This is a genomic window from Psychrobacter sp. 1044, from assembly GCF_904846525.1.
In the GTDB taxonomy this organism is placed as follows: domain Bacteria; phylum Pseudomonadota; class Gammaproteobacteria; order Pseudomonadales; family Moraxellaceae; genus Psychrobacter.
The window spans coordinates 1-46,313 of record NZ_CAJHAZ010000020.1 but is presented as its reverse complement, the minus strand read 5'-3'; the positions used below and the strand labels follow the sequence as shown (position 1 = coordinate 46,313).

Below are 46,313 nucleotides of genomic sequence, written 5' to 3'. Positions count from 1 at the left end.
GAGTAAGTCATGATAATTGAGTATATCTGTTGAGATGTTTTATCTTATAACATTTTTATACTTAATGCACTATAGTTAAAAGGTTTAATAACATCTTCTCACTGTTTGTTTGACATAAACTCTTTAATGATGCGATATTAATAAAAGTTTGAATCGATATAAGTTTTTTTGTGTCAACTTCATCTTCATCTATGTCCAGTTTATCTATTAGTTCTTTCGTCTTTCTTGCATTAGGTGTTCTATTTTTACTACTAAGATAGTTATAATCATTTTCAAATTCTAATCTCTTACTCAGGTGCATATGCTTGTTAATAAGTTCTTGAAGTCTCAAATATGTACCAGCAATATCAGGTAGACTTTTGGGATTGCTATTTTTAACTTGAATTTCAAAAGCGTTAACCAAAACTTCGGTACACAAGCTTTGTGGAGAGTTGTCGTCAGTTAAAGTAACTAAAGAATAATACCAACGTTTGAGAATTAATAGTTCAGCATGAAGTTTTTGCGGTGACGCTTTGGAGTTAGATCTTCTATAACTAAGTACTAATATTGATCTAAAGAAATCATAAAAATTTTCTGAGATATCAAACGCAGGTAAACCTTTTAATCGTTTGCCTTCATTAAATACTAAGTTTACGTCTTTACTTCTACAGTACAACCAGCCAGATCCTTTCTCACCACCTTGCCAATACGTATCATTCCACGTTTGATTAAAGTCTGAGGATAAATGTCGGTTAAAATGATCTTTTTGCTCATTTATAAAATCGAGGTAAGCTTTATTTGACATTATATATCCTCCATTAAACTACATCTTGCTATCACAGACTCAATTTCAAACTTTGTACTTTCGTGTACTAATAGCAGAGGGTTTCTGGAACATTGTGTAGAGTCAGCGATAGTGATAATATCATTAACTTCTGACTGTATGCTCTCTAACACTTCTGAATGATCTTTGTCTTTAAATGGATGAAAATATAAGCATCCATAGCAATTCCTGACTTGCTCGAATGGGCAAGTATCATCATATGCACAACCCCCTATTTCATGATGAAAATCTTTATGAACGAAGCCACTAACTTTTTTTCCTAACCATTTAGATTTTTTAACAATAGTACTTGTCATAAACATAGCGATCATTTGCTTGTATGCAGCATTTTTCCCTAATGCTTTAGCTCTAATAATTGCAGTTTCAGGTGATGAAAATATATAATGCCTAGCAACAACAAGACTTGAATGACCTAGGATGTAGGCAATCTCTTCAGCACTCGCTCCTGACATTGCCATGCTATGTCCAACATGATGTCTAAATTGTGACATCGAATATTTTATTTGAAGTATATCTCCACTTAAAACTTGAGTCCTATATTCGACAGGTGAAAACTTAAATAGCTGATCGTTAATAGCCTCTGAGCATGTGACAGCGGATTTTTCTCCTAACTCGAATAGTTTATCTGTATCTGATAATTTTAATCGATGAATATAGGTAAGTATGATAAAAGCAATTTCTTCTGGCAACTTTATAGCTACTTTTTTGTGCGTAAAGCGTGCTTGTTTTGCATAAGGGACCAAAAGGCTGTATCTTGCTATACCTAGTGAATCTTCTGGTATATCTTCTTTTAAGTCTCCAGCTGAAAGCTTTGACATTTGAACAGGGCGCATACCTGTAGTGAATGCCAACGCTAATATTGACGCATTTTTTAGCTCTGACTTGCTTATCGAATCTTTTTTCGCCGAATTTAATATATGATTGAGCTCTATAAACCCTTTTTGAATTATATTAATAGTTGGTAAGTCTATATTATCTTCATATTCTTCGTAATAAAGACTACTTCTTGTAGATTTAGGTTTTTTTATTATTTCTAGGTCATATTCGTCATCAATAGAAAATTCTGGAAAGCCCTCCAAAATAAAAGTAATTATAATAAATTTAATCGAAAAGTAAAATTGTTTATCATCGGTTGAGTTAATTAAAATCTTCTTAGACTTTTTAAAGTTAATTATTCTTTCAGTAACACTAAGGTGTTTAAAAAACTTTCTTATATTTCTAAACTTATCTCCTAGATGAGAGGGGGAGTTTTTATATATATACTTAATCAAAAGAAACTTTATTATTTTCACCTCTACGTAATTCATATCTTTAAATGAAATTTTTTCACGATTTCCAGAGTATTTAAACTCCCAAATATCCTTTGAAACATTTATAAACTTATCATCAAATTTATCTGCACGTATGAATCGTACGATTTTAGGTAGTTTTATTTCATTAATAAAATCTAACTGCTCATTTGAGAATATTGACTCCTCAGTTATCATTTCATTCGTATAATTTTTTTTAATAGATAGGTTCATAAAGCGTCTCCATGATTTGTCATTCTATTAATATTCGTAGTGTTAGCACGCTCTGATAAATATCTATCAGCATATTTACTTACCATTAAACTATTTGAACTCCAGCCTCCAGATTTTTTCAAATCCTCTATTGCTTGACTCATTGCAACCTCATGATTAGATGAACTATTCATAGCTGTAATATACGTGTATTCTAGCATTAGCGTAGCCCAGGTATGACGACAGACATGTGCACTCAACTTGTCAATCGAACCAGTGTACCTAGAGTCATAATATTCTGGATATAATTCTCTAAGCTGTTTATCCCATGCATTAAACATCTTCTTTATAGATGAGTAACTCAATGGAGAAAATGGAGATTGTAAAGACAAAAATAATAAATCAGACTTTGCATTCTTAGGTCTATGATTTTCAGTATAATAAGATATCAACTTGTAATCATCGCGCGAAAGCTGAAGGATTCTATTTGACTGCTCGTTTTTAATATTAGGTTTGGGTGATCTATAATCTTTGGTATCTTGAGTATCACATACAACTAAGAACGAACTGCCTGCATTCCCATCTAATTTTATTGATTTTGTCGATAGGAGTAGTAATTCACTTGCTCTTAATCCGTAATTTATGAGTAATCGGACGATAAGAAAGTTACGGAACTGAGTTGAGTTATCTTTAAAAATGTTTTTAGGATTATTTTTTGTTGGAGTCGATGGTAATATGATTTCATAAAAACTATCTTTCATACGCTTAGTTAAACTTTTAAATTGTTTCACATTACTATTACTAGAAGACATTCTAGTATATTGATCTAATTTATTCTGAAGAGTTAGCATTATTCTTCTATTGGAATTATGTCTTAAGTTATTATTTTCAATATCTTGCCATGTAAAATTATCAGTTAGAAAAATTAGATACTTTATAGTGTCTTGAATTTTTTTTGATATTGTAGTGTAATTCATTTCTACCTGTTTATTTATTCTTATCAGATTCTTATCATATTTACTATTGTTTTCAAGATATATAAAAAAACTATCAATCTCCTCAATAAATATTTCAGCATTATATTTACTTTCATAGAACGATAAACAAAAATCTTCGTTAAATTTCTCTTTCCAAAAAGTATGCCAAAACTTCAATGCGTTCAAATTACCCTGTTGAGTTGAAAGACTTTTAAGTCTCAATTTCGACATGACGTAAAGTAGAGGGTAGAGACATGGAGAGCGTGTTTCTTCATCAATCAAAATGTACCTTCGATTGTCAGATGGGTTAGATAGTTTGACTAGACTAACTAAAAACATATGGGTCTATCCTTATTCGAGACAGTTATATATAGTTTTTATATGAATTGAGAGCATCTGGTGCAATTTGTCAAACACCCTTCGCTCTCAAAGTTCAAAGATTATTATTGATAATTTTTGCAAGAATACTGTTATAAAGTTATGATTGACTTAGAAGGTTATTTAGGATTTATAGGGTATAATACAGCTTTATAAATTATCCGTATAGTTAACTATTGTAATTAGGATATTAATCAATTGAATAATATATTTTTAGCTGAAGAACGTGTACGACTAGGTTTTAAAGCAAAAGAAGTAGCGGATTTTGCGGGGATAGCAATACCAACGCAGTCTAATTATGAGAAAGGTAAACGAAGTCCTGACACAAGATACCTTTATGAAATATCAAAGCTAGGTTTTGATATTCATTATGTGGTCACAGGGAAACGTAGTGTCGATGGAGTATCTAAAGATGATAGATCTTTATTGGAATTATTTAATAATGCCCCTAAAGCTGTCCAAAATTATATAAGGTCAGGTTTGTATATGACCCAACCTCGCAAAATGCTTATCCCAAGTGTTATTGAACCCGATGTAGTTGATACTATTGAATACTCTGCTGATCAAAAGTTAATTGAGAAAGATTGAATGAGTATTCACAGCTCATAGGTTTTTCATGAAAAACCCTAAGATCTCTTTTTAGGAGAGTTTCTTAGTTCATCTATATAATCAGCCCAATTTTGCATCATTAGCACTCTGGTATTAATTTCATCTAATCGGTTATAAGCGCCACCATGCGTATCCTTTATTCGATGTCCTAATTGCAGCTCAGTCACGATATCTGAATAACGCAGCTCAGGTTGTTCCATAAGTAAGGTTTTGGCCGATGCTCGGAATCCATGAGCGCATTGAATATCTTTGTATCCAAGCCTATGGAATATCTGTACTAGAGTCGCTTTACTAATATAGTTATTGCTTGAGGCACGCAGTGATGCAAATACATATTCTTTATGACCTGTGATTACTTGTATTCTTCGTAAGCGTTCAATGACTTGCGTGGCTAAAGGCACAACTAAGTGCGATACCATATCCTCACGGCCTTCGCCTTTAGTAGGAGAGAACGCCCACAGCTTATTATCCCAATCTATATCTTGCCAGCGCATAGAGCGCAAATCGATACTACGTACGAAGACATATGGTAGTAGATTCATTGCCTCCAATGTGATTTTACTTGCACCTTTAAAATTGGACATGTCATTTAGAAGGGTTGCAAACTGATCAGGCTTGGTAATGGCTGGTAAGTGATTGCCTGAGCTGGCAGGTGCAAGCTCACCTCGGGTATCAATCGCCACATTTCTATCGCACAACCCTCGAGCAACAGCAAACGAAAAGACTTTTTCAGTATACAAACGAGTGCTTGCACCAACGAAAGTCGCTTGATTGTCATTATTCTGAATTGACTCACACACACTCAGTATCATCTCGCTGGTGATATCGTCCATTCTCAAGTCGCCAATTTCACGACACATATATCCCAGACATAAATCCCAAAACTTGAGGGTTGACTCACTAAATGACGGTTTTTTAGACTTGCCTTGATTGCGACCTGATGTTTTGTGTTCTCGCCATGCTTGGGCAATGTCAGAAAACGTAGCATTTTTTAGGTGAGTATACTTATTAGTTTGCTCTTTTTGCTGGATAGCTTTAGGGTCAGAACCTTTTGCGACCGTATTAAGGATGGCTTCTGCTTTATACTTAACTTCATGTAAACTGATCTCCTCAATCTTACCTAACATCATCCTAGGGCGTTTGCCCTCGATATGTGGATGGGAATATCGCAAGTAGTATTCCTTTTTACCATTTGGATAAATACGCAGACTTAAACCAGCCACACCTGAGACACTGACCGAATAATCCTTATCTCGGCATTCAAGCTTATTGATATCGTTTGCATTATTGATAGTCATGATGTGTATCCGTAATTTCTCTAAGGTAGATGAGTTATGATTATTGATCTAATATCTATATGCTGAGGTCCAGAGTAATTTTTCAGTAGGTTTTTCAAGTTAAGGAAAGCAGCATGGAATATTATTGGACACTGCTATGGACACTGGTATTCGCTAATATTATTAGAAAAACCTTATATAATAAAGGTTTTAACACTTAATTATCCCCAAGTTAAGGTTGGGGATAATTATAGTATAGTGGAGAAAGAAGGAGTAAGCTATTTTTTTGTTGATATATATGGTGTTTGAAGGAATAAACTTCACATAGGTTAAAAGTAAGAGTGCTGTTTGCTATTGGCAATAGAGTCCTTCGACATATTTGCACGAAAAACCGTGCTCCTGTACTTGCACAGAATACCTTAATCAGGGTGATAGTACTGTTCTGTGCAAATTTGGAAGGTATCAACTCAATGCTTTATATTAAGATATCTCAGGAAGAACGAGAGATGTTAGAAAAGACCAATGAATGTTTCACTAATTAGGAAGGCTCTTTTGATGACTCTAAATAAAAGCGTATTACAACGTAGTTAGCTATGATGATAGCAGCTATAAGGTGCATCTAGATTGGACCTACTGATATGCCAAGTAGGCGCATTGTCAGAGCTTGTATACATGCTTATCAATGATATAGAGTAATAGGCATTCAGAAGGGTTATTGCTTTTACTTTGAGCTGATTGTCACTTGGTGGCGAATACTTCTGTACCTAACGTAGTTCAAGCATATTCGCATTAATGAGGAAGTCGGCTAAGCTACCAACAATCGATTGATGAGTGATTCGGTTATTAGGTGATGATTAGAAATGACAGATTATGCAAAGGGCTTGGTAGGTATTGTGAAGGTAATAAGCTTAGCAATGATGAGCAGAGCAAGATTACCAAACAGACTAACTTTGAATGAATAGTAAAATTACTGTATCTACAACATATCTATAATAGGCTTCTGGAATATATAGAGAGGCTATTAGCGACTTGAATTAATACATTAATCGATTACGGATAAACTAGGATCTATGAAGACTCTATACATTAAGGCTTCAAGATATATCAGTTAGTAATTATACTAGCGGTGATTACAATGATTATTTGAACAGGTAACACATATCATGGTTAAGCAATTAACAACCAGACTGACTAACAAATTACTGTTTGATCATAATCCCATGAACTTATCATCGGGTACCGTCCCTTTAACATAATATACATTATGCGAAAACAAGCCAATGGCTTTAGAGGTTAGGCTCATAGTCTTATACAGTACCATTTATAAGCTCTCATTCTTGGTAATGTGATTCTTATTCAGGGTTTATAACTTTTTATATTTAGGTATTAATAAAAATAACACTCAACATTTACTAGCGACAGGTTTCTAGTAAATGCTTGCGTAAAGACTTTCCATCTTCATCTAAAATCACATCTGCTACTCGGCAATTAGCATCGTCATCGGTACCATTACATGACAACTCATAATAAACATTGCTGCCATGTGCCAAACTCACTTGCACCAATCCTTGATCAGTCATCGAAAACTGTTTGTCTTGGGCATAATCAGGATCTTGCGAATCCCACAATACATCATAATCAACATGACAAGATATTTGCTCTCTATCAAAATAGTCTTGCTCAATCTGCATCGCGGCTTGTAGATATGGGTCGGCATACTGTTGCAATACGACCGGATTATCCATGCCTTGATTGCTGACATCTTGCTGATACATGTTGCTAATGGTCGCTATTTTTATGGCTGCATAAGTCTGAGTTGACTCTGCTATATCAGCTATAGCAGAATTGGTTGCTATCAGTCCCATAGCTAGCAGCGTCAGTGAATAATATGTTGGCATGGCGTTCTCTACGAGCTTCAATGATATAAGTGTTATAAACCATTACATCATAACCATATTATGACTCTGCTGTATTATCGTATCATTCCGGTTTATCTACTAAAAACGATCTATTACTTAGGGCGTGTCCTCAATTCAATCGATTATTATCTAAATGGACTAAAAATGGCTAAATTTTGCCAAACATCGTTAAATAGCTTATTAATATCTCGATATTCTTTGCGCTACTTTCCTTGTTTGACGGCAATTTATCTCATTTTTATCACCATTTTTAGAATAAGGACACACCCTAGTAACTTTTTGCTCAGGAATCTTGTGAAATTTGCCCAATTATATTCACAGTAACGTATATTTCGCTAACCACTGCGACAAGGATACTTTATGACCCTATTATCTACTTTCAAAGACCGTTCATCTAAATTAACCGTTGGCGGCGCATTGGCTTTGGCGCTAGCAGCAACTGGCTGTCAATCTTCTGCTGAATCCAATATAGCCACTCCAAATCAATCTAACGGCCATTCATCAACGCCCGTTGTCTCCGATATCAGTCAGCAAACCATTAAGCAGCAAGCCTTACGTATTCAGCGCGCGCTTGCGAATAAAGATTTTGCTCGCATTACCAATGATATTCATCCAACCCGTGGCGTCCGTTTTTCGATGTATGCCTATGTGCGTCCTGAGACAGATAAAGTCTTTAGCCGTGAACAATTCGCCCAATATTTGCAACAGTCTAAAATTCGTTTTACTTGGGGTGAAAAAGACGGTACGGGCGATCTACTTGTCACGCCACTACCTACATATTTAGACACGTGGATTGATGCTAGCAAATTTAACAATGCCAGTATCAGTATTAATGAGTTCCAACACAGTGGGAATATGATTAATAACCTGAAGAAAATTTATCCCAATTCAGAGGTTGTCGAGTTTTATCATAAAGGCTCGGAGGAATACGCTGGTATGGATTGGCGCATCATGCGTTTAGTGTTTGAAGAGTATCAAGGTAAACGCTATTTGGTCGCTATTGTGAATGAGCAATGGACAACTTAAATAGTTTTTATCTATAAAAACATAGACTTAAAGAAAAAATAAGCCAAAAAAAAGGCAGTGTTATTAAATAAATACACTGCCCTTTTTATTGCTTTTTCATGTCTATATATTCATTATCGAACATTAATAGTGACTATTAATGATTTTGATTAAAGCGGCGTTTGGCGAAAAAACTTCACCATTATGTCGTAAATATCAGGGTAAGCATCGACTAGCTTTTGCGGCGTCTCAAAAAACACTTCACTGAGTACCGCGAAAAATTCCGCTGGATTGGTCGCGCCATAACGATCAAGACCTGATTTGTGATGGCTTTGAAAATCCTCAAAATCTCGTGTCATAATCTCAGTCCAGCGCGCAGGATCCATATCGGTTTGCAGTGGTGGAAAGCCGTTGGCACGACCATTTAACATATCAAGCTTATGCACAAACTCATGAATGACGACGTTGTGACCATCGCGCTCCCCTGAGTGTTTGGCATCCTTCCATGACAGAATAACAGGACCACGCAGCCAGGCTTCGCCGCTACGGTGCTGACTACCTTCATGGACAACCCCTAACTCATCGACAGTGGTAGTTTCACTCTTATAGGAACCAGGATAAATGATAATGGCCGACCAGCCAGCATACCACTCAAGGCTTAGGTTTAAAATAGGCAAGCAAGCTTGCAAGGCGATGGATTGCCGCACCGCATTGGTAATCTCGAAACCCTGCGCGCCAGTAATCGACTTATCCGCCAAAAACAGCGTCGCCAGCTCAAACAAGCGTGTTAGCTCGTCCTCATTTAACCGATCAAGTATCACAATACGCTGAGCCGCTTGCAGCCAGTCAGCATGAGTAAATTCGCTATTGTCCAGTATGCGCTGCTCGCGCCAGTCTTTTATCATGCTAAACATATTGAATTTCCTTTAATTTTGTCGTTAGACTGTGCTTTTTATTATTAGCGTTATGTGTTTTAAGGGGTTAAATGGTGCTGACAATAAGCCTGTGTATCAACTCTCTAACGACAACATATTCATAATCAGCTTAATCAAGGTTTCTTTTTGGTTGGGATCAGATTCAGCGACTAACAAGGTTAATGCGGCAAGCCCGGTATTGTTGATGACCATCTCACCTTTATCATTGAGCAGTCGATTATTACGATGCAAAAAATCTACAAACAAAAAAGCGCCGCTGCGTTTATTACCATCGGTAAAAGGATGATTTTTGACCATAAAGTACAGCAGATGCGCCGCTTTACTCTCGATGGTCGGGTATGCAGGCTCACCAAACACCGTTTGCTGTAAATTACCCAGCACACTGTCCAAACCATCACCGCGAGGCTTAGCAAATAGCTCGGTCGCTTCACCTCTATTTATCAGCTGCGCTTTTAAATCCGTCAGTGCTGCCATCGCCTCAGTCGGACTGGGTAAGATTCCGCCATCCTCCCCTGAAGGATTATCAAGCAAGCCTTCGTCATAACGCTGTAACCATAAGAATGTCTGTGTATAACGGCTGATAATCTCAACCAAGCCGCGTCCTTCATCGGTTTTAAGCTCGGGACTTTGCGCGGTTTTTCTAATTAAATTTAATGCTTGTTGTAGTTCGCTTGAGTTTTTATCAAAGCGCTCTTGATTGAGCGTATAGCCTTGAACTAAGTATTCACGTAAGCGCTGGGTTGCCCAGCGTCTAAACTGCACACCTTGGGGAGATTTGATGCGATAACCTACTGAGATAACTACATCTAAGTCATAAAAAGTCACAGGGCGGTCAGAATTTGCAATATGCATTTTTTGCATATTGCTTTTCTCAGCGATCTCTTCATCGTTTATGGCATTGGCAATATGACGCGAAATCACTGATTGGTCACGACCAAACAACTCAGTCATTTGTGATTGTGACAGCCAGACCGTATTCTGTCCAAAACGTACGTCTACCTGCGCTTTTCCATCAGCGCTTTCATATATCTCTACTTTTGCTGTTTTATGATTTGTAGTATCAGTCATCTTGGTTTTTCCTTAACTTAATATACGCACTTATGCTCAATTCATAAATTATACGGCGACTGCATGACAGAGTACATAACAATGACTATACTGTGCCTAGTGTATCTCGCGGCGAATAACCAAAATGCTGCTTATAAATGCGTGAAAAATAACCTTGATCGGCATAGCCTACTCTATGAGCGACCTCATCTATAGTCACGTAGCTTTTGGTTTTTAAAATGTGATTGGCCTGCTTTAAACGCAATTCCTTGACCCATTCTGAAAAGCTATAGGGCAACTTAGAAAACAGTTTATGCAAGTATCTGACAGATATATGACAAGCAGCAGCGACCATCGCTGGAGTTAAAGCGGAGTTTTCTAGATGCAAATAAACGTAATTCTCGATGCGCTTTAGGTGCACCGACTGTATGGACGAGCTGCAACTCATCATCACCTCTTTCGGGGCACTCAATGTCAATACAATAAGATTAAGCAGCTGCTGCTCTAGTATTTTTATCTCCAAGTCACCCAGCTGATTGTTATGAATAAGCGCCAGTATTTGACCAATTTGAAATTCCAGTAACCTGCCTGCCCCTTCATCAATAGACAGACTGCGGGCAAACTGCCGCTCTATAGTGCCCATTTGCGGGGTTAATAGCGCTAAAGGCACTTTAATCACATACAGTGATGCTTCGTGCAGATGATAGAACTCATAAGGTAGGCTGGACAGCTCAATAAAGAACTGACCGGGCTTAGACGTTAGCTGTCGACCTTTTTGAGTAAAACGAACGTCGCCTGTGATAGGAAAAGTTATTAAGATACTGTCATCAGTATAACCAGAACTCTGTACGCTGCGACTATAGTGCACAGTGTTAGCATGATAATGAGACACGCCGATATCCAAAAGCTTGGCATGTTGCAAAAATCCAGAAAACTTATTTGGTTGCCGAAAGCTCACATCAAGATCAAAGTAAGTGTCACTGATGGTACGCTTCCAATCGAAGGCACCTAAGGTTTGCATGCGATCCGTTGCTGGCATCTCTAACTCTGAGAGGCTTAGAAGATTTTTATTCATTGATAAATCATGTGCAGTGACGTCTTTTGTCTGACCTGCCTGCAACTGCAAGGTTTGATGAGAAGTATTTTGATAAAGATTTGGCTTTTGATTTGCATTCATCCTTGAACACTCAATATATGGTATACAACTGTACTGATATCCTATCAGTTATTCATCAATAATCCTCTTTTATATCATAAAATAAAAAAGGCTTCAGGCATTAAAGAGTACTTAATGCCTGAAGCCTTGAGTTGGTTTTTCTTTATAACCTGCTTTTATAGACTTGCTTTATGCTGCTCGAGTCAGCTTATAAGTGCCAGTCTCATGCAGCTCTGCTTGCCAGCCATTTTTAATGACCACAGTAGTGGTTGGCTCTTGGATAAGCGCAGGGCCTGTGACCAATGCACCAGCACCGAATTTCTCACCGTCATAGATAGGCGTATCAATCCAGTGATAGGACTGATCAAACAGCATCTCGCGGCTACCCGTTTTAGCATTACTGATATCCCCTTCCTGCGGCACAAGGCTCGGTAGTTTTGGCTTACTTATTTTACCAATTACTGATACCTCAATGTTGACCAGCTCGACGTGACTATCACGCTCATCATAAGTATAAAGTTCACGATGGCGATGATGGAACAACTCTAAGATGGTGCTGACACTTTCAACATCGAGCTTACCATTCGGTATCAGCACGTTACATTCATGCACCTGACCAACATAGCGCATCTCCATGGTACGTTCGATGGTGATATCTTCATCTGTAAAGCCATCTTCTAGCAGTTTTTGTACACCCTGCTCTTCAAGCTCTTGTAGCTTGGCATTGAGTGATTGCAACTCTACCTCTGGTGCGAGAATCATCATTTGTGTCACTAAGTAGTTATACTTGATATCAGAGATAATCTGACCAAAGGCGCAGAGACAAGATGCGATTTTTGGGATTAAAATAGTCCCAATCCCCATCTCTTCAGCCAAAGCAATGATATGCATACCAGCTGCTCCGCCTGCGCAGATTAGCGCAAAATCTCGAGGGTCATAGCCTTTTTCGATAGTAATACGGCGAATGGCATTAGACATGTTTTGGTTAACGATAGCACTGATACCAAATGCAGCATGATCTAACTCGATGTTTAGGGGATCAGCGATGTGTGTTTGCACCGCTTGTACTGCTTTGTCTTTGTCTTTGTCTAAAGTGACACTACCGCCTAACACCGCATTCGGCTGTAGATAGCCCAATACTAAGTTTGCGTCTGTGACGGTTGGCAAGTCACCGCCTTTACCATAACATGCCGGTCCAGGCGTCGCTCCAGCACTCTGAGGACCGACCTCTAGCATACCAAAGGTATTAACATGCCCAATAGAGCCGCCGCCCGCCCCTAATGTTTCTACATGAATCATAGGTACGCCAATACGATTACGTAAGAAATCAATATCGCGGTTGAGGCTGGTTCTGCCTGCCTTCGCCATGGTGATGTCAAAAGAAGTACCGCCCATGTCGACCGTGATAATATCGTCAATTCCAAAAGGACTGGCAATATACAGCCCCGCTTGCGGTGCCGATGCGGGGCCTGAGTTAATGGCATTTACCGCACGCTCTCGCATGATACTACCAACTGCAAGTCCGCCATTAGACTGGAAATAACGTACTGGCTGCTCAGCGCCTAACGCCTTAAAGTAGTCGTCAATCTTATGGACATAAGATGCCATAACTGGGCTTAAATAAGCATTTACTAGGGTCGTTGAGGTACGGGTGTATTCCTTAATCTGTGGATATACGTCACTACCACAGCAGACGAACACCCCTGGTATATGCTGCTCAACAAGCTCTTTAGCACGCTGCTCATGCTGAGTATTACGAATAGACCAGACGAAAGAGATAGCAATTGCTTGAACGTCTTTTTCCTTAAGTGCTCTGATTGCATCGAGCACGTCTTGCTCATTTAGCGGCTCGTACTCAGTACCATCAGCTAAAATACGACCCCGAATAGGAAAGCGACGATCACGGGTGGCAATCTGCGGTGCTGGCGGATAGCTGGCATCATAGCGATGCCCTTCTTCTTTATGCCCTAAACGTATCTCGATACTGTCCTCATGGCCTGCCGTGCATAACAGACCAACCTTTACCCCTTTCATCTGAATCAGGGCATTTAGCGCAACAGTCGTACCATTAATACATAGGTCGCATGCTTGAATAATCTCTTCAATAGGACGGTCAAACTGCGTTGCTATCTGCTGTAACCCGTTGGCAATAGCTAAGGTGCCATCTTCGGGAGTAGAAGGTGCTTTGAATAGATGTACATTGCCACTTCTTTCGGCCAGAACAAAGTCAGTGAACGTCCCACCAGCATCGACTCCAATACGGAAATCATTTTTCATAAGTCATCCTTAACTCAAATTATTTAATATCATCAGTTAGTTTTGGGTTTTATGCCGTCAGCTTACGACGTAAAGCATCCGTCTCTGCTTCATTGACCGCCAGCGTTTGTGGATTAATAACCACGCCGTACTCTGTCTTAGCGGCTGCCACTGATATGATTCTTTCTTCTACATCTTTTAATACTGCGGGTACCGACCGTGCAAACGAGCTGCCATATCCGCCACCGCCAGGATTGGTATTACGCGCACGGTCACCCGGCTGGATTTCAGTCATTATATTTTGCTTGTGCAGATCAGTGACGCCATCCTTATGAATGATCTCCAAGCGACCTAATTTAAGCTCAGGTGATATTTGTTCTGCGCCAGCGGCTCCCATTGTCGGATGCTCACGACCTTCCCCAAACGCCACTACCGTCATCTCATGACCTAACGGCTCAACTTCCCATACGGTGCCGCAACCGCCTCGATACTCACCAGCGCCGCCACTGTCTTCTGCCAAGCCGTACTTATGAATTAAGATAGGATACTGATACTCTAATAGTTCAATATCACCAGAGCTTAACGCGCCAAAGCAGCATAAAGGACCGCAAGCATGCCAGCCGTCCATTTGCTGAGTCGCGCCAGCACCAGAGATAATAGAGGCCAAAATCATAGTGACGTATTGTTCCCCTGTTTTTGGGTCAATACCTGAGATGTTGATACCTGAGGCATGACCCCAGGAAGCAATCACGCGATCTGGTGCTGCATCTTCAAAAGCCATACGCACAGCATCCGTTAAGGTTTCCATCGGTGTGGTGGTACAATTCACATGAGGGGCGGGTTCTTTGGCATTACACAGTGTGCCATGCTCGCCCAAGTCTACCGTAACACAGCGGTATAAACCTTCGTTGTACGGCGGGTCTACTTGGGCAAACATCATCAGCCCTAGGAGAACACCAGACATCGAGTTACCAGCATAAGAGTTAATGAAGTAAGGGACTTGCGGTGGACTGGTAATCTTGATATGTACATCACTGTCTTTAATCTCAATATCAGCGCTGATGGTCAAATCACCCAAACCGTGACCTGAATCTTCTAATACCGCTTCGCCATGATACTGACCATCTGGGATAGATGAAATTAATGAGCGCATATGGGTATCAGCCATATTCTTTAGCTCTTCAATCGCCGCACGGACGGTATCTACGCCATACTTGTCTAGTAGCGCAATCATGTTACGCTCACCGACGGCACAAGCACCATACTGAGCGTTAAGATCGCCTTCTTGGTTACGACGAGAGCGCATATTACTATGGATTAAGTTGATGACATCACGACGTCTAACGCCTTTTTCCCATATTTTGATAGGCGGAATGCGCAACCCTTCGGCGTATATCTCTTTAGCATCTGGGTTGTAGCCTGCCGGTACTGGTCCACCAATATCAGTGACGTGACCTTTGCATACCGTCCAAAACACCAACTCGCCTTTATAAAACACTGGCTTATACATACAACAATCTAGGATATGACTGCCCATCATCACGGGATCGTTGTGATAAATGACGTCGCCTTCATGAATGTCATCACCATAATATTCAGCAACGGCTTTCATGGCTGGCATGAGTGAGCCTAGGTGAATAGGGATATCCTGACCCTGCAAAATCATCTCAGGCAGATGATCAAACAAGGCATTACTATAATCGTGAGCTAGGTTGAAGACGCTAGAGCGGGCGGTTTTTTCTAAGGTTGTCGTCATCTCGCGCTGCGCCGTTTCTAAGGCACCACGTACGACGGACAAGGTAATAGGATCAATTGAAGTGTGAGCTTTGCTCATGTGAGACTCCCTGTCTAGAAATTTATATCAGAAGATATGAGTGGCTCTGTAAAATATAGCGCCCAATGTGGTCGTTAATACTTAACAATTACACTCATTCTTTATATGGCTGTCATCCATCCTAATGACGAAGCTTTTTTACTATAGCGGGGTTTTTGGCAAATTAATTGACTGACAGTGCAGAGTTTTTGACTGTGAGTGCACACCTGTATGAATAAGTCTTGTGATTTCAGCTTTTGGAGAGAATGTTAACAATAAAGAGCGTTTGCAATAAAAAAGACAATGCATCGGTTATGATGCACTGCCCTATGAATTTACGTCTTTGACTAGTTATTAGTTTAGTAATGCCGTCGTCAATAATACAGTCTTAAGCATAATCGTGTGTACCACGAATAGGATAGTTTTTTTCTGGATTTCTGATAAAGGCTAGACCATTTGCCAAGGCTTCCAGCTCAGGTCTAGTAAAAGGAGCGTTGGAGATATCTACAATCTGAATCTTCCCTTCTGTATTAATAACAAACAAGCCGGGCTCTGCAAATGGATGATCGGTTTCTTTCTCTGAACGTGGGTTGGAGATATAAAGACCCAGCATTTTCATTTGTTCAACGGTCAGATCATAGGCGATAGGAAAGCTCACATTTATTTTTTCCAAATGACTTTCTACCTGCTCTTTGCTGTCACCTGAAACAGCGATGACGTCGACACCAGTTTCATTAAATACCGATTTTAATGTTTCTAACTGATTGAGGTATTTGGTGCAAATGGGACAATGTTGACCTCGGTAAACAACCACCATTTTCCAGTCATGACCATTTTTGGGCTTGCCTAATAGCGTCATGTCACCATTATAAGTGGGTACTTCTATATTGGGGAATGTTGCACCAGCAATGATTTTTGGGTTGTAGTTTGCTTGCATTTTTTCATCCTTATAGTTTTGAGTTAAAAATATTTAATATCAAATTTGAATGTTTGCTCAATTTGGTATGTATTGATACTACAAGTAAAAAGCCGACGGTGAAGTCGGCTTTTTGTTATTAAATTGGCATAAATTGAAAGTTTTTCTCTCTGTAGAGATATGATGGGTCAACATAGTTGTTTATCAACTAATACTAACCAGTCCGACTCATATGAATATGATAGCGATTAACAGCGCAGACTAGTTAGCGTTACTACAGAAGCGTCTAGCGTTACCAATGCTGAGCATTATATTCGAGCTCACCCTACTACCAAGCGCATCAATTGGGTACTAATATAGCCACCGAAAGTACCTACCGCATAACCGAGAATACCCAAAAACACCCCAACTGGCGCGAGTGATGGGTGAAATGCTGTTGCGACAATGGGTGCTGATGATGCACCGCCAGTATTGGCATTGGAGCCGACTGCCAAAAAGAAAAACGGCGCACGAATTATCCTAGCCACAGCAAAGATAATGACAACGTGAATGCTCATCCATAATAAACCAATAAGTAACAATCGCCATTGCGAAACGATACCCGCAAGATTGATTTGCATACCAATAGCAGCAATCAAGATGAAGATGAATACCGTACCAATTTTGGAAGCGCCCACATGGTCGAGCCTACGAATCTTGGTAAAGGAAAAAATCACCCCTATCAAGGTTATAATCACAACCATCCAAAAGAACGAGCTGGCAAAGCTATATTGTACTGCCCAGCTATAGGGCGCAAAAAACCCTGCAATCTGACCACCAATAAAGTGTGCGACACCCACCATAGCAAAGCATAAGCCAAACATCACCATCAAGTCATTTAAAGTTGCTGGACGAGCATTGTCACGCTCATAATTCTCAACCGCCTTAATCACTTTATCAATACTACTGGTATCTGCCCTCAATAGCCGATCTATCTTATCGCTATGCTTCGCCAATACCAAGATAGCCAATAACCATAATGAAGCATTGGTGGTATCGACCAAAATCATCATCCCAAATAAATCATCACTGACGCCAAATAGCTCCTTCATCGCCGCTTGGTTTGCCGCGCCGCCGATCCAACTACCCGCCACCGCCGAAAACCCACGCCATAGCGTGTCATCAGTAAACATCTCAGGCGATATCCATTTAGCGACACCCAAGCTTATTGGACCACTGATAATAATCGCGATACTGGCGGCGAAAAACATGGCGATGGCTTTCCAGCCTAAGCCCAATATCTTGGGTACATCCATTGATAAAGTCATTAGCAGCAAACTTGCTGGCAGCAGATACGTGGCAGTAAAGCCGTAAATTTGTGAGCCGATGCCATCAGCGAAGACGCCTAAACTGTTTAGCGTCGCAGGGATAAAGCAGCACAGCACGATACCCGGTAATACCGCATAAAAGCGCTGCCAAAATTTACCGGGTAATCCTTGAGTATAAAAAACCAAGCCGATAATGGCCATAATGATGCCAAAAGCCAATGGCAGGCTATCAATAGTTAAATGAGAAATATCGGGCATCAAATAGCTCCGCAGCACACGATGAATAAAAGCTTGTTAGTATAGACAAGGCGAAAAAAACGCGCAAGCAGCGATCGAATATACACAAAAAAGCCAGATAACAAGTATCTGGCTTTTTTAGTGCTATCTTTAGGCGATCAAGTAATTAATAACTTTAATCACCAAATATAACAGTATTACGAGTTGTTACCACGGTTGCCGCCGTTTGGACGACCTTGACCACGGCTGTCAGAACGACCTGCTGGGCGACCTTGGCTGCCACTTGGACGACCACGACCTGTTGCAGCACGCTCACCACGTGGAACGCCAGTGCTATCGCCGCGGCTAGGAGCACCAGTGCGCTTGCCTTGATACGGCTTGCCACCTGAACGCTCATTTGGCTTACCAGATGAATCACGTGGCTTGCCTTGATAACCGCTGTCATTGCTAGCGCGTTGACCAGTTGATGCGCTGTCACTTGAACGACCGCGAGCATTAGCAGGATTGCCTTGATAACCACCACCCGCGCGACCACGGCCTTGACCATTACCACCGCCGCCGTTTGAACGACCACGGCCACGACCACGACCATTACCTTTGTTTTCGCTAGGTACATAAGTCTTCTTAGGCTCCATGCCTTCGATGATACATACTTCCATTTTGCGATCTAAGTAACGATTGATAGCGTTTAGCTGTGGACGATCATCCATGCTACATAAGCTGATAGCGATACCAGTACGACCAGCACGACCACAACGACCGATACGATGGACGTAATCTTCAGTCTGACGTGGAAGATCATAGTTAATAACGTGCGAGATAGCTGGGATATCTAGACCACGAGCCGCAACGTCAGTCGCTACTAGGATTTTAACTTTGCCATTACGCAAGTCTTGAACGATACGGTTACGCTTGCTTTGTGGCAAATCACCATGTAGGAAGCTGGCTTTATGACCCGCTTCTTGTAGCTGTTTGGCTAGTTTTTCAGTGCTACGTTTGGTAGCAGCAAAGATAATGATCTGTTCCATATCTTGCTGGCAAACGATTTTGTCAAGTAAGCGGTTTTTGTGATCGAAATCATCACAGTAGTACACTTTTTCTTCGATGTGTGCAGATTCTACTTTGATTGATACACGCTCAGGGTTCTTAGTGAAGCTGGCAGCGATTTTACCTACTGGGCCATCCCAAGTTGCAGAACACATGATCGTTTGACGATCAATTGGTGCAGCACGAAGGATGTCACTGATATCATCAGCAAAACCCATGTCTAGCATACGGTCAGCTTCATCAAGTACCAAAATTTCTAAGCTTGATAAGTCAACACGACCAGCATTGATATGGTCAAGTAGACGACCTGGGGTCGCAACGATAACTTGAACGCCTTTTTTCAACGCAGTGATCTGACCGTTGTATGGTGCGCCGCCCACTAAAGGTACACAGAATAGACCACGCATATCTTTAGAATAAGTACGCACGCTATCATGTACTTGCTGAGCAAGTTCACGCGTTGGCGTTAAGATAAGAGCTTTAGTTAGTTTGTCAAAGCTAGTGGCACGGCTTAAACGGTCAAGTACAGGGATAACGAATGCCGCAGTTTTACCACTACCGGTTTGCGCAGACAATAGTAAGTCGCGACCTGCTAGTGCAAAAGGAATGGCTTGTGCTTGAATAGGTGTTGGATTGGTATAACCACTGCGATCAAGCGCGGTCAAAATCGGCTTGGCAATGTCTAGTTCAGCAAAGGTAATTTGATCTTCATCAGTCGCGTCAGTAGTAGCCGCTTGATTATTAGTATCAGTATTTGGAGTGTCAGTGTTTTCGATGATGCCGTTTTCAGCGGCGATTGCAGATAAAATATCAGTCATGAGAATCCTTGGTAAGTATAAGTTGCTGTAAATTCAGCAAGCTTGATGCATACCACTGATAACCGTTCACCACGCTGCCTTTATTAAAGAATTACCGGACCACATGTAAGTGTCGATAATCAGAAGCCAAGCCAATAAAGCTTAGAGCCTCTACAATAAATGCGTTCGTGCTGTCTGACGTATTTTGGTGGTAGTGCCGAGTGTCTCATCCTTGTTTGATATCAGCGTATTATTAATGCTTTGTCCAAAGCAAATAATCGCGAATAACAACCAATTTAAACCACATTTATGGTTCGGTAGATAAGATATGAGTCAAAAATAACTGCTATTTTCATGACAGGTTATTTAAGTACACAAAATCATCGGCAACAATTACTTATGGTCATCCTAGACCCAAAATCGCAGGCGATGTTATCAATCTCATAATTCACGAAAGCCTAAGCTAACGTGGCGACGCAGTATAGCACAATAAAATATTATATGTAGCTATTTATTAAATTTCTCGGTAAATAAAGCAAATTTGCTTATAGATGTATGCGTTCAATATGCTGAGTAATAAGACAATCAGCAGTATTATTGGCGGCTATCGCACCATTTTAACTTCGGTGACATACGTCGGCAGCTGCCACGCACCGCCCGCTTCAATCATACGGCAAAGCCCTGTAGTACTTTCATGACTTTTTTCAAATGCCTTACCTATCCATACCCAATCAGTCTTGGTTAAACAATCACCGATGCCGCGACCTTTTTGTACGGAAGTGATTTTACCCTTATCATAGCTAGTGGCGTTGGTGGTTACCAATGTCGGTTTATAAGGTTTACTGTCATTGATGACCCAGATGCCTGCACCAGTATTATAAGCACCTGTCCAGCAATCGTGTTGTGCTAAGAGCTGTGAGCCGTTCAAGCGACTGACACGCCATGGTGATTTGTCTGATAGATTGGGACAGTCACTATCCGCATCTTTCATCGTACTTTTCATCAGCGCCGCTAGCTGCGACGATTTCATCACAAACTTTTTATTGTCACTAGCGACGGCTTTCGGATTGGGCGCCACAAAGCGCAATTTTGGTGCTGACTTGGGTGGCAATACAGTGCTATTTGATTTGGCGGCACCATCAGTATTGATAAAGGCAGATGACGTCCCTACTCGACCTTGGGCTTCATCTGCTTTGAGCATGACGGCGCTAGCCCCTTTATCAGACAGTTGCCAACGTGAGTTACGTAGCACTAGCTCAATTTTGCTTGACTTAGTCAGCGCCTCTAGTAGCGCTGTGACTTGTGTTGGGGTCAGATCAGCATTACCTGCTGCAGTTGAAAACGGCTTGGTTTCGCCATAGTCTCTACCATTGATGAACAATGATATACGATGACGATTGCCAAGTTGCATCAAGGCTTTAGATGAGCTTTCTTTAGCACCGCCCAACTTTACTTTGCCATCCACACCAGCATTTGCGCCTGCACGGCGTATGAGCAATACCGATATAGGAAATTCGCTATTGTTTTCTGCTTGATAGCCTGCCAGCCGGCACGTACGGGTATTGTCACATACTACCTGCCAGTCTTGATTGGTAAATTCAACGCCATTGCTGGCCATCGTCGCTGTACTAAATAAAGCTGCGCTGATAGCAGCAAACATAGGTAATCGTATTTTATTTTTTATCATCAATAAGAGTATCTTTTTTATTTTTTTAGGATGGGTGGTTAAGTTGGCTTTGTATTGCAATATTGAGTATCGATCAGCATCTATCTGTTGATCGTTATAAATGGCGCTGAGTTTAGTATTAATAACTTTTAATTCGCTAGCCATCGCCTGTCGTGAGAAGTTGATCCGTTTACGGTTATCATCCTTCATAATCGTTATCCATCAATATAGTCAATCTTATTTCAATCAGATATGTTGTCTGATTTACTCAGTCTATTATAATAAGTGGCTCTATTCGCCTTGCTGGTATCCCAATGGTATTGAGCCAATTAAATAAGCAGTACAAATACCCGCTTATTAAGGTGTTATGTGCTTGAGCTACTCAAGCTATCTTAACGTACTAAGGTTTCTATCTGTTGTACTAATGTATCATTGTGTAAACTGGTAAGTATATCTCTATTTTAATATAACCATATATGAATATAGAATAGCAAGATGTCGGATAAAATCAAGGCTGATAAGCAAATAGCCTATCAGCCTTGATTTTATTAATGCGTCTCTTATCGATAGGTTTAGTCAATAGGCTTTAATGATAGGTCTACGGCACGCTTAACGGCTGGACGTTCAGCAATTGCCTGTGCCCAACGTTTCACATGCTTATACTCATCAACTTGCAGGAACTCGGCGGCATCATAGAGCTTTCCAAGCACCAATTGTCCATACCATGCCCAAATAATCATATCTGCAATATTATAATCGGCGTCGTTGTCGCCACACATATATGTGCTGTCTTTTAGGTGGGTATCCAGCACATCGATCTGGCGTTTGGTTTCCATGGTATATCGGTTGATTGGGTACTCTAGCGGTTCAGGCGCATAAGCATAAAAATGTCCGAAGCCGCCACCTAAGAAAGGCGCACTGCCCATCTGCCACATGACCCAAGACAAACACTCTGCCCGTGCTTTGCCAAGTGATAAAGGCATAAATTGGTCAAATTTTTCTGCCAGATACATCAAGATAGCACCAGACTCGAAGAGCGCTATCGGCTCGCCAGCTATATCAGCAGAATGATCAACCAAGGCTGGAATTTTTGAGTTAGGGTTTATGGCTACAAAGCCAGAACCAAACTGCTCTCCTTGAGAGATATCAATTTTATAGGCATCATATTCAGCACCTTTAACACCAATCTCGGCAAGCTCTTCTAACAGGATATTGACCTTAACGCCATTTGGCGTATTCAACGAGTACAGCTGTAATGGCGCAGCGCCTACTGGCAGCGCTTTCTCATAGCGCGCACCCGCTGTTGGGCGATTGATACTGGCAAACTTACCACCGTTTTCTTTGTCCTGCGTCCAAACCTTTGGCGGTACATATTTATCGTTTTGCCCATCGATATGATTGCAAGCTTTGTTATTTTCCTGACTCATAATATATCCTCAGTTTATCTTTATCGTATTGTTGATGCTTCTAGTTGTATCGTCGGTAGTCAATCCAATCTCATATGATTGAGATGAAATTAACTATACTGCATATCTGTTGGCTTAAGTCGTTAGCGAGGGTTTACTATAACGATAACCAACCCTGATATTAAAGTCCTCTCTTGTAAGCAGTGTTAATATTATTACCTCTAAACACAGAATTCTATAACCTCAACCGCCAGCCGTTACTTTGATTCCCTTTTATTATGATTGAGTCTTTCTTATACTACTCGGTTGGTATAGCGAATTAGTCGTCCATAGACTATTTTGTTCATTTTATGATGGGATATCTAATGAGATTTACATGGTAACGCTAACCCCGACACAAGATAAATACTTGCCCTATGTGCTAGCGGTGGCGCTATTTATGCAAATTTTGGATGCCACTATATTAAATACCTCATTACCACAGATGGCACAGGCGCTGGGTGAGTCTCCATTAAAAATGCAGTGGGCGGTGATCAGTTATGCGCTAACTTTGGCTATATTTATTCCCATCAGTGGTTTTTTGGCGGATAAATACGGCACGCGCCGAGTATTTTTGGCAGCGATTATTATCTTTTGTATTGGCTCACTGCTATGTGCTGCGTCACCAACGTTGGATTTTTTGATTGGCTCACGGGTTATACAAGGTATTGGCGGGGCGATGATGACGCCTGTGGCTCGCTTAATATTGGTCAAATCCTACCCACGCAATAAGCTGCTGACCGTTATGAACTTTGCGGTTATTCCTGCTTTGGTAGCACCGCTAGTAGGACCGGTCTTAGGTGGCTATATCGTACAATATACCAGTTGGCATTGGATATTTTTGATCAATATACCGATGGGTATTTTTGGCTTTATCATGGGAAAAAAACTGGTTCCGGCACTATTTGAGGATACCAAGCGGCTTGATTGGACAGGATTTTTATTGTTTGCGGCAGCGGCTTGTGGGTTTACGCTTGCTGTAGAGTTCGGCTCACAGACTGGTCGAGGGTTTTATGGGTTGCTGCTTAGTTTGGTGGCCAGTTTATTGATCGGCGCTTATATCTGGCACGCCAAGCGTCGTCAAGCACCGTTGTTCCCCTTGAGTTTGTTTGACATTCGAACCTTTCGTATTGGCATCACTGGTAACCTATTCACGCGTTTAGGTATTAGCGCTGTACCGTTTTTGCTGCCGCTGGTGCTGCAAGTGGTGTTTGAATATTCACCATCGCAGGCAGGTTGGCTCCTCGCGCCCATCGCGGTCGGTGCTATCGGGATTAAACCCTGGGTCAGTAAAATTATTCAGCGTTATACTTATCGCAAAGTACTGGTCTTCAACACGTTTTTGATGGGCACGCTCATCATTGTGTTGGCACAGTTTACCGATGCCTCACAGTGGTTATGGTTTATCCCTATTTTGACCATAATGGGCGCTTGTAATTCTATGCAATTCAGCGCGATGAATACGATTACTATCGGTGATTTAGAAGGCGCTCAAACCAGTAGCGGCAATAGCTTGATGGCGGTCAATCAGCAGTTAGCGATTAGTTTCGGTATTGCTTTTGGGGCAGCGGTACTGACGCTGTTACGTGAACGCCTACAAATGGATACGCTGACAGCGTTTCAAACCACCTATTGGATACTTGGGGTCTTAACCATTCTCTCGGGGTTGTACTTCTTACGACTTAAGCCCGAAGATGGGCGCGGCTTATACTGAGCCGCTGATATTTAGATTTTGAATAAAGAGTTTGAAAAATATTGATTAAGCGTTGATTTTGTCAGCAGTGCAGATAGCACGCATTGTCAAATATGAGACATAAAAATGCCAGCATGTGAGTGATTATAAACCACACGACACGCTGGCATTTTTAGAGCACAGTACGGTTCATTGCATCAACAATGAACCATTAAGGCGCGTCATCATCCATTTGTGATTGGATATAGCGCTCAACCCCAATGCTTTCGATCAAGTCTTCTTGAGTCTCTAACCAGTCTTGATACTCTTCATTACCATCTTTTAGCGTCACCAATAGCTGGCGCGACACATAGTCAGACTTTGTTTCGCATAAAGTAATGGCATCGGCAATGATATCGAATTTTTGTTTTTCTAGGCGCAAATTGCATTCGATAATCTCTGGCACATCTTCACCGATGAACATCTTGCCGTAATCTTGCAAATTTGGTAAACCGCCTAGCAATAAAATCCGGGCAATCAGCTCATCAGACCATTTCATCTCAGCGATGGATTGTTTGTAGAAACTCTCATTGAGAGTTTCTAATCCCCAATGACGCGCAATGCGCGCATGCAAGAAGTACTGGTTGATGGCAATCAATGACTGTCCGAGCACTTTATTTAAAGCGCGAATAACCTCTTTATCCCCTTTCATTATCTCTCTCCCTTTCATGTCGTTATTTATACTAAATACTATGGTTATTGTTCATATCTTCTTGATATTAAACAAGATTAGGAGCGACTTCTGCCATTTGGCTTTGCAGATAATTGGGCAGACTGATCATGTCGATTAAGCGCAACTGTTGCTCAAGCCAATGCGCATGATCTTCTTCAGTGTCTTTTAGTTGTTCTACCAACATCTCACGCGTGACATAATCGCGCTCTGCTTCACAGAGGGCAATACCGTCTTTTAAGTGCTGTTGTACTTGATACTCTAGCTCAAGGTCAAGTTGCAGCATTTCAGGAACTGTCGCGCCGATATTGATGGCATTGACCGTCATTTTCGGCGTGCCGCTCAGCATTAGGATACGGCGAATAATAGATTGGGCATGTAGCGTCTCATCTGCCATCTCATGATGGATACGGTCGTACAATTTGCCATAATGCCACTCAGCATACATTTCTGAGTGAATAAAATACTGGTCACGGGCAGCAAGCTCACCGCCTAACAAAAAATTCAAATAATCAATGACTTTTGGGCTACCTATCATAACCTATACTCCCCTATTTATATTTTACAGATCAACGTACATTCATAATTACCCATATAAGGATAGTACTATTGGTAAACTGATCAGTAAAGATCACAATCAACAAAACGTCTTACAACGTGAGACAGATATAGTAGCATATAGGCGCTATACAGCTTGTAATGTTATGAACTAAGAATAAGATGCTAATTGAGAATCATAATTAGCTAGCTTTAGTAGCCACTGGTTTATCGCAACAATGGCTGCTAATGATGCTCAATATCATTGTAGTAGGTGTATAGGTAAAGTTATATGGACGCTCGCAACTTACCCTTTATGTATAATGACCAAAGGATAAGTGCGGAATATTGAATGTATGTGGTATCGAGGCGTACTAGTGATATTGGTGTAATGAGGTGATGAACAGCTGGGTAGTAAATCTCTGGTTTGATAACGTTTAAACAGCGTAAGCCAAGACATCGAGTCTCGCATGATGCTCATCTAGGTAATCGTTAACCATTGGTTCGCAGCAGCCACAGCAAGTCGCAACATCGAGGGTATCTTTTAGACCGTCAAGGGTATCGATACCTGAAGCAATGGCTGCTTTGATTTGCTTTTCTTTTACGTCATTACAGATGCATACGTACATGGTCTGGCTCCTCTGAATACCGCTATTCGGTAACTGCTTTTATTGCTCATAAATTTAGTGCATTGATGATAAAAATGGTGAGTAGAGTGTCTGTCTTGATATTCACGGTCATTTTTATGGCTTGATGTATAATAACGATAACTATTATCATTTGCAATAGCATTTGATATATTATTGGTATAAAAGTACAGTCATCAAAGTAGAGTTATATTGCACACAGTTAATTGATGTAAGTGAATATAAGCGTGCGTGTAACCGAATATGATGAAAGGTAGTAAATTAACGACGAACTGTAATTTAGCCCATTTTTTAATCGATTTTGTAGATAACTGCTGTTATATTGAACCCCTATTAACAAAGCCCAATTGGAATTGTTCTATGTCTGATAATAATTTTACGATACGACCTATCGAGTTATTTAAAGTCTTATCTGACCCGACGCGCTTAAAAATATTTCAAATTCTATTTAACAAAGAATCGCGCTGTGTTGGTGAGTTGGTAGAAATACTAGATCAACCACAGCCAACGATATCGCGTCATTTGAACCATTTAAAGAAACTCGGTATTTTAAGCTGTGTTCGCGACGGTACGTGGATGTGGTATGAAGTCGCTGACGACTTGCCAGAATGGTGCCAAGAGATTTTGGATATTACTTATAAGCAAATATCTAGCAAAGACCTCGATATGTCCAAGCCTGCTGAGATATGATAACTATCTAGCATTATTGCTATCAACATTTGATCTCAATAATGCTAGATACCAAATGAAATTGAGACCTGCTTTAACCCATAAAAAAAGACCTACAATAAATAGGTCTTTTTTTATGGGTGATAATAGAAAAACTGCACCAAATTTCACTATGCTAAGTCTAAAAAATCACTGATAAACGCATTGGCTGGCTGGTGTATCAGCTCCTCCGATGTGCCTACCTGCTCTACCCGCCCTTGATTCATGACCACGATCTCATCTGAGACGGCGCGGGCTTCTTCTTGATCGTGAGTGACCATGATACTGGTAATACCAAGCTCATGGTGGATGTTCTTTAACCAAGTGCGCAGCTCTTTACGTACCTTGGCATCGAGTGCGCCAAAAGGCTCATCGAGCAACAATAATTTTGGCTTCACTGCTAAGGCGCGAGCCAGCGCAATCCGTTGACGCTGACCGCCTGATAATTGATGCGGATAAGCATTGGCCACTTGTGGTAGCTGCACCAAGTCTAATAGCTCGGCAACGCGCTTATTGATATCTGCCTTACTCGGTCGCTCATTCTTTGGTAACAAGGTCAGTCCAAAGGCGACATTATCGGCGATATTTTTATGACGAAACAATGCGTAATGCTGAAACATAAAGCCAATATGGCGCTTTTGCACTGGCGTATTGGTCACATCCATCTCATCAAACAATATCTGCCCTGAGTCAGCATATTCTAAGCCGGCGATAATGCGTAGCAACGTCGTTTTGCCACAGCCTGATGGTCCCAGCAAAGTGGTCAGCTTGCCAGTCGGCACGGTGATATTGATATTATCTAAGGCGGTAAACTGACCGAATTTTTTATTAACGTTGCGAATCTCGATGCTCATAATGGGTTCTCTTATTATATCTTTGGTATCGTGGCAGATTTTTTAGTTACCGCATTTACATTATTAAATTAAATCTAATGCCAGCCCTTTCAGACCAAGTGTAGATAGTATTACTTATCCGAAATTTCAGCGGTTGTTGCATCAGTAGTATTGGTAGCCTTAGTAGCGTTGGCATTTACCAGTAATTCAGGCACACTTGCCAGCCGTTCGGACTTGGCAAATTTGCGCTCTTGTAGCTTAGTCATGACTTGTTGAATAAGCAACGTCACGAGCGCCAGCGCGGCAAGTAGGCTTGACAAGGCAAAAGCGGCGGTAAAGTTATAATCATTGTAAGCAATCTCAACCAGTAGTGGCATGGTGTTGGTCTCGCCGCGAATATGACCAGATACCACACTCACCGCCCCAAACTCACCCATTGCCCGCGCATTGGTCAAAATCAAACCATAAAGTAGTGCCCATTTGATATTGGGTAATGTCACATGCCAAAACGTCTGCCAACCAGTTGCGCCCAAGGTCAATGCCGCTTGCTCTTCAGAGTCGCCTTGCGTCTGCATCAGCGGTATCAGCTCACGTGCTACAAAAGGGAAAGTAACAAACAGCGTTGCCAATACAATACCTGGAACCGCATAAATAACTTGGAATCCCATGCTTTCAAGCCAGCCGCCAATGGTGGAATTGAGTCCGAATAGTAAAACAAACATCAAACCTGCCACGACGGGTGATACTGAAAATGGCAGATCAAGCAAAGTGGTGACCAGCTGCTTACCTTTAAACTGATAGCGCGTCACTAACCATGCGATTGCGATACCCATTACCATATTAATCGGCAAGACGATAGCCGCGGTAATTAACGTCAGTTTAATGGCTTGCAGGGCTTCTGGATCAACCAGCGAGGCAATATACAACTGCCAGCCACCTTTAAAGGCTTCATAGAACACAGCCAGCAACGGAATGACCAACATGATGACCATAAATAGCACTGCGATGACGATAAAGGTAAGACGTATCCATGGCGTATCTTTAGTCGCTGCGTTGCTTTGGTAGTCGTAGCTATTAGATATTTGCATTAGCGAGCTCCTACACGGCGCGACAGTTTCCACTGCATGATGTTAATGGTCAATAAGATCACAAATGAGATCAGTAGCATAAATAATGCAACCGCAGAAGCTCCTTGAACATCAAACTGCTCTAGTTTACTAATAATAATGAGCGGTAAAATCTCTGATTGCATGGGGATATTGCCAGCGATAAAGATAACCGAACCGTACTCGCCAGTGGCACGGGCAAACATCATGCCTGCACCCATGAGTAAAGCGGGCAACAGCTCTGGCAAAATTACTTTGCGAAACGTCGTGAAACGATTGGCACCCAATACCGCGGCTGCCTCTTCAAATTCAACCGATAGCTCAGCGAGTACAGGCTGTACCGCACGGACAATAAAGGGGAAACTGACCACAACCAAGGCGAGCCAAATACCTATAGGTGTAAAGGCGACCTGAATGCCAAATTTATCAAACCACTGACCAATCAAACCATTAGGGGCATAAAGGGTCGCAAGCGAAATGCCCGTGACCGCCGTTGGTAATGCAAATGGTAAATCAACTAGCGCATTAATCAACGACTTACCCCAGAACTCGTAGCGTACGAGCACCCAAGCGACCAATGTGCCAAACACCATATTGGTGAGCATCGCCAAAAACGACATCCATAAGCTTAGCTTGATAGCAGCAGTGACTTGCGGTTGACTAATCGTCTCCCAGAATCCAGTCCAACCCATCTGAGTCGTGGTGTAGGCCATCATGGCAAACGGTAATACCACCAATAGCGACAAGCTAAAGACCGTGATACCCATGCTCAGGCCGAACCCTGGCAGCACATTGCGTTGGCGCAAACGTGTTAACCACCCTTTTTTTGCAGGGGCTTTGCTGGCAGGAGATGTTTTTGCACTCATAATGATATCCTATTGCCTAACCAATCGTACTTAGCGATGATTACTATTTATTGTTATTGCTTAACGTGGGTTTTCACTATTGATACTTAAAAAGAGCACTTAACAGAAAGCATTTAACGATAATGTCGTCCATAAAACCACGCTATCAGGTAGTTATTAGTATGCTTACGGTCTAAAGGACATAGCGTATATGACCATGTCCTTTATGGGTTCTGCATGACTAATGGTGCAACTGACTGCATTTGCTAGCGCAGTAGCTTCTCTTATGCACTTAGCAAGTGATTACTGCGGTGCGTTAATGGCGAGCTGGTCGAATACGCCGCCATCACTGAAGTAAGTACCCATAATCTCATCCCACGTGCCAAAGGCATCATTTGGACGGAAGGTTTCGATTGGTGGTAATTTATCACCATTTTTATCAAGGACGCTTTTGACGCTAGGACGCAAGTATAGATTGGCTGCTAGCTGCTGAGCAGGCTCGCTCCATAAGTAGTCAAGATAAGATTTTGCGGCATCCGTTGTGCCTTTTTTATCTGTCACTGACTTGACAATCGCAACAGGGCTTTCTGATTTAATAGAGTATTTAGGATAAACGATGTCTACTTTACCAGCACCAAAATCAGTTGCGGCAAGGTTGGCTTCATTTTCAAAAGTCACTAGGACATCACCGATACCACGCTGAACGAAAGTGGTGGTCGCAGCGCGCCCACCATTCTCATAAACTTTGACGTTTTTAAGCATGTCTTTCACGTAGTTTTTGGCATTGGTCTCGTTTTTATCAAAAGCATGTAAGCCATAACCATAAGCGCCCAAGAACGCATAACGACCATTACCGGTCACTTTTGGATTGGCCATGACGATCTCAACGCCTTCTTTGGTCAAATCTTCCCAGTCATTGATACCTTTTGGATTGTCTTTACGGACTAGGAATACAATGGTACTGGTAAAAGGGACGGCATTGTCTGGGAATTTACTTTCCCAATCTGACTCAACCAAGCCTTTTTTCTCAAGCAGCTCAATATCAGAGCCTTGGTTCATGGTGGCGACATCTGCTTGCAGACCATTGGCAACTGACAGCGCTTGTTTACTTGAGCCACCATGTGACTGCTTGATTAGGATATTGCTGTTTGGATTTTCCGCTTTATAGTGCTCAACGAATAATGGGTTGTAGTCTTTATAAAAGTCACGTGCCACATCATAAGAGACGTTCAGCAGCTCAATATTTTGACCTTCTGTGGCAACTGTGCCATCTGCATTAGCAGTCGTCTCTGTCTCGCTATTGCTACAGCCAGCCAGCCCCAAGGTTAATGCAACGCCTGCAATGCTCAAGACGTTACGTTTTTTACTTTTTTGTTGATAGTGCAAAGCGTATGTCATAAATCCCTCAAAGGTATCTGTTAAGTAATGCAAGTATGCTAACAGTGCCATCTTATTATGTTTAATGATGAATATGCGTATGTTATTGCCAAAATGGAATAACAAAGGGATAAACACAAGGTTATCAATTACTTAAATAGTATCGTTAATACATAATGCTGACACCCTGCTAACTACCCGCTCTGGCTCATACAAATTGAGCACTTTGAGCATGTATCAGGCCATTGACGATCTCTTGACAAACGACTCCCTACTTCACTCTAGCTAATTGATCGAAACGCCCGCCATCGACAAAGAAAGTGTCCATAATCTGCTCCCAAGAACCAAATACTGCTACCGGCTCAAAAGTCTCAATATCAGGCAAGGTTGCTTTGTGAGCTGCCAACACTTGTGGGTTACTTGGACGCATATACATCTCTGCCATGAGCTCTTGTGCTGGAGTGTCCCATAAGCCTTTTAAGTAAGCATTCGCCGCTGCCGTCTTGCCGCCCTTGTCAGTGACGGCTGTTACGACCGCCACTGGGTTAGCAATCACAATAGAATAACTGGGATAAACGATATCGACCTGTCCTTTGGCAAATTGCTTGGCGGCTAAATGTGCTTCATTTTCGGTCGTGATGAGCACATCGCCCAGTCCGCGCTGAGTAAAGCTGGTTGTTGCGGCGCGTGCGCCATTGTCATAAGTGACCACGTTTGCCAGTAGCTTTTTGATAAAATCATCCGTTTTGGCAGGACTTTGCACCGTTTCTTTAAATTGATGTAATCCATAACCATAGGCACCCAAAAACGCATAACGCGCGGTGCCACTGGTTTTCGGGTTTGGTATCACGACATCGATATCGTTACGCGCCAAGTCCGACCAGTCTTTGATATTTTTGGGGTTACCATCGCGCACCAATAACACCATGGTACTGGTATAAGGCACCGCATTGTTCGGGAACGCTTGCTGCCAGTCAGCTGTGACCAAGCCTTTTTTAACCAACAGATTCATATCACTTTCTTGGTTTAAAGTGACTACATCTGCTTGCAGACCATTGGCAACCGACAATGCTTGTTTGCTTGAGCCACCATGTGATTGGTTAATATTTACCTGACTATCTGAATGCTTTTGCTGATAGTCTGCGCTAAATAAAGCGTTATAATCTTTATAAAAATCGCGTGATACATCATAAGAGACATTTAATAAACTGATATTTTTTGCATCACCCGTTGCGTTCGAGCCGTCTTGTTGAGTGGCTTCGGTAGGATTACAGCCTGTCATTAGCATGGCAAAGGCTAGTACGCTACCAACTTTAACACTGATATTGGCGAGCGGCGTTGGCGTCTCTTTATCCTTAATAAGTGTATGGAGGTTAGCAAAATGATGCTTTTGAGATATTTGCTGAATACTTTTGTTATCTGGTTGCATGGGTGCTCTCGATAATGTTGATAGAAGCGTTTTCCACAGCATTAACAATCTTATTAATGCTCATAATTCTTTGGATGCGGTTCTATGGATAATGAGAAATATGCTAACAGCATGAGAGTCAAATGCTTAGTGACAAATGCGCTTATCGAGTGGTTAACTTGGCATAAGTCATTTTATTAATTATTTTACAAGGCTTATTTTTTCTAAGTATTTTGCGCTATAGTGATGAGCAGACACTTTTGAGTAAGTAATGGTATTGCTTACTATATAGACGAGCCTTTATGTAAACGATACTATCTCTAATATCCTTACAGCCACGCTGTTAGGCGTTGCGTTTAGATAACGACCATTCCTCTTAATCACTCCTTTATCAAAGGTACTTAAATGATCATGTCTCCACCTCGTCACTCACGCTTTTTTTCGGTATTTTTCACCACATCGGCGGCTCTGTTTGCCTTAAGTGGCTGTAATAACGTGACACCTAGCGTGAATCACCAAGCCATAAAACAACCGATAGCCGATGTCATGCCAGCTGTGCAAGCAGTCGTTGGAGATTATGCTGATGAAGGTTATGAAAAGCGCGCGCAAGGCTATGATTGGGTTGGCGTCATGGTACGGGCAGAGAGTGATCAGCAAATCAACATAAAGGTTCGCGCCCGTAGCGATATTAAAAAGCCCAGTTGCCAGTTTGATGGCAAGGCGACATTAATGGGTCAAGATGACGCGCACGGCATTATTTTCCAAAGCAAAGTCAATGACAGTACGGCATTCTTTCAATTTAAGGACGATAAACTGACTATTGATAGTCAAGATAAATACGCGCTTAACTACTTCTGCTCTGGCGGTGGCACATTGGTTGGTGAGTATCAAAAGCTGACAACAGATTTAGAGATTTAATAGATAACGAACGCTAGTTTAGGCAAGAGGCGTTGAAAACCAGTATTAAAAAAAGGTGTCAGACGATAAGTCTGACACCTTTTTTTATGCTGATAATCTTGGTTTACACCGCAGAGGCACCTACTAATTTCACTTCAGCACGTTCCTCTCTTGCGATACCAGCATAATAATCACGCAAAATTTGTAGTACTTCTGGACGGCTAAAGTTCTCTGGCACCACTTCATCTTCTGATAGCGCTTTACGCAGCTTCGTACCTGATACTTTAACGTGTTCAGACGCTTCATGCGGGCAAGTCTTGTCGGAAGCCATCGCATTACAGGCATTACACCAGAACGTCCAGCCAATTTTGAGTGGTTGAGTGATAAGATCATCTTTACCCACATGCTCAAAAATGGTTTGCGCATCAAATGCCCCATAATAATCGCCGACACCAGCATGGTCACGACCAACAATCAAGTGGCTACAGCCATAGTTTTGACGGAATACCGCATGCAGTAGTGCTTCACGTGGACCGGCATAGCGCATATCTAGCGGATAACCGGCTTGAATAACGGTGTCTTGTCTAAAGTAATTATCAATTAGCGTTTTAATGGCTTCTTGACGGACGTCGGCTGGGATATCACCAGGTTTCAATGCCCCTAGCAATGAATGAATCAATACGCCGTCACAGATCTCAATCGCAATTTTTGCCAAATACTCATGTGAGCGGTGCATTGGATTACGCGTTTGGAAAGCAGCCACTGTTTTCCAACCTTTAGCATCCAAAATAGCGCGGGTTTCTGCTGGCGTTTTGTAGATTTCTGGATATAAGGTTGGGAACTCGCCTTCGCTCAATACCTCGACACTACCGGCGATATTGACTTCGCCTTGCTCTAAAACTTGTTGTACGCCCGGATGTTCTGGGTCTGTTGTGGTGAATACTTGCTGACACTCATGCTCTTTATCGATGGTATAGGTTTCTTCTACGGTCAAGATACCCATGATTTCGCCGTCTTGAGCGACCAAGGCTACTTTATCTCCTTGGTTTAAGTTATCGGCAGTCGCTTTTGGTGCAGACAAGGTGATCGGAATTGGCCAAAACAAACCAGCGTTTTCACCACTTTGCAAGCGCATATTATCAACCACACCCTGCCAGTCTGCTTGATTCATAAAGCCATTCAATGGCGTAAAGCCGCCAATACCGAACATAATCAAATCACCACGCTCACGTGAGCTTAAAGTAATGGTCGGCAATGTACTGGCAAGTTTCAATGCTTGAGTGCGTGCCTCAGCATTCAACAATAGTGGCTTAAGCTCAGTGCTGCCATGCGGCGGAACAAGTTTTGATGGTTGCTTAGAGGTGATAGATGTCATATTGATTTATAACCTTTATGGGTAGTGATAAATTTGATAAGCATAGGCTACCTAACTTTCGTTATGAAAATTTATGCTGTGTTTGGATATACATATGTCTTAAAGGAATTTATGTTTATAGACGCAAGCTTATATGATGTGACTCTGAATGGTTTACCTTGCGACTGGCAATAAGACCGATTACACACGCAAATCATTTTCGTCACTGCTTTTAAGACTAAAAACAAAATTGAGATTACGTCATGTATCAATATAATTACGCTGACCAAACCTTGGTAGAAGAACGAGTCGCTCAGTTTCGCGACCAGACCGAACGGTTTTTGGCAGGTGAGCTGCCAGAAGAGCAATTTTTGCCGCTGCGATTACAAAATGGCCTTTATGTTCAGCGTTATGCCCCGATGTTGCGTATCGCTATTCCTTACGGGCTACTTGCCAGCTACCAATTGCGAAAATTGGCTGAAATCACTCGTAAATATGACAAAGGTTATGGGCACTTCACTACCCGTACCAATATCCAGCTGAATTGGCCAAAGCTAGAAGACGTGCCTGATATTTTGGCAGAGCTTGCATCAGTACAAATGCACTCGATCCAAACCTCGGGCAACTGTATTCGTAACACCACCACCGATCCATATGCTGGTATTCATAAAGAAGAAATCGCTGACCCACGTCCCTATTGTGAGATTATTCGTCAGTGGTCAACCTTCCATCCTGAGTTTGCTTTTTTACCGCGTAAATTTAAGATTGCCGTTATCGGGACCAATGATGACCGCGCGGCAACCCAAGTACATGATGTGGGTCTGCATATCAAAACCAACGATGAAGGCGAGATTGGCTTTGAAGTATTGGTCGGTGGCGGTCTAGGACGTATTCCTGTCTTGGGTAAAGTCATCAATAAGTTCTTGCCGCGTCAGCATCTGCTTAGCTATTTAGATGCTATCTTACGTGTCTATAACTTGCATGGTCGCCGTGATAAAGGCAGTAAATACCGATCACGTATCAAGATTTTGGTCGAGAGCATGGGCGGCCCTGCCTTTGCCAAATTGGTCAATGCTGAGTGGGAAGCCCACACCAAAGATGGTTCACTTACCTTAACTAATGAGAACTTTGCGACGGCGAGCAGCTTTTTTAGTGAGCCTGACTATGTGTCGTTTGATGCGCTACAGGTACAGTCGGACTTACAGCAGCAATTAAACGCTGATAAGGACTTTGCTAACTGGTACAACCAAAACACGGTGGCGCATAAAGTCGCTGGTTATCGTGCGGTCGTTATTTCGCTCAAAGCAGGCTTGGTCGATGGCAAATATGTGCCCTCTGGTGATGTCAGCGAGTCACAGATGGATGCACTGGCTGATCTGTCTGACAAATACAGCTTTGGTGAACTGCGTGGTACTTATCAGCAGAATTTGGTATTCGCAGATGTGCAAGCCAATAACCTTTATGAGTTGTGGCAGCAGCTAGCAGAGTTGCATTTAGCACGCGCTAATATTAATACCTTAACAGATATGATTGTCTGCCCAGGTTGGGACTACTGCTCGCTTGCTAATGCGACCACGCATAACATCGCTGAACAGATCGAAAAACAGTTCGATGATCTGGACTATCTGTATGATTTGGGTGAGATTCGCTTAAACATGTCTGGTTGTATCAATGCGTGTGCGCACCATCATACAGGTGACATTGGTATCTTGGGCGTCGATAAAAAAGGTGAGCATTGGTATCAGATCAGCATTGGCGGCAATTCCAGTGACGATGCCAAACTTGGCAAAATATTAGGTAAATCTGTCCCTGCTCTTGAGGTTGCCAATACCATACAGCAGATCGTCGATGTCTATGTAGACCTGCGAGCCAGTACCGACAATGATGTCGAAAGCTTTGGTCAATTGGTTGAACGCGTTGGTATTGATCCATTTAAGGAGAAGGTCTATGGCTAATCATCATATTTTGGACAGTCATGGCACAGATATCAGCAGTCAAGATAACTGGCATGTGCTCACTACGGACGCGCTACCAGAAAGTATTGTAGCGACAAACATTACGTTGCTTGAGTTGCTACAAAGGCAAGAAAAGCCCGATGTGATTGTACCGCTCTCTGATCTATTGGATAACTCAGGCGTGCAGGTCGGTGGTCTGATCAAAGAGGTTTATGAGCTGATTGTACAGCACAGTAGCCGCCTTGGATTGTGGGTGACGGCTGACACCGATGCTGATGCGTTAGAAGGTCTTAGTGAATTCTTATCAACGCAGGCGCTTATCGTGATTGATGTACCTAAATTCGCTGATGGTCGCAATTTTAGCTTTGCACGTACCCTACGCCAAATTGGCTACCAAGGCGAGATTCGGGTGGCTGGCGCGTTTGGCCGTGATCAAATCGCATATCTACTGCGCATGGGTGTTGATAGCTTTGTATTGAGCGAGCATGACATGCAGCCAGACTCTAAATTCGGTATTGAGCAAGCATTTACTGCCCTTGCCAGTAGTTATGATGGACAAAGTGCTTCGGATTTACCGATGTTTGCTAAACCGTCAGAACCCTCAATCGCCTAGCTTTAACACTGATCATAAATTTTAATTTTTAATCGACACTTTTATATTAACAACCATTAAGGAAGGTATTATGAGCCAATTACATCCAAGTTTAGACCTCGACCAAGCCAACCAAGCATTGCAAGGCAAGTCGCCTGAGCAAATCGTTGAGTGGGCATTAAGCCAAGCGAAAAACCCAATCATCACGACTAACTTCCGCCCATACGAGTCAGCGATTCTGCATTTGGTGGCCAAGCAGCGCCCTGACATCACCATATTGTGGGTAGACTCAGGCTACAATACTGATGCCACTTATCAATTTGCCAATAAAGTCATCCGTGATTTAAACTTAAACGTCATCACTTATATTCCTAAGCAAACAGCGGCGTATCGTGACGCGACCATGAACGGCATCCCAGGTATCGACAACCCACAGCATGATGAATTCACTGACCAAGTAAAACTGGAACCCTTCCGCCGTGCGCTAGATGAGTTAAAGCCAGATGTTTGGTTTAATGCGATTCGTAAAGATCAAACCGAATTCCGCCAAGGTCTTGATGTACTTAGCCTATCAAAAGATGGCGTCTTAAAAGTAGCACCATTGTTTGAAAACACTGACGCCGATTTAGATGTTTATCTCGAAGAGCATCACTTACCGAATGAATTTGATTACTTTGATCCAACGAAAGTAGAAGAAAGCCGTGAGTGTGGCTTGCACACGCAGCTTTAGGTATTTCGTAGTTTTACGATAAAAACACTTCTTAGATATAAGAGGTGTTTTTTTTATTGTCATAGTAGATTCAATATTCAGTCCCACAAAATTTGAATCTATAATCCAAGCGCTAGCGCTACTGCCAAAACAATGAGGACACACACACAATATCAAAATTATTGAGCTAACTGCCAACCGCCTTTCTCATCCCTTTTACCCATGACTGCCAAAACCAACACTAGACTTAACATCAGTAATAAGTACCAAGAGCCCAGCTTACCCCAACCTACCATATGCCATACATTTGCTTGTGACGGATAACGCCAAATATTGGTAAAAGTAGCAATATTTTCTGCCAACCAAACCAAAAAAGCGAGGAACAACAGTAATGGTAAAAATGGACATTGATATTGCTTGGTATCATGCAGTTGAAGATTATTTTTGTGATGGATTTGAAAAAACACTCTGGTTTTCCAAAATAAAACTACTGAAGCGATGAACAATATATTGCGAATATCAGGGACAAAAAACTTAGTAAAGAAGTTGGCATAAGAAAAAATAACCAATAAACTCACCCATAGTAAACTTGGTAAGTCGGTAAAAGAGGCATTAAACAATCTTAAGCCACGCGCTAAAAAACTACCTACGGCCGAATACATAAATCCAGCGAAAAGTGGCACAGTGGCACAGTGGCAATTCTAAAAATTGCTGGTTCAGGATAATACCAAGAACCAATTTTGGGATGGGTTAAAAACAGCTCCATTGCCATGGCCATGATATGAAAAATAGCAATGACCCATACCTCACGCGGCGTTTCTAATTTGAAATAAACCAAAAAGACTTGAATAATTAAAGCGTATCCCAACAAGAGATCGTAGCGATAGATGCCAAGAACCGACCAGCTTATTTGATGAGTCAGTACAAAAGCCAATAATAAAAGTATGCCAAACAAAGCAGACGCTAAACTTAGCGCGGCGCCACGCGGAATAATGTTTAACACCTTAGATTAGCACTACAATCATATTGACTACCGTTTATTGCTTTAACAGCTCGCTTCATACGCTATGGTGAACCATGACATACATCTTCCTCACAATAGCTTATTATGTAAAGTATTCATTAGAGGCCGCCAAACTATAGCAAATAGTCTGCTCAATAGACAATTTTCTATTATTTTTTAATATCTCTATCTGTATAAAGAAGTCAGCATTTGAATAATTAACGTTTCTTGAACGTTTTATTGTCTAACATTGCGGTATTCTATGGCTTGCCTCAGTGGCTGCTCGGCATTAAACCGACGCTATAAAGCCACATCATGGACAAAGCTACTCATCCTTTTTTATTTCCTTATAGGCACTCGCGCTCATCAATATGGATATTTATTATGTCTTTTATAAAAAAAATCGATTCACTCTATGAAAAACTGCACGATAAGCTACCAGCGGTAGGCAAGGCCGCCTCTTTTTTAACTGGTACGAGTGTTCTCACGGCCAATAGTGCGATGGTGGGTTTGCCCATCTGGACTTTGGGAGCGGCAAAAGTATTGACAGGAGCAAAAGCTGCGGATGATGCGCTGATTGCGATTACCAAATACTGGATTAATAGTAATAACGCCGTCATTGATCATGCGCTACCTCATAAAGACTGGCGCATTAACCTGCCTGACGACCTGAGCGAAGACAAGCAGTATCTATTGGTAAGCAACCATCAATCATGGGTTGATACCAGCATTGTGCAATATATCAGCCAAGATACGCTGCCTCTGACACGGTTTTTTACCAAGTTTAATCTGATTTATATTCCTGTTATCGGTCAAGCCTTTTATTTCTTAGACTTTCCGATGATGAAGCGCTTTTCTGCCAAAGCGATGGCCAAGAATCCAGAGCTTAAAAAACAAAACTTGCTTGAGGCTAAGCGTGCCTGTCGTCAATTAAAAGACAAACCTTTCGCGCTATTAAACTATTTGGAAGGCACGCGCTTTACTAAAGAAAAACATGACCAACAAAAATCCCCTTATCAGCATTTGTTAAAACCACGGGCTGGCGGTTTGTCATTAGCAATTAATGCGTTAGGCAATGAGTTGGATTCTATCTTGGACGTGACCATTGTCTACCCAGACGGCGCGCCTGACTATGATGATTTATGGAAAGGTAATATTCGCCGTTTGGGCGTCGATGTGACTCGCTTAAAGATACCAGATGAATTATTTGCTGCCATCATGGACGGCGGCTATGACCGTGATGAAACCACCAAAAAAATGATGTTTGATTGGTTAGAGGATATTTGGCAACAGAAAGACGCCCGTATGACTAAGATGCTGAGTGAGTTTGAGTAGATTTTGGCATCCGGTTAAAGATGTTTGATATTCTTACGCCTATCACATAAAGCAAATGCCTGACGTGATAGGCCAAGTTCATCACAAGATCAGACTTTAGCTTAGCGATAGGTTCTTTAAATCAATTCAGTCGCTGTCCTCGTTTATCGATAAAGTAGCCTTCGCCATCTTTATAAACATAAGCTTTGCCGTCAAGGAAGGAGTCAACTTGATCATAATCAAAGGGAATGATTGTCTGTCCTGCTTTATTTAGGTAACCACCTTTACCATTTTTATGAACTGCTACCAGACCTTCAGAGAACTCATCACTCAAGTTATAAATTAAAGGAATGACGATATTGCCTTTTTTATCAATAAACCCCAATTTCCATCTTTAGCAACAGCAACCAAACCTTCTATTAAGTAATTTACATTATCGTATTCTATCGGTATGACTGGCTTGCCTTTATCATTTATAAAGCCCCACTTATCATCTTTTTGTACACTAACCAATCCCTCTGAAAATCCACCTACTTCATCATATATTATAGGAATAACGACTTTATTTTTTTTATTGACGTAACCCCATTTCCCACCTTTACTGACGGCTATTAGACTAAATTCAAAGCTGGGACTCACTTCATCATATTCTATGGGGATTATTTGTTCATTCATTTTGTTAATTAAGCCCCACTTACCATTCAAGCTGACTCGCGATAATCTTTTAAAAAAAGCATTGGCATCATCATACTTAACTGGAATGACTATCTTATTATTCTTATCAATAAAACCATATTTATTATCTTGCTCTATTCTTGCCAGCCCTTCATAAAAATCATTCTCGCTCTCATACACCACTTCCTTTGTATCGTCTTTCTCTAATTTAGACTCTAAATTGGTTGCGGCTTGACCATTTAGCATCAAACCAAAGGATAATCCAAATATAGCAAAAGACTGTGTTATTGGTTTTCTGCAATTATTATTAGCAATCATGGTTCTTATCTTCACTATTTAAATTTCAAAACTGAAATTATGTCTTATATTGACTAAGACTGCACATTCTAATCTATTCCCTTTTACATCAAAAACCCTCATCAACATGTCAAAAACGAATATGCTAATGCCAATTCGCTACGTGAGCGTATGCCTGTGATACCTCATAATAGCGACATACCTTACATTGAATGAATTACAGGTAATCCTATGAACACCTTTCCCCTATTTTTTAAATTAGAAGGTCGCAAAGCACTGATTGTTGGCGGTGGCGATGTGGCACTACGTAAAGCGGATTTGCTCAGCCGTGCTGGCGCGTGCATCACTGTTCTTGCGCCAAATATCTGTGTTGAACTACAAGCCTTGCTCAGTGACAGTAAGCATGAGCTGATTTATGAGAATTATAATAAAACTTATATGACAGGCGCACGCGTTATCATTGCTGCCACTGACGATGAGACACTTAACCATCAAATACATGCTGATGCCACTGAGCTAAACATTCCAGTTAATGTAGTCGATACGCCGCATTTGTGCGATTTTATCTTCCCCGCGATTGTTGATCGCAATCCAATCGTGATTGGCATATCGTCAAACGGCAAAGCGCCAGTGTTGGCACGTCTATTACGCGCTCGCCTCGAAACCTTGATTCCACAAGGCTATGGTAAATTGGCAAAGCTTGCTGGGGATTTTCGTAGCGAAGTGAAAACTAAAATACCTACGCTGACAGGACGCAGGCAGTTTTGGGAAAAGGCATTTGAAGGTCCAGTCAGTCAGCTGATGTTTGCTGGTAATGAAGCTGAAGCGGCGGCACAATTACAAGCCGATTTAGATAAAACAGCATCACTTATCAGTGAAAAACATACAGAGAATGATATATCCACAGAACCTCAAACCCTACAGAATAACGTAGGCGAAGTCTATATCGTTGGTGCAGGCCCAGGTGACCCAGAGCTGCTCACTTTTAAAGCGCTGCGCCTCATGCAGCAGGCTGATATTGTCTATTATGATGCGCTCGTCTCACCGCAAGTATTGGATTTATGCCGCCGTGATGCTGATAAAGTGTTTGTTGGCAAAAAACGCAGCAATCATGCAGTAGCACAATTAGGCATTAATGAACTGTTGGTCAATAGTGCTAAAGAAGGTCGCCGTGTGGTGCGCTTAAAAGGTGGTGATCCCTTCATCTTTGGGCGTGGCGGCGAAGAAATTGAGAGTTTGCGTGCGCACAGTATCCCGTATCAAGTCGTACCTGGTATTACCGCTGCCAATGCTGCTGCAAGCTATGCCGGTATTCCATTGACTCATCGTGACCATTCGCAGTCGGTACGTTTTGTCACTGGATTTTTAAAGGCTGGCGCACCCAATAGCAATTTTAAGAGCTTTTTGAATACGGATGAAACAGTCGTATTTTATATGGGATTGCATTCGCTGGCGCGTTTGACGACAGGCTTGATTGATGCAGGGCGCAGTAGCAACACCCCAATCGCCATCGTCTCCAATGCCAGTATGCCCAATCAGCAGGTATTAACGGGAACGCTTGCCGACATCGTTGAGTTGCAAGAAAAAAACCAGCTACCCACGCCAGCCTTGCTCATTATGGGAGACGTGGTCGCACTCCATCATGATTTGGCTTGGTATAATTTGCAAAATCAGCAGCACAATCAAAACGTTAGTGATACCGATGATAATTGGTTGCGAGATGGTACTGCTGCAACGCCAAAAGATAAGGTCGTTGACCAACAAGCACATGCATTATCGATGATTGCTAATTTAGCTGAGAAAAATAATAGCTTAGAGCAGTTAGTTATTGGTTGAATTAAGGCTTTCAACTCGCACAAAAAAACCTACCATTAATTACTGGTAGGTTTTTGTATTTAGCGGGTAATGCTTGATAACTTATAATATAAGCACCTTTTTATAATAGAAGCGATCTATAACTCTATAAAATCTACGATATGCTGTAACCATTGATCGTAGTTATAATTCTCTAATACATGGTCACTCGCATAACGCATCATCTCTATCTGCTGCTTGGTATAGCCTTTAGAGAGCTGCGCAAATAACTCATCCGCCTGTTCACGACTTTCGATAACCTCGCACATCCCCTCAAAGCGTGTACTGACTGATACGCTAGGATTGCTCACCGCTAAGCGACCACATGCCATAATCTCAATTAATCGACGAGAAAACATACTTGGCGAGTCCGTCACGGTATTGACGTTAATACAGTGTGAATACTGACGGTATACATCACCCGTCTTATTATAGGGGACATTAGGAAATACTGTCGTGTTAGGTAAATCGGGATAGCGATACACATCTGGATTGCGATCTGAGTTGCGATCGATGATATCCAAGCCATAGGGGGATGCAGCACTAAATGTCATGTCCTGCCACTGTTGCCGAGCATTGTGGATATGCTTACTATAACTACCGATAAATAGGCTTTTACGATAGCGCGGTGGTGATGTAGCCGGATAATGAAACTTAGGTTGTACTGCAAAGGGTAGGACCCCTACTTTTACTTTATCACCCAATATCGCTTGGTAGCGTTCAACGCAGTTCGAGTCAACCGTCAGTATATATTTGAATAAACTGGCAGAATCAATAAACCGATTAAAGTGAGCGCCGTCTTCTTTATTCCAAAATACTGCTGGAATATTATATCTATCTGCCATTTCCAAAAGCTTGCGTAGCTCAACGTTATTACGTTCAGGATAGTCAGGGTAATTGGCTAACTTATAGCGCCATGCATCCTTATACCCTCGCCATACGGATTCGACCAATATGAAGTCAGGTTTGAATATCTTAAATGCCTGAAACCAGTTCTTATTTTTAATTTGGAAAACCTTTACAGAGCTTTCGTCCAATGCCAAAGAGGTTAGCTCATCGCTTATTAAGGCTATTTTAATATTATTAAAACAAGTAAATAAGTTTTTCATTATGTTATATCTACTCATTTAAACAATTAAAAAATTACTATAAGATGGTTATCAACTGCTATTCAAAATAACTACTTATTAATGCTATCTGTAAAGTTATATCTCCCAACTATCAATTGACAGCTTATCTGAATTGTAAGCTCTTATATTTTTATGCACTACATCTTTAATATAAGCCCTGATATAAAATATTCCATTCATACCTTTTATATCAAAATCAACTTTCATATTACTTGAATAGCCTACAGTATCTATTTTTTTACCATCCTTAAATAAATAGAATGCATAGTTATATTTAGATGGTTCAAAAAAATAACTATCAACTAAAAACTCCCCTAAGACTTTTTTTTCTACAGTAGATATAATTACATTAAACATAGTCAAACCTTATTTTTAATATTCAAATTTTACTGAGTGAATGATTTATAATCGAAACCAGCTCTTTATCTAGTTTTACTTTACTACTTTCTTTCAATGCACTACTAGCATAATAAATAGTTTCTCTATAATTTCCACTCTTGAAGTGCTTGAACGCTAAATTTTTATCAGTATAAGGAGATTTTAGCGAGTTATCAAGACGTACATTTCCATAAAAACCCTCTACTATATTTATAATAATATTTTTTAATTGCCTAGTATGATTCAAATGTAATAAAACCTCATGTCCAGCATTAGGAGCTTCTAGTAATTTTAGATTGGGATAGCTCGGAGCTACTACTTGGTCAAAAAAAACCTTGTCAACATTATTTTCAGGATCAAATACAACTAATGCAAATTTACTAGTAATGGGATTAGATTTCATATCTTCATGTAAATAGTCATGCTTACCAACTGCAGTAGTCATATTCTCTATCGAAGAATGAATAGGATTACGAGGAGCTGCCGCTATTACAACTCCATTAATCGCTCCAGCATAATATAAAGCACAATAACCACCTAAAGAACTACCATATAAGAAGGTTTTTTTGCCTCTAACAATTGGTTGAACTATTTCTCTAAATTTTTCGTAGCTTAGTAGCTGGTAGCAATTATTATCTTGCCTTACCCCAATAACATTGAAGCCAAGCTTAATCAAGAACCCTAAACCGAAAGGTAAAGTACTTATTTTAGTCCCGTCACCATTAAAAACAACAAAAGTAATTAAGGAATTGTTATTGTAGTAATCAAATCCAAATCCATCCTCATCTATAACTAATTCTTTCTCAGCGCTATATATTTTTTCATCCTTATCAACTACAAAGAACAAAGTAAAAACTTCAACCACATCATTTGTTCTATAAAAAAATCTAGCGGAATACTCTCCCGTTTCTATAGGTATCTGAAAGTTAACTCGAGATTCAGGAGAATAAAACAACTTATCAGTACCATTTTTATGGTATAAATAAAATGCATACTCTGTATCGGGTAATTCATCCGTTTCAAGAATTATCTTACCTTCAGAAATAGCTACCCTTCTAATAAGTTTAGCTACTTTTTTATTGATTTCCATTAGCTGCGCCTATAAAATATTAATTTAGATCTGTATTTGATCTATAAATGATCTTTAAAAAATAAATACAACTATATATTATTATTTTTT

38 protein-coding genes and 2 pseudogenes are annotated in these 46,313 nt (G+C 41.2%); 10 read left to right on the top strand and 30 right to left on the bottom strand.

Annotated elements, in window-relative coordinates:
• Positions 1-61: 61 nt before the first annotated feature.
• The 3 genes from JMX82_RS12445 to JMX82_RS12435 are packed head-to-tail and all read right to left on the bottom strand — an operon-like array spanning position 62 to position 3,641.
• A complete protein-coding gene (locus JMX82_RS12445) occupies positions 62-784 on the bottom strand; it encodes a hypothetical protein (RefSeq protein WP_201540768.1) in 723 nt (240 codons plus the stop codon).
• Positions 784-2,346, bottom strand: a complete 1,563-nt coding sequence (locus JMX82_RS12440) for a site-specific integrase (protein WP_201540767.1) — start codon at positions 2,344-2,346, stop codon at positions 784-786. Before JMX82_RS12440 ends, JMX82_RS12445 begins: the two co-directional genes overlap by 1 nt.
• Positions 2,343-3,641 (bottom strand): site-specific integrase, encoded by a 1,299-nt coding sequence (locus JMX82_RS12435; RefSeq protein WP_201540766.1) that lies wholly within the window; start codon positions 3,639-3,641, stop codon positions 2,343-2,345. Before JMX82_RS12435 ends, JMX82_RS12440 begins: the two co-directional genes overlap by 4 nt.
• 237 nt (positions 3,642-3,878) lie before the next feature.
• Here JMX82_RS12435 and JMX82_RS12430 point away from each other — a divergent pair, with 237 nt between their 5' ends.
• Positions 3,879-4,268 carry a helix-turn-helix domain-containing protein gene (locus JMX82_RS12430; RefSeq protein WP_201540765.1) on the top strand — a complete coding sequence of 130 codons (390 nt, stop codon included), beginning with the start codon at positions 3,879-3,881 and terminating at the stop codon, positions 4,266-4,268.
• A gap of 38 nt (positions 4,269-4,306) precedes the next feature.
• Here JMX82_RS12430 and JMX82_RS12425 read toward each other — a convergent pair whose 3' ends face one another.
• Positions 4,307-5,587 (bottom strand): tyrosine-type recombinase/integrase, encoded by a 1,281-nt coding sequence (locus JMX82_RS12425; protein WP_201540764.1) that lies wholly within the window; start codon positions 5,585-5,587, stop codon positions 4,307-4,309.
• Between the two features lie 1,391 nt (positions 5,588-6,978).
• Positions 6,979-7,464 carry a hypothetical protein gene (locus JMX82_RS12420; RefSeq protein ID WP_201540763.1) on the bottom strand — a complete coding sequence of 162 codons (486 nt, stop codon included), beginning with the start codon at positions 7,462-7,464 and terminating at the stop codon, positions 6,979-6,981.
• A gap of 381 nt (positions 7,465-7,845) precedes the next feature.
• Between JMX82_RS12420 and JMX82_RS12415 the strand changes: the two genes are divergently transcribed.
• Positions 7,846-8,511 (top strand): hypothetical protein, encoded by a 666-nt coding sequence (locus JMX82_RS12415; RefSeq protein ID WP_201540762.1) that lies wholly within the window; start codon positions 7,846-7,848, stop codon positions 8,509-8,511.
• Positions 8,512-8,660: 149 nt separating this feature from the next.
• Here JMX82_RS12415 and JMX82_RS12410 read toward each other — a convergent pair whose 3' ends face one another.
• The 10 genes from JMX82_RS12410 to yghU all read right to left on the bottom strand — a co-directional run bounded on the left by JMX82_RS12410 (position 8,661) and on the right by yghU (position 23,094).
• Complete coding sequence (locus JMX82_RS12410; protein ID WP_201540761.1) at positions 8,661-9,404, bottom strand: zinc-dependent peptidase; 744 nt, start codon at positions 9,402-9,404, stop codon at positions 8,661-8,663.
• A 96-nt stretch (positions 9,405-9,500) separates the two neighbouring features.
• On the bottom strand, positions 9,501-10,493 hold the full coding sequence (gene rhuM / locus JMX82_RS12405) for a RhuM family protein (RefSeq protein ID WP_201540760.1): 993 nt from the start codon (positions 10,491-10,493) through the stop codon (positions 9,501-9,503).
• Between the two features lie 85 nt (positions 10,494-10,578).
• Positions 10,579-11,649, bottom strand: coding sequence for an AraC family transcriptional regulator (locus JMX82_RS12400; protein WP_201540759.1), 1,071 nt, complete (start codon positions 11,647-11,649; stop codon positions 10,579-10,581).
• Positions 11,650-11,817: 168 nt separating this feature from the next.
• Complete coding sequence (locus JMX82_RS12395; protein WP_201540758.1) at positions 11,818-13,905, bottom strand: hydantoinase/oxoprolinase family protein; 2,088 nt, start codon at positions 13,903-13,905, stop codon at positions 11,818-11,820.
• Between the two features lie 49 nt (positions 13,906-13,954).
• Positions 13,955-15,718: a hydantoinase B/oxoprolinase family protein gene (locus tag JMX82_RS12390; protein WP_201540757.1), complete on the bottom strand. Its 1,764-nt coding sequence runs from the start codon at positions 15,716-15,718 to the stop codon at positions 13,955-13,957.
• Between the two features lie 367 nt (positions 15,719-16,085).
• Entirely contained in the window at positions 16,086-16,634 is a 549-nt protein-coding gene (locus tag JMX82_RS12385) for a peroxiredoxin-like family protein (protein WP_201540756.1), read from the bottom strand.
• A 299-nt stretch (positions 16,635-16,933) separates the two neighbouring features.
• On the bottom strand, positions 16,934-18,178 hold the full coding sequence (locus JMX82_RS12380; RefSeq protein WP_201540755.1) for a DUF819 domain-containing protein: 1,245 nt from the start codon (positions 18,176-18,178) through the stop codon (positions 16,934-16,936).
• A gap of 176 nt (positions 18,179-18,354) precedes the next feature.
• Positions 18,355-20,022, bottom strand: coding sequence for a DEAD/DEAH box helicase (locus JMX82_RS12375; RefSeq protein WP_201540754.1), 1,668 nt, complete (start codon positions 20,020-20,022; stop codon positions 18,355-18,357).
• A gap of 583 nt (positions 20,023-20,605) precedes the next feature.
• A complete protein-coding gene (locus JMX82_RS12370) occupies positions 20,606-21,877 on the bottom strand; it encodes a DUF1176 domain-containing protein (RefSeq protein ID WP_227676747.1) in 1,272 nt (423 codons plus the stop codon).
• A gap of 362 nt (positions 21,878-22,239) precedes the next feature.
• Entirely contained in the window at positions 22,240-23,094 is an 855-nt protein-coding gene (gene yghU / locus JMX82_RS12365) for a glutathione-dependent disulfide-bond oxidoreductase (protein WP_201540753.1), read from the bottom strand.
• Positions 23,095-23,449: 355 nt separating this feature from the next.
• Here yghU and JMX82_RS12360 point away from each other — a divergent pair, with 355 nt between their 5' ends.
• Positions 23,450-24,826 (top strand): DHA2 family efflux MFS transporter permease subunit, encoded by a 1,377-nt coding sequence (locus tag JMX82_RS12360; protein WP_201540752.1) that lies wholly within the window; start codon positions 23,450-23,452, stop codon positions 24,824-24,826.
• 190 nt (positions 24,827-25,016) lie between these two features.
• Here the strand turns inward: JMX82_RS12360 and bfr (JMX82_RS12355) are convergent, their stop codons facing one another.
• The 3 genes from bfr (JMX82_RS12355) to JMX82_RS12345 form a co-directional block, all read right to left on the bottom strand.
• Positions 25,017-25,496 (bottom strand): bacterioferritin, encoded by a 480-nt coding sequence (gene bfr, locus JMX82_RS12355; protein ID WP_201540751.1) that lies wholly within the window; start codon positions 25,494-25,496, stop codon positions 25,017-25,019.
• A gap of 67 nt (positions 25,497-25,563) precedes the next feature.
• Complete coding sequence (gene bfr / locus JMX82_RS12350; RefSeq protein WP_201540750.1) at positions 25,564-26,052, bottom strand: bacterioferritin; 489 nt, start codon at positions 26,050-26,052, stop codon at positions 25,564-25,566.
• Between the two features lie 436 nt (positions 26,053-26,488).
• Positions 26,489-26,680: a bacterioferritin-associated ferredoxin gene (locus tag JMX82_RS12345; protein WP_045447323.1), complete on the bottom strand. Its 192-nt coding sequence runs from the start codon at positions 26,678-26,680 to the stop codon at positions 26,489-26,491.
• Between the two features lie 378 nt (positions 26,681-27,058).
• Here JMX82_RS12345 and JMX82_RS12340 point away from each other — a divergent pair, with 378 nt between their 5' ends.
• Positions 27,059-27,388 (top strand): ArsR/SmtB family transcription factor, encoded by a 330-nt coding sequence (locus tag JMX82_RS12340; protein WP_045447327.1) that lies wholly within the window; start codon positions 27,059-27,061, stop codon positions 27,386-27,388.
• 152 nt (positions 27,389-27,540) lie between these two features.
• Here JMX82_RS12340 and JMX82_RS12335 read toward each other — a convergent pair.
• The 5 genes and pseudogenes from JMX82_RS12335 to JMX82_RS12315 form a co-directional block, all read right to left on the bottom strand.
• Positions 27,541-28,260, bottom strand: a pseudogene (locus tag JMX82_RS12335) (sulfate/molybdate ABC transporter ATP-binding protein); the annotation flags it as partial.
• 110 nt (positions 28,261-28,370) lie between these two features.
• Positions 28,371-29,327, bottom strand: coding sequence for a sulfate ABC transporter permease subunit CysW (cysW, locus tag JMX82_RS12330; protein WP_087814244.1), 957 nt, complete (start codon positions 29,325-29,327; stop codon positions 28,371-28,373).
• Complete coding sequence (gene cysT, locus JMX82_RS12325; RefSeq protein WP_045448154.1) at positions 29,327-30,211, bottom strand: sulfate ABC transporter permease subunit CysT; 885 nt, start codon at positions 30,209-30,211, stop codon at positions 29,327-29,329. The genes cysW and cysT overlap by 1 nt, the downstream gene beginning before the upstream one ends.
• A 282-nt stretch (positions 30,212-30,493) precedes the next feature.
• Positions 30,494-31,588, bottom strand: a complete 1,095-nt coding sequence (locus JMX82_RS12320; protein ID WP_201540749.1) for a sulfate ABC transporter substrate-binding protein — start codon at positions 31,586-31,588, stop codon at positions 30,494-30,496.
• Positions 31,589-31,838: 250 nt separating this feature from the next.
• Complete coding sequence (locus JMX82_RS12315; protein ID WP_265089326.1) at positions 31,839-32,996, bottom strand: sulfate ABC transporter substrate-binding protein; 1,158 nt, start codon at positions 32,994-32,996, stop codon at positions 31,839-31,841.
• 390 nt (positions 32,997-33,386) lie between these two features.
• Between JMX82_RS12315 and JMX82_RS12310 the strand changes: the two genes are divergently transcribed.
• Positions 33,387-33,893 carry a hypothetical protein gene (locus JMX82_RS12310; protein WP_227676745.1) on the top strand — a complete coding sequence of 169 codons (507 nt, stop codon included), beginning with the start codon at positions 33,387-33,389 and terminating at the stop codon, positions 33,891-33,893.
• 103 nt (positions 33,894-33,996) lie between these two features.
• Here the strand turns inward: JMX82_RS12310 and sat are convergent, their stop codons facing one another.
• Positions 33,997-35,247: a sulfate adenylyltransferase gene (sat, locus tag JMX82_RS12305; protein WP_201540748.1), complete on the bottom strand. Its 1,251-nt coding sequence runs from the start codon at positions 35,245-35,247 to the stop codon at positions 33,997-33,999.
• 242 nt (positions 35,248-35,489) lie between these two features.
• Here sat and JMX82_RS12300 point away from each other — a divergent pair, with 242 nt between their 5' ends.
• From JMX82_RS12300 to JMX82_RS12290, 3 genes are all read left to right on the top strand, one after another.
• On the top strand, positions 35,490-37,181 hold the full coding sequence (locus JMX82_RS12300) for a nitrite/sulfite reductase (RefSeq protein ID WP_201540747.1): 1,692 nt from the start codon (positions 35,490-35,492) through the stop codon (positions 37,179-37,181).
• Positions 37,174-37,794: a DUF934 domain-containing protein gene (locus tag JMX82_RS12295; RefSeq protein WP_201540746.1), complete on the top strand. Its 621-nt coding sequence runs from the start codon at positions 37,174-37,176 to the stop codon at positions 37,792-37,794. The genes JMX82_RS12300 and JMX82_RS12295 overlap by 8 nt, the downstream gene beginning before the upstream one ends.
• Positions 37,795-37,864: 70 nt before the next feature.
• On the top strand, positions 37,865-38,503 hold the full coding sequence (locus tag JMX82_RS12290; RefSeq protein ID WP_201540745.1) for a phosphoadenosine phosphosulfate reductase family protein: 639 nt from the start codon (positions 37,865-37,867) through the stop codon (positions 38,501-38,503).
• Positions 38,504-38,661: 158 nt separating this feature from the next.
• On the opposite strand, the pseudogene JMX82_RS12285 reads toward JMX82_RS12290, so the two are convergent.
• Positions 38,662-39,485, bottom strand: a pseudogene (locus tag JMX82_RS12285) (DUF817 family protein).
• Positions 39,486-39,869: 384 nt separating this feature from the next.
• Here JMX82_RS12285 and JMX82_RS12280 point away from each other — a divergent pair.
• Positions 39,870-40,820 carry an acetyltransferase gene (locus JMX82_RS12280; RefSeq protein WP_201540744.1) on the top strand — a complete coding sequence of 317 codons (951 nt, stop codon included), beginning with the start codon at positions 39,870-39,872 and terminating at the stop codon, positions 40,818-40,820.
• Positions 40,821-40,941: 121 nt separating this feature from the next.
• Here JMX82_RS12280 and JMX82_RS12275 read toward each other — a convergent pair whose 3' ends face one another.
• Together JMX82_RS12275 and JMX82_RS12270 are read right to left on the bottom strand one after the other, a co-directional pair.
• Positions 40,942-41,184, bottom strand: a complete 243-nt coding sequence (locus JMX82_RS12275) for a WG repeat-containing protein (protein WP_201540743.1) — start codon at positions 41,182-41,184, stop codon at positions 40,942-40,944.
• On the bottom strand, positions 41,142-41,792 hold the full coding sequence (locus JMX82_RS12270; protein WP_201540742.1) for a WG repeat-containing protein: 651 nt from the start codon (positions 41,790-41,792) through the stop codon (positions 41,142-41,144). The genes JMX82_RS12275 and JMX82_RS12270 overlap by 43 nt, the downstream gene beginning before the upstream one ends.
• Positions 41,793-42,002: 210 nt before the next feature.
• Between JMX82_RS12270 and cysG the strand changes: the two genes are divergently transcribed.
• On the top strand, positions 42,003-43,607 hold the full coding sequence (cysG, locus tag JMX82_RS12265; RefSeq protein ID WP_201540741.1) for a siroheme synthase CysG: 1,605 nt from the start codon (positions 42,003-42,005) through the stop codon (positions 43,605-43,607).
• Between the two features lie 116 nt (positions 43,608-43,723).
• Here the strand turns inward: cysG and JMX82_RS12260 are convergent, their stop codons facing one another.
• From JMX82_RS12260 to JMX82_RS12250, 3 genes are all read right to left on the bottom strand, one after another.
• Complete coding sequence (locus JMX82_RS12260) at positions 43,724-44,734, bottom strand: glycosyltransferase (protein WP_201540740.1); 1,011 nt, start codon at positions 44,732-44,734, stop codon at positions 43,724-43,726.
• 96 nt (positions 44,735-44,830) lie between these two features.
• Positions 44,831-45,112: a hypothetical protein gene (locus JMX82_RS12255; protein WP_201540739.1), complete on the bottom strand. Its 282-nt coding sequence runs from the start codon at positions 45,110-45,112 to the stop codon at positions 44,831-44,833.
• Positions 45,113-45,134: 22 nt separating this feature from the next.
• On the bottom strand, positions 45,135-46,223 hold the full coding sequence (locus JMX82_RS12250; RefSeq protein ID WP_201540738.1) for an alpha/beta hydrolase family protein: 1,089 nt from the start codon (positions 46,221-46,223) through the stop codon (positions 45,135-45,137).
• Positions 46,224-46,313: the final 90 nt, after the last annotated feature.

Excerpts from the sequence above, each read along its gene's own strand:
- JMX82_RS12385 (WP_201540756.1), bottom strand. The coding sequence starts at position 16,634 with ATGCAAGCAAACTACAACCCAAAAATCATTGCTGGTGCAACATTCCCC.
- JMX82_RS12410 (WP_201540761.1), bottom strand. The coding sequence starts at position 9,404 with ATGTTTAGCATGATAAAAGACTGGCGCGAGCAGCGCATACTGGACAAT.
- JMX82_RS12395 (WP_201540758.1), bottom strand. The coding sequence starts at position 13,905 with ATGAAAAATGATTTCCGTATTGGAGTCGATGCTGGTGGGACGTTCACT.
- JMX82_RS12360 (WP_201540752.1), top strand. The coding sequence starts at position 23,450 with ATGGTAACGCTAACCCCGACACAAGATAAATACTTGCCCTATGTGCTA.
- JMX82_RS12445 (WP_201540768.1), bottom strand. The coding sequence starts at position 784 with ATGTCAAATAAAGCTTACCTCGATTTTATAAATGAGCAAAAAGATCAT.
- JMX82_RS12400 (WP_201540759.1), bottom strand. The coding sequence starts at position 11,649 with ATGAATGCAAATCAAAAGCCAAATCTTTATCAAAATACTTCTCATCAA.
- JMX82_RS12380 (WP_201540755.1), bottom strand. The coding sequence starts at position 18,178 with ATGCCCGATATTTCTCATTTAACTATTGATAGCCTGCCATTGGCTTTT.
- JMX82_RS12270 (WP_201540742.1), bottom strand. The coding sequence starts at position 41,792 with ATGATTGCTAATAATAATTGCAGAAAACCAATAACACAGTCTTTTGCT.
- JMX82_RS12280 (WP_201540744.1), top strand. The coding sequence starts at position 39,870 with ATGTCTTTTATAAAAAAAATCGATTCACTCTATGAAAAACTGCACGAT.
- cysG (WP_201540741.1), top strand. The coding sequence starts at position 42,003 with ATGAACACCTTTCCCCTATTTTTTAAATTAGAAGGTCGCAAAGCACTG.
- JMX82_RS12370 (WP_227676747.1), bottom strand. The coding sequence starts at position 21,877 with ATGAAGGATGATAACCGTAAACGGATCAACTTCTCACGACAGGCGATG.
- JMX82_RS12250 (WP_201540738.1), bottom strand. The coding sequence starts at position 46,223 with ATGGAAATCAATAAAAAAGTAGCTAAACTTATTAGAAGGGTAGCTATT.
- JMX82_RS12345 (WP_045447323.1), bottom strand. The coding sequence starts at position 26,680 with ATGTACGTATGCATCTGTAATGACGTAAAAGAAAAGCAAATCAAAGCA.
- bfr (WP_201540751.1), bottom strand. The coding sequence starts at position 25,496 with ATGAAAGGGGATAAAGAGGTTATTCGCGCTTTAAATAAAGTGCTCGGA.
- cysT (WP_045448154.1), bottom strand. The coding sequence starts at position 30,211 with ATGAGTGCAAAAACATCTCCTGCCAGCAAAGCCCCTGCAAAAAAAGGG.
- JMX82_RS12390 (WP_201540757.1), bottom strand. The coding sequence starts at position 15,718 with ATGAGCAAAGCTCACACTTCAATTGATCCTATTACCTTGTCCGTCGTA.
- JMX82_RS12340 (WP_045447327.1), top strand. The coding sequence starts at position 27,059 with ATGTCTGATAATAATTTTACGATACGACCTATCGAGTTATTTAAAGTC.
- cysW (WP_087814244.1), bottom strand. The coding sequence starts at position 29,327 with ATGCAAATATCTAATAGCTACGACTACCAAAGCAACGCAGCGACTAAA.
- JMX82_RS12435 (WP_201540766.1), bottom strand. The coding sequence starts at position 3,641 with ATGTTTTTAGTTAGTCTAGTCAAACTATCTAACCCATCTGACAATCGA.
- JMX82_RS12440 (WP_201540767.1), bottom strand. The coding sequence starts at position 2,346 with ATGAACCTATCTATTAAAAAAAATTATACGAATGAAATGATAACTGAG.
- JMX82_RS12375 (WP_201540754.1), bottom strand. The coding sequence starts at position 20,022 with ATGACTGATATTTTATCTGCAATCGCCGCTGAAAACGGCATCATCGAA.
- JMX82_RS12420 (WP_201540763.1), bottom strand. The coding sequence starts at position 7,464 with ATGCCAACATATTATTCACTGACGCTGCTAGCTATGGGACTGATAGCA.
- JMX82_RS12260 (WP_201540740.1), bottom strand. The coding sequence starts at position 44,734 with ATGAAAAACTTATTTACTTGTTTTAATAATATTAAAATAGCCTTAATA.
- yghU (WP_201540753.1), bottom strand. The coding sequence starts at position 23,094 with ATGAGTCAGGAAAATAACAAAGCTTGCAATCATATCGATGGGCAAAAC.
- JMX82_RS12320 (WP_201540749.1), bottom strand. The coding sequence starts at position 31,588 with ATGACATACGCTTTGCACTATCAACAAAAAAGTAAAAAACGTAACGTC.
- sat (WP_201540748.1), bottom strand. The coding sequence starts at position 35,247 with ATGACATCTATCACCTCTAAGCAACCATCAAAACTTGTTCCGCCGCAT.
- JMX82_RS12290 (WP_201540745.1), top strand. The coding sequence starts at position 37,865 with ATGAGCCAATTACATCCAAGTTTAGACCTCGACCAAGCCAACCAAGCA.
- bfr (WP_201540750.1), bottom strand. The coding sequence starts at position 26,052 with ATGATAGGTAGCCCAAAAGTCATTGATTATTTGAATTTTTTGTTAGGC.
- JMX82_RS12425 (WP_201540764.1), bottom strand. The coding sequence starts at position 5,587 with ATGACTATCAATAATGCAAACGATATCAATAAGCTTGAATGCCGAGAT.
- JMX82_RS12295 (WP_201540746.1), top strand. The coding sequence starts at position 37,174 with ATGGCTAATCATCATATTTTGGACAGTCATGGCACAGATATCAGCAGT.
- JMX82_RS12255 (WP_201540739.1), bottom strand. The coding sequence starts at position 45,112 with ATGTTTAATGTAATTATATCTACTGTAGAAAAAAAAGTCTTAGGGGAG.
- JMX82_RS12415 (WP_201540762.1), top strand. The coding sequence starts at position 7,846 with ATGACCCTATTATCTACTTTCAAAGACCGTTCATCTAAATTAACCGTT.
- JMX82_RS12310 (WP_227676745.1), top strand. The coding sequence starts at position 33,387 with ATGTCTCCACCTCGTCACTCACGCTTTTTTTCGGTATTTTTCACCACA.
- JMX82_RS12300 (WP_201540747.1), top strand. The coding sequence starts at position 35,490 with ATGTATCAATATAATTACGCTGACCAAACCTTGGTAGAAGAACGAGTC.
- JMX82_RS12315 (WP_265089326.1), bottom strand. The coding sequence starts at position 32,996 with ATGCAACCAGATAACAAAAGTATTCAGCAAATATCTCAAAAGCATCAT.
- rhuM (WP_201540760.1), bottom strand. The coding sequence starts at position 10,493 with ATGACTGATACTACAAATCATAAAACAGCAAAAGTAGAGATATATGAA.